The 57671-nt window shown below is 55.4% G+C and carries 50 protein-coding genes (2 of these 50 cut by a window edge); 13 read left to right on the forward strand and 37 right to left on the reverse strand.

Features of this window, described 5'->3' with window-relative positions; genetic code table 11:
* From W822_RS43065 to W822_RS43085, 5 genes are all read right to left on the reverse strand, one after another.
* On the reverse strand, nt 1-515 hold the 5' portion of the coding sequence (locus tag W822_RS43065) for a methionine aminotransferase (protein ID WP_024007009.1). Its footprint begins 628 nt before the window's first position; 515 of the gene's 1143 nt are visible here — the first part of the coding sequence; its start codon is at nt 513-515; the stop codon falls past the left edge of the window.
* A gap of 70 nt (nt 516-585) precedes the next feature.
* Nucleotides 586-1365: a transporter substrate-binding domain-containing protein gene (locus W822_RS43070; RefSeq protein ID WP_024007010.1), complete on the reverse strand. Its 780-nt coding sequence runs from the start codon at nt 1363-1365 to the stop codon at nt 586-588.
* A gap of 180 nt (nt 1366-1545) precedes the next feature.
* Nucleotides 1546-2562 carry a ketol-acid reductoisomerase gene (gene ilvC / locus W822_RS43075; RefSeq protein ID WP_024007012.1) on the reverse strand — a complete coding sequence of 339 codons (1017 nt, stop codon included), beginning with the start codon at nt 2560-2562 and terminating at the stop codon, nt 1546-1548.
* A 66-nt stretch (nt 2563-2628) separates the two neighbouring features.
* A complete protein-coding gene (gene ilvN / locus W822_RS43080; RefSeq protein ID WP_024007013.1) occupies nt 2629-3123 on the reverse strand; it encodes an acetolactate synthase small subunit in 495 nt (164 codons plus the stop codon).
* Nucleotides 3124-3132: 9 nt separating this feature from the next.
* On the reverse strand, nt 3133-4851 hold the full coding sequence (locus tag W822_RS43085; protein ID WP_024007014.1) for an acetolactate synthase 3 catalytic subunit: 1719 nt from the start codon (nt 4849-4851) through the stop codon (nt 3133-3135).
* Between the two features lie 487 nt (nt 4852-5338).
* Between W822_RS43085 and W822_RS43090 the strand changes: the two genes are divergently transcribed.
* Nucleotides 5339-7528, forward strand: a complete 2190-nt coding sequence (locus W822_RS43090) for an FUSC family protein (protein ID WP_024007015.1) — start codon at nt 5339-5341, stop codon at nt 7526-7528.
* A 62-nt stretch (nt 7529-7590) separates the two neighbouring features.
* On the opposite strand, the gene W822_RS43095 is transcribed toward W822_RS43090, so the two are convergent.
* From W822_RS43095 to W822_RS43125, 7 genes are all read right to left on the reverse strand, one after another.
* The gene (locus W822_RS43095) at nt 7591-8823 is read right to left on the reverse strand and encodes an MFS transporter (protein ID WP_031243563.1); all 1233 of its coding nucleotides are present in this window, start codon (nt 8821-8823) and stop codon (nt 7591-7593) included.
* Nucleotides 8820-9590: a peroxide stress protein YaaA gene (gene yaaA / locus W822_RS43100; protein WP_024007017.1), complete on the reverse strand. Its 771-nt coding sequence runs from the start codon at nt 9588-9590 to the stop codon at nt 8820-8822. The genes W822_RS43095 and yaaA overlap by 4 nt, the downstream gene beginning before the upstream one ends.
* A gap of 134 nt (nt 9591-9724) precedes the next feature.
* Entirely contained in the window at nt 9725-11083 is a 1359-nt protein-coding gene (gene serS / locus W822_RS43105; protein WP_024007018.1) for a serine--tRNA ligase, read from the reverse strand.
* 176 nt (nt 11084-11259) lie between these two features.
* Nucleotides 11260-11718 carry a hypothetical protein gene (locus W822_RS43110; RefSeq protein WP_024007019.1) on the reverse strand — a complete coding sequence of 153 codons (459 nt, stop codon included), beginning with the start codon at nt 11716-11718 and terminating at the stop codon, nt 11260-11262.
* Between the two features lie 242 nt (nt 11719-11960).
* Nucleotides 11961-13298 (reverse strand): replication-associated recombination protein A, encoded by a 1338-nt coding sequence (locus tag W822_RS43115; RefSeq protein ID WP_024007020.1) that lies wholly within the window; start codon nt 13296-13298, stop codon nt 11961-11963.
* Nucleotides 13299-13425: 127 nt separating this feature from the next.
* Entirely contained in the window at nt 13426-14157 is a 732-nt protein-coding gene (gene lolA / locus W822_RS43120) for an outer membrane lipoprotein periplasmic chaperone LolA (RefSeq protein ID WP_024007021.1), read from the reverse strand.
* Between the two features lie 257 nt (nt 14158-14414).
* Nucleotides 14415-16679: a DNA translocase FtsK gene (locus W822_RS43125; RefSeq protein ID WP_024007022.1), complete on the reverse strand. Its 2265-nt coding sequence runs from the start codon at nt 16677-16679 to the stop codon at nt 14415-14417.
* Nucleotides 16680-17099: 420 nt separating this feature from the next.
* Between W822_RS43125 and trxB the strand changes: the two genes are divergently transcribed.
* A complete protein-coding gene (gene trxB, locus W822_RS43130; RefSeq protein WP_024007023.1) occupies nt 17100-18059 on the forward strand; it encodes a thioredoxin-disulfide reductase in 960 nt (319 codons plus the stop codon).
* A gap of 44 nt (nt 18060-18103) precedes the next feature.
* Nucleotides 18104-18832: a Smr/MutS family protein gene (locus W822_RS43135; RefSeq protein WP_024007024.1), complete on the forward strand. Its 729-nt coding sequence runs from the start codon at nt 18104-18106 to the stop codon at nt 18830-18832.
* A 377-nt stretch (nt 18833-19209) separates the two neighbouring features.
* Here W822_RS43135 and trhO read toward each other — a convergent pair whose 3' ends face one another.
* The 3 genes from trhO to tcuA all read right to left on the reverse strand — a co-directional run bounded on the left by trhO (nt 19210) and on the right by tcuA (nt 22846).
* Nucleotides 19210-20238, reverse strand: a complete 1029-nt coding sequence (trhO, locus tag W822_RS43140; protein ID WP_024007025.1) for an oxygen-dependent tRNA uridine(34) hydroxylase TrhO — start codon at nt 20236-20238, stop codon at nt 19210-19212.
* 132 nt (nt 20239-20370) lie between these two features.
* Nucleotides 20371-21465: a tricarballylate utilization 4Fe-4S protein TcuB gene (gene tcuB / locus W822_RS43145; RefSeq protein WP_031243568.1), complete on the reverse strand. Its 1095-nt coding sequence runs from the start codon at nt 21463-21465 to the stop codon at nt 20371-20373.
* On the reverse strand, nt 21452-22846 hold the full coding sequence (gene tcuA / locus W822_RS43150) for an FAD-dependent tricarballylate dehydrogenase TcuA (RefSeq protein ID WP_024007027.1): 1395 nt from the start codon (nt 22844-22846) through the stop codon (nt 21452-21454). The genes tcuB and tcuA overlap by 14 nt, the downstream gene beginning before the upstream one ends.
* 131 nt (nt 22847-22977) lie before the next feature.
* Between tcuA and W822_RS43155 the strand changes: the two genes are divergently transcribed.
* The gene (locus tag W822_RS43155) at nt 22978-23682 is read left to right on the forward strand and encodes a GntR family transcriptional regulator (protein WP_031243570.1); all 705 of its coding nucleotides are present in this window, start codon (nt 22978-22980) and stop codon (nt 23680-23682) included.
* On the opposite strand, the gene W822_RS43160 is transcribed toward W822_RS43155, so the two are convergent.
* Together W822_RS43160 and W822_RS43165 are read right to left on the reverse strand one after the other, a co-directional pair.
* Nucleotides 23683-24648, reverse strand: a complete 966-nt coding sequence (locus W822_RS43160) for a Bug family tripartite tricarboxylate transporter substrate binding protein (protein WP_031243571.1) — start codon at nt 24646-24648, stop codon at nt 23683-23685.
* A gap of 140 nt (nt 24649-24788) precedes the next feature.
* Nucleotides 24789-25694 carry a LysR family transcriptional regulator gene (locus W822_RS43165; RefSeq protein WP_024007030.1) on the reverse strand — a complete coding sequence of 302 codons (906 nt, stop codon included), beginning with the start codon at nt 25692-25694 and terminating at the stop codon, nt 24789-24791.
* A gap of 125 nt (nt 25695-25819) precedes the next feature.
* Here W822_RS43165 and W822_RS43170 point away from each other — a divergent pair, with 125 nt between their 5' ends.
* Together W822_RS43170 and W822_RS43175 are read left to right on the forward strand one after the other, a co-directional pair.
* Entirely contained in the window at nt 25820-26986 is a 1167-nt protein-coding gene (locus W822_RS43170; RefSeq protein ID WP_024007031.1) for a mandelate racemase/muconate lactonizing enzyme family protein, read from the forward strand.
* Between the two features lie 37 nt (nt 26987-27023).
* Nucleotides 27024-28019 (forward strand): tripartite tricarboxylate transporter substrate-binding protein, encoded by a 996-nt coding sequence (locus tag W822_RS43175; RefSeq protein WP_155848211.1) that lies wholly within the window; start codon nt 27024-27026, stop codon nt 28017-28019.
* Between the two features lie 82 nt (nt 28020-28101).
* Here W822_RS43175 and W822_RS43180 read toward each other — a convergent pair whose 3' ends face one another.
* Genes W822_RS43180 through W822_RS43190 form a run of 3 tightly spaced genes read right to left on the reverse strand, consistent with a single transcriptional unit; the run spans nt 28102 to nt 30447 of the window.
* Nucleotides 28102-28722 carry an RraA family protein gene (locus W822_RS43180; RefSeq protein WP_024007033.1) on the reverse strand — a complete coding sequence of 207 codons (621 nt, stop codon included), beginning with the start codon at nt 28720-28722 and terminating at the stop codon, nt 28102-28104.
* 39 nt (nt 28723-28761) lie between these two features.
* Nucleotides 28762-29766, reverse strand: a complete 1005-nt coding sequence (locus W822_RS43185) for a Bug family tripartite tricarboxylate transporter substrate binding protein (RefSeq protein WP_034280919.1) — start codon at nt 29764-29766, stop codon at nt 28762-28764.
* An 18-nt stretch (nt 29767-29784) separates the two neighbouring features.
* Nucleotides 29785-30447, reverse strand: coding sequence for an RraA family protein (locus W822_RS43190; protein ID WP_024007035.1), 663 nt, complete (start codon nt 30445-30447; stop codon nt 29785-29787).
* A gap of 156 nt (nt 30448-30603) precedes the next feature.
* On the opposite strand from W822_RS43190, the gene W822_RS43195 reads away from it, so the two are divergent.
* A complete protein-coding gene (locus tag W822_RS43195) occupies nt 30604-31254 on the forward strand; it encodes a GntR family transcriptional regulator (RefSeq protein WP_031243577.1) in 651 nt (216 codons plus the stop codon).
* 60 nt (nt 31255-31314) lie between these two features.
* Here W822_RS43195 and W822_RS43200 read toward each other — a convergent pair whose 3' ends face one another.
* Together W822_RS43200 and W822_RS43205 are read right to left on the reverse strand one after the other, a co-directional pair.
* Entirely contained in the window at nt 31315-32532 is a 1218-nt protein-coding gene (locus W822_RS43200; protein ID WP_024007037.1) for an ABC transporter substrate-binding protein, read from the reverse strand.
* 74 nt (nt 32533-32606) lie between these two features.
* On the reverse strand, nt 32607-33554 hold the full coding sequence (locus W822_RS43205; RefSeq protein WP_024007038.1) for an alpha/beta fold hydrolase: 948 nt from the start codon (nt 33552-33554) through the stop codon (nt 32607-32609).
* Between the two features lie 162 nt (nt 33555-33716).
* Here W822_RS43205 and W822_RS0124090 point away from each other — a divergent pair, with 162 nt between their 5' ends.
* Nucleotides 33717-34232 (forward strand): MarR family winged helix-turn-helix transcriptional regulator, encoded by a 516-nt coding sequence (locus tag W822_RS0124090; protein ID WP_051401847.1) that lies wholly within the window; start codon nt 33717-33719, stop codon nt 34230-34232.
* A 119-nt stretch (nt 34233-34351) separates the two neighbouring features.
* On the opposite strand, the gene icd is transcribed toward W822_RS0124090, so the two are convergent.
* Both icd and W822_RS43215 read right to left on the reverse strand, forming a co-directional pair.
* The gene (icd, locus tag W822_RS43210) at nt 34352-35608 is read right to left on the reverse strand and encodes an NADP-dependent isocitrate dehydrogenase (protein WP_024007040.1); all 1257 of its coding nucleotides are present in this window, start codon (nt 35606-35608) and stop codon (nt 34352-34354) included.
* Nucleotides 35609-35769: 161 nt separating this feature from the next.
* On the reverse strand, nt 35770-39837 hold the full coding sequence (locus tag W822_RS43215; RefSeq protein ID WP_367379372.1) for a Pls/PosA family non-ribosomal peptide synthetase: 4068 nt from the start codon (nt 39835-39837) through the stop codon (nt 35770-35772).
* A 307-nt stretch (nt 39838-40144) separates the two neighbouring features.
* On the opposite strand from W822_RS43215, the gene W822_RS43220 reads away from it, so the two are divergent.
* Nucleotides 40145-40573 carry a DUF1841 family protein gene (locus tag W822_RS43220; RefSeq protein WP_024007042.1) on the forward strand — a complete coding sequence of 143 codons (429 nt, stop codon included), beginning with the start codon at nt 40145-40147 and terminating at the stop codon, nt 40571-40573.
* Between the two features lie 133 nt (nt 40574-40706).
* Here W822_RS43220 and W822_RS43225 read toward each other — a convergent pair whose 3' ends face one another.
* Together W822_RS43225 and W822_RS43230 are read right to left on the reverse strand one after the other, a co-directional pair.
* On the reverse strand, nt 40707-41075 hold the full coding sequence (locus tag W822_RS43225) for a c-type cytochrome (protein WP_024007043.1): 369 nt from the start codon (nt 41073-41075) through the stop codon (nt 40707-40709).
* A gap of 13 nt (nt 41076-41088) precedes the next feature.
* Nucleotides 41089-41442: a c-type cytochrome gene (locus W822_RS43230; protein WP_024007044.1), complete on the reverse strand. Its 354-nt coding sequence runs from the start codon at nt 41440-41442 to the stop codon at nt 41089-41091.
* A gap of 161 nt (nt 41443-41603) precedes the next feature.
* Here W822_RS43230 and W822_RS43235 point away from each other — a divergent pair, with 161 nt between their 5' ends.
* Together W822_RS43235 and W822_RS43240 are read left to right on the forward strand one after the other, a co-directional pair.
* Nucleotides 41604-42476 carry an AAA family ATPase gene (locus W822_RS43235; protein ID WP_024007045.1) on the forward strand — a complete coding sequence of 291 codons (873 nt, stop codon included), beginning with the start codon at nt 41604-41606 and terminating at the stop codon, nt 42474-42476.
* 33 nt (nt 42477-42509) lie between these two features.
* Entirely contained in the window at nt 42510-43682 is a 1173-nt protein-coding gene (locus tag W822_RS43240; protein WP_024007046.1) for a vWA domain-containing protein, read from the forward strand.
* Between the two features lie 53 nt (nt 43683-43735).
* Here the strand turns inward: W822_RS43240 and W822_RS43245 are convergent, their stop codons facing one another.
* From W822_RS43245 to hrcA, 11 genes are all read right to left on the reverse strand, one after another.
* The gene (locus W822_RS43245; RefSeq protein ID WP_024007047.1) at nt 43736-44554 is read right to left on the reverse strand and encodes a TOBE domain-containing protein; all 819 of its coding nucleotides are present in this window, start codon (nt 44552-44554) and stop codon (nt 43736-43738) included.
* The gene (locus tag W822_RS43250) at nt 44551-45249 is read right to left on the reverse strand and encodes a sulfate/molybdate ABC transporter ATP-binding protein (RefSeq protein ID WP_437177161.1); all 699 of its coding nucleotides are present in this window, start codon (nt 45247-45249) and stop codon (nt 44551-44553) included. Before W822_RS43250 ends, W822_RS43245 begins: the two co-directional genes overlap by 4 nt.
* 48 nt (nt 45250-45297) lie before the next feature.
* Nucleotides 45298-45969 carry a molybdate ABC transporter permease subunit gene (gene modB / locus W822_RS43255; RefSeq protein WP_024007049.1) on the reverse strand — a complete coding sequence of 224 codons (672 nt, stop codon included), beginning with the start codon at nt 45967-45969 and terminating at the stop codon, nt 45298-45300.
* A 12-nt stretch (nt 45970-45981) separates the two neighbouring features.
* Nucleotides 45982-46758, reverse strand: coding sequence for a molybdate ABC transporter substrate-binding protein (gene modA, locus W822_RS43260; RefSeq protein WP_024007050.1), 777 nt, complete (start codon nt 46756-46758; stop codon nt 45982-45984).
* 220 nt (nt 46759-46978) lie between these two features.
* Nucleotides 46979-47869 (reverse strand): methylglyoxal synthase, encoded by an 891-nt coding sequence (locus W822_RS43265; RefSeq protein ID WP_024007051.1) that lies wholly within the window; start codon nt 47867-47869, stop codon nt 46979-46981.
* A gap of 115 nt (nt 47870-47984) precedes the next feature.
* Nucleotides 47985-49109 carry a molecular chaperone DnaJ gene (gene dnaJ / locus W822_RS43270; RefSeq protein WP_024007052.1) on the reverse strand — a complete coding sequence of 375 codons (1125 nt, stop codon included), beginning with the start codon at nt 49107-49109 and terminating at the stop codon, nt 47985-47987.
* Between the two features lie 95 nt (nt 49110-49204).
* Nucleotides 49205-51133 carry a molecular chaperone DnaK gene (gene dnaK / locus W822_RS43275; protein WP_024007053.1) on the reverse strand — a complete coding sequence of 643 codons (1929 nt, stop codon included), beginning with the start codon at nt 51131-51133 and terminating at the stop codon, nt 49205-49207.
* A 226-nt stretch (nt 51134-51359) separates the two neighbouring features.
* Nucleotides 51360-51932 (reverse strand): nucleotide exchange factor GrpE, encoded by a 573-nt coding sequence (grpE, locus tag W822_RS43280; RefSeq protein ID WP_024007055.1) that lies wholly within the window; start codon nt 51930-51932, stop codon nt 51360-51362.
* A 77-nt stretch (nt 51933-52009) separates the two neighbouring features.
* Entirely contained in the window at nt 52010-52885 is an 876-nt protein-coding gene (locus W822_RS43285) for an MOSC domain-containing protein (protein WP_024007056.1), read from the reverse strand.
* 128 nt (nt 52886-53013) lie between these two features.
* Nucleotides 53014-54006 carry a ferrochelatase gene (gene hemH, locus W822_RS43290; protein ID WP_024007057.1) on the reverse strand — a complete coding sequence of 331 codons (993 nt, stop codon included), beginning with the start codon at nt 54004-54006 and terminating at the stop codon, nt 53014-53016.
* A gap of 225 nt (nt 54007-54231) precedes the next feature.
* Nucleotides 54232-55233, reverse strand: coding sequence for a heat-inducible transcriptional repressor HrcA (gene hrcA / locus W822_RS43295; protein WP_024007058.1), 1002 nt, complete (start codon nt 55231-55233; stop codon nt 54232-54234).
* A gap of 163 nt (nt 55234-55396) precedes the next feature.
* On the opposite strand from hrcA, the gene W822_RS43300 reads away from it, so the two are divergent.
* Nucleotides 55397-56284: an NAD kinase gene (locus W822_RS43300; protein WP_024007059.1), complete on the forward strand. Its 888-nt coding sequence runs from the start codon at nt 55397-55399 to the stop codon at nt 56282-56284.
* Between the two features lie 61 nt (nt 56285-56345).
* On the forward strand, nt 56346-57671 hold the 5' portion of the coding sequence (recN, locus tag W822_RS43305) for a DNA repair protein RecN (RefSeq protein WP_024007060.1). The gene runs 321 nt beyond the window's last position; the window shows 1326 of its 1647 coding nt (coding positions 1-1326); the start codon lies at nt 56346-56348; its stop codon lies off the right edge, out of view.

The raw sequence follows: 57671 nt of genomic DNA on the forward strand, positions 1-57671 counted from the left end.
CCGGTGGGATTGTGCGGCGAATTAATGATAATCATGCGGGTACGATCATTGACCGCGTCCCGGACTGCATCCCAGTCTATTGCATAGGCAGGCGCCTGCAGTTTGATGGCTACCGGTTTGGCCGATTGCAATTGCAATAACGGTGCATAACTGTCAAAGCAGGGCTCGAAATAGATTACTTCGTCGCCCGGATGAATCAACGCAGCAATCGCGCAATACAACGCTTCGCTGGCGCTGCCCATAACGGTCACTTCAGCAACTTCGTCATAGTTATGCCCATACAGCAACTGGATTTTTTCGGCGATCTTGTTGCGCAAAGGTTCGATGCCGATCATGGGAGCGTACTGGTTATGACCTTCGGACATGGCGTCGATCGCGTGATCAATCAGCTCGGGCGCGCATGGAAAATTAGGCGCGCCCTGCGAAAGATTGATGGCCTGATGACGTTCGGCAAGATCACCGATAACGCTGAAAACAGTGGTGCCCACATCGGGCAGCTTGGAACGGATCTGCATGATCGTTACCTGAAAAACAGAATGAAAAAAACCGGCCGCCAGGGCCGGTTGTGCTCGTCACACAATTGACTTATCTGGCGACCCAGTCGGCGTTGAAATATTTTTGAGTCAGTTTGCTAATCGTACCATCTTTCTTGAGAGCATCAATCGCCCCGTCAAGACGCTTTTTAAGTTCCTGGTCGCCCTTGCGTATGCCAAAACCTGTGCCAACACCCAATACAGACGGATCATTGAGGGGATCACCCGTAATTTCGTAGTCCTTGCCAGCGGGCTTTTCCAGAAAACCACTGACTGCACTTGGCGTCTTCTGCACGGCGGCCTGGATACGGCCACTTTGCAGATCCTGGTAAATCTGGTCCTGTGAGGCGTAGGAGACAATTTTAACGCCTTTGGGTGCCCAGTGCTTTTTGACGAATGCTTCCTGGGCAGATCCCTGCAACACCCCTACTACGGTGGATTTGAGACTTTCGGTATTAGACTGCAGGCCTGAGCCTTTTTTGGCGATCAGCTGGCTGGGGACATCATAAATGGGCACCGTAAAATCAATGACTTTCTGCCGGGGCTCGGTAATATTCATGGCCGAATTGATGTAGTTGAACTTGCGTGCGTTGAGCGCGGGAATCAGGCCGTCAAAGCTGGTTTCCACCCATTCGCATTTGACTTTGAGCTGTGCACAGACGGCATCATTGAGTTCAACGTCAAACCCCACCAGCTTGCCATCGGGTGTTTTGCTTTCAAAGGGCGGATAAAGGGCTTCGACCCCGACCTTCAGAACATCCTGTGCCCATGTCGTGCTGCCAATCGCTGTCACGGCAAGAATGCCCGCCGCGATGATTGTTTTGATCTTCATAGCTTGCCGCCTTCAAAAAAGAAAACCCCTGCAAAACAGAGGTTTGAAATCATAAAGTAGCGCGTCAGACCTGTTTCGGCAGGCCGGCACGCCAGATGGGTGCGGCCGCCCGAAACAGGGTCATATTGCATTTGTGTTGCGCCAGGACCTGGATGATGCCTCTGGCGCAAAAGCCTACTCTTAATTTTTGCTTTGATCAACCAGTTTGTTTTTGGCGATCCAGGGCATCATGGCGCGCAGCTTGGCGCCGACCACTTCAATTTCGGACTCGGCATTGATACGACGACGTGATGTCAGTGTCGGTGCACCAGCAGCGTTTTCGATAATGAAGCTCTTCGCGTATTCGCCGGTCTGAATGTCTTTCAGGCAGGCACGCATGGCCTGTTTGGTCTCATCTGTTACGATGCGCGGGCCGGTGACATATTCACCGTACTCGGCATTGTTGGAGATAGAGTAGTTCATGTTGGCGATGCCGCCTTCATAGATCAGGTCAACAATCAGCTTGAGTTCGTGCAGGCATTCGAAATACGCCATTTCGGGCGCGTAGCCGGCTTCCACCAGGGTTTCAAAACCAGCCTTGATCAGTTCAACGGCGCCGCCGCACAGCACGGCCTGCTCACCGAACAGATCGGTTTCGGTTTCTTCACGGAAGTTGGTTTCAATAATACCGGCACGACCGCTGCCGATGGCGCTGGCGTAAGACAGGGCCACGTCGCGTGCAGCACCGGATTTGTCCTGGTGCACAGCGATCAGTGACGGCACGCCGCCACCTTGCGAGTAGGTACCACGAACCGTGTGACCAGGCGCCTTGGGGGCAATCATGATGACGTCGATGTCATCGCGCGGTACAACCTGGCCGTAATGCACGTTAAAACCGTGGGCGAACGCCAGCGCAGCACCCGCCTTGATATTGGCGTGGATGTGCTCTTTGTAGACCTGGGCGATGTTTTCATCAGGCAACAGGATCATGACCAGGTCGGCGGTTTTGACGGCGTCAGCCACTTCGGCCACTTTCAGCCCGGCATTGGCAGCCTTGCTCCAGGACGCGCCGTTTTTGCGCAGACCAACGGTCACGTTGATGCCGGACTCATGCAGGTTCAGCGCATGGGCGTGGCCCTGGGAACCGTAACCGATAATGGCGACGTTTTTGCCTTTGATCAGGGACAGGTCACAATCTTTGTCGTAAAAAACTTTCATTTAAAGCCTCAAGAATTAGTTGAATTTGTTAGTTTGAATGTCTGCTGTACTGCTGTTGCCGCTCGCCTAGACTACCCGCAAGATGCGCTCGCCCCGTCCGATGCCGGACACGCCGGTGCGCACCGTTTCCAGGATGGAGCTGCGATCCAGCGCAGACAGAAAGGCCTGGATCTTGTCCTGCACGCCGGTCAGTTCGATCGTGTAGGATTTGTCGGTGACGTCCACAATGTGGCCCCGGAAGATATCGGCCAGGCGCTTGATTTCCTCGCGTTCTTTGCCCACCGCCCGGACCTTGACCAACATGAGTTCACGCTCGACGTGAGCACCCTCGGTCAGATCGACTACTTTAACCACATCAACCAGCCGGTTCAAGTGTTTCGTGATCTGCTCGATCACGTCTTCCGAACCGGTAGTCATAATGGTCAGGCGCGACAGGGTGGCGTCTTCGGTCGGGGCCACGGTCAGGGTTTCAATATTGTAGCCCCGTGCCGAGAACAGGCCCACCACGCGCGAGAGCGCACCGGGTTCATTTTCCAGCAGAATGGAGATAATGTGTTTCATGGTTTCCCCTTACAAGTCTTCTGAACCCAGCAACATTTCCGTCAGGCCCTTGCCTGCCTTGACCATGGGCCAGACATTTTCAGTCCGGTCCGTGATGAAGTCCAGGAAGACCAGGCGGTCTTTGTGCTTGCCGAATGCTTCCTTGATCGCCGGCTCGACATCTGCAGGCTTATCGATCTGCAGGCCGATATGGCCATAGCTTTCGACCAGTTTGACAAAATCGGGGATGGAATCCATGTAGGACTCGGAATAGCGCGACTGATAGTCAATTTCCTGCCATTGACGCACCATGCCCAGATAGCGATTGTTCAGACACAGTACTTTGGGCGTGAAATGATATTGCGTGCAGGTGGCCAGCTCCTGAATGTTCATCTGGATCGAGGCCTCGCCGGTAACCACGGCGATCTGTGCATCAGGGTGTGCCATTTGCACGCCCATGGCGTAAGGCAGGCCGACGCCCATGGTACCCAGGCCGCCCGAGTTGATCCAGCGCCGCGGATGGTTGAAGCGATAGTATTGCGCCGCCCACATCTGGTGCTGGCCCACGTCGGAGGTCACAAAGGCATTGCCCTCGGTGACCTTGCACAGGGTTTCAATCACAAATTGAGGTTTGATGAGGTCGCTGTCATGATCATATTTCAGGCAATCGCGACCGCGCCATTCATTGATTTGTTTCCACCAGTCCTGCAGGGAACGCGCCGTTTTCTGTTCGGCTTGCGCATCTGATACCAGCTGGTTCATTTCCTGCAGCACGTCCTTGACGTTGCCCACGATGGGAATATCCACCTTGACGCGCTTGGAAATGGAGGATGGATCAATATCAATATGAACTATTTTGCGCTGGGCCTGGGCAAAATGCTTGGGGTTGCCGATCACGCGATCATCGAAACGTGCACCCACAGCAATCAGCACATCGCAATTTTGCATGGACATATTGGCTTCATACGTGCCATGCATGCCCGGCATGCCCAGGTACTGCCCGGAATCGGGATTCTGCGCACCCAGCCCCATCAGTGTCGTTGTCACCGGCGCGCCGCTCAGGCGCACCAGCTCGCGTAGCTCTTCCGATGCGTCGGACAGAATGACGCCGCCGCCTGCATAAATCATGGGGCGCTCCGCAGAAGCCAGCAACTGGGCGGCCTTCTTGATCTGTCCCAGATGCCCCTTGACCACAGGCGCATAAGAGCGCATTTTGATTTCCGACTTGGGAGGCGCGTACTTGCACATTGTCATGGAGACATCCTTGGGGATATCCACCAGAACCGGGCCAGGACGGCCTGTGCGTGCAATAAAAAACGCCTTGCGCATTGTATCGGCCAGGTCTTTGACGTCGCGCACCAGGAAGTTATGCTTGACACAAGGCCGGGTAATACCGACCGTGTCGCATTCCTGAAAGGCGTCTTCGCCAATGGCCTTGGTAGGCACCTGCCCGCTGATAATCACCAGCGGAATCGAATCCATATACGCGGTGGCGATACCGGTGACCGCATTGGTCAGGCCCGGGCCGCTGGTCACCAAGCACACGCCAACCTTGTTGGACGAGCGCGAATAGGCATCGGCCGCATGCACGGCAGCCTGCTCGTGGCGCACCAGGATATGCTTGAAGTCTTTCTGTTTATAGATTGCGTCGTATATATAGAGCACCGCGCCACCCGGATAACCGAAAACGTGCTCGACGCCCTCTTCGGCCAGGCAACGCACGACGATGTCGGCGCCATTGAGTTCCATGTTATTTCCTTTCATAACCAGCATTCCCGCGTTGATTGGTCTTGCGACCTGTGGCGTCGGGCGGAGTCGTCGACATCTGCAGCGCTTTGTTCCTCACGGAGGAACGCCACCTGCAGACATGGATGAACCGGCCTTGGCCATCAATCTGGGTCTGCGCGCACACTGGGTGCGGGAGAGTTCGAAATGGAGACGTTTATTCACGCTTTTGGCACGAATAACCGCTATTGTTCGTTAAATTCAGGCGCACTGCATTTGAAGCGGATAGCTAAAAAAGAGAATGCGTAATGACCAGCGACGGATTGTCCGCAGGTATAGTCCTCAAATGTACCGCATTGCAACAACAAACGCAATCGGGAATTTTCATTATGCATAAATATATTGGCGCATGACGGTACAATAGGAATCCTTGCCGTGGCTCGTTCGCTGGCATGACCGGAAACGGTCTGGGCGGGCGTTGGGAACGCGGAGCTTTTCACTGGTTGGGTGTATGGATATACGCGCGGAAAATTTCGTCAAATTCTTCTACAGCTCCAATTTTTTCCACGGCACGCGCCAGGCCACAGGGGTCTTGTTGCCCGTATTCGTCATGGCCGGCCTGTTCAACCAGCCCATGATCGGGGTCGCACTGGCCACGGGCGCGTTGTGCCCGGCCATCATTGACCAGGTAGGCGGCACCAAGCGCTCACGACTCAATGAAATGCTAGGCGGTATTGTGCTGGGGCAACTATCGGGCCTGCTGACCGGACTGGCCAGCCCCTACCCCGCGCTGCTCTGGCTGGTTGTGTCGGCCCAGGTGTTCTTTTACTCCATGCTCTCGGTCTACGGCCGCCGCGGCGGCCTGATCGGCTTCGGTTGTCTGCTGCAGATGATGCTGTCCATGCATACGCCCCTGTCGGTTGATCAGGCCCTGATGCATACCAGCTATACCGCCATGGGTGGTATTTTCTATATTCTGTACAGTACGTCCATCAGCCATTTGTTCAAATTGCGCGAAGAACGGCAAACGCTGTCTGCAGCGCTGTATGCCACTTCCTCTTATGTCAGTACGCGTGCTGATTTCTACGATACCCATAAAAACCTGGATGACAGCTACCGGCGGCTGATCCCGCAAATGATCGCCATGACCGAGCAGCACCAGAGTGCACGCGATGTGGTGCTGCGTAATCTTCCGCGCAGTAACGATGCAGGGGACCAGCAGCGTATTTTGCTGTGGAACGTGTTTATCGATATGATCGCGCTGCTCGACACCATGGTAGCTTCGCAGACCGACTATGCCACGCTGCGGGCACGTTTCCAGGATCACGACATTCTGCTGTTCATGCGCGATACCCTGTTCAAAATCAGTCGCACGTTGAACAGAACCGCCTACAGCCTTGCCCGCAACAAACCGGTAGACTACCGCAATAGCGTCAAGGCAGAACTGCGTGCAATGGAATACGAGTTGCTGCAACTGAAGCAGGAAGGCATACAAAAGACCGAGCCGGAAACCTATCTGCTGCTGGTGCAAATTGTGCGCCGCCTGCGTAACGCCAGCCGGTTCGTGGACCGCATTGCCGATAATCTGCGCGGCTCGCGGCTGGAGCCGGTTGACAGCCTGAAGCGGGATCAATCGCTGCGCCGCTTCATTACCCCCCAGGCCATCACGCTGGACCCGTTCAAGCGTAATCTGAATTTGCAGTCGTCCATTTTCCGCTATGCACTACGCACCACATTTGTGGTAACGCTGGTGCTGCTTATTTCAACTGTGGTCAGCCTGGTCTATGGTCATTCGGAGTTGGTGCGCACCTTTACCTCGCACAGTTACTGGATCATCCTGACTGTCCTCATTATTATGCGGCCGGGGTTCGCGCTCACGCGCCAGCGCACGATCGGCCGGCTGGCCGGCACACTGGTCGGCTGCTTGGTAACGATTGCCCTTTTCAACCTGACCAGTAATCCGTTTATCCTGATCGCTATCATGATTCCGGCCATGGTACTGGGCAACGCCTTTGTTCTGACCAATTATCCGCTCAGTTCCGCGCTGATGACGGTCTACATTCTGATCGCCTTTCACTTCCTGAGCCCGGGCAATTTGCTGATTATCGGAGAACGGGCACTGGATACCCTGGCCGGCTGTGTGCTGGCCCTTGCCTGCGCCTCAATCCTGCCGTGGTGGGAAAAGCAGCGTATCATGCCACTGGCCCAGGACGCCATTGCCGCCGCGCATGATTATATCCAGGCCGTTCAGGAATATATCAATTCGGTTCATGCCGATCCCGAACACAAGGTGCCCTCTGCCGACAATGAACGCTATGTGCAGGCGCAGCTATGCCGCAAGAATATGCACTCGGCCTTCGGCGCGTTCGCCGACAGTTTCTATCGCATGATGAACGAGCCCAAATCGAAACAGATTCATATCAAGGAACTCAATACCATTCTTGTGCAGACCGATGCCGTGGCCAGTCAGATTGCCGCCATTGCGCCCGTGCTGGCCGGACTGGACAAAATTCCGCCCAATATGCAGCAGACCCTGAGCAATGTCTCTGATTTGCTGAATAAGGATGCCCAGTCAATAACGGAAGCGCCATCGCAGATTGAAACCGAAGGTCAGTACGGCAGCCTGGTGTTCCCGCTCAAGCAGATGCAGCAGGCTGCGCTGCGGATCCGTCAGCAGGCCACCAATATCGGACTGCTTTAAACGGAGATGACGAGGGGCTGATTGTGGTAGCGGCGCGCGACCTGCCGTGTGCGCCGATATCTTTACTCAAATAACTGCTCGTCAACCGTGAGCGTGCCAGGCCACAGATACAGCACGGCCGACGCCAGTTGCGCCGCGACCATAATGCCCCAGGCCGTCAGATGCGCCTGCGCCGGGTAATGGCCATTCTCTGACGTCCAGAAATCCAGCACATAACCGACGCCCACCTGCATGGAGAAGATGCTGATGAAGAAAATCATATTGAACGCCGTGGTGACGCGGCCAACCACCTTGCGCGGAAACACTTCGGCCAGAAGCGCATAGGCCAGAATGCAACTGGCGGCCAGAAAACCGTAGGCACCCCAGATCAACGCTGCCGGCATCGGCACCCGGAAGACGATCAGGACCTGCACCAGCACGAACAACAGCATGCCCAGTCCGCAAAAAGCGCGCAATCCCAAGCCGTAGCGTTCAATGCGACGCGCCAGCATGCCGGTGATGAATGTGCCGGCTACCATGGTCAGCCCCAGCATGGATACGAGGCTGTCGGCCTGGCGGGCGGTAAAGCCCGATACATCGGTCAGATAAGGCTTGACCCAAAGCGATTGCGCAGCGTAAAAAGCACCACCTACCGCACACGGAAACGGGACGACGCGCCAGAACACCGGATTTTTCAAAATGATGCGCACGCCCTGAATCTGCTTGCTGACCGACTCATGGGCGGTGTGGCGCTGTTTTGTTTCCGGCACCAGCAACCAGATGACGGTCGCAACGGCAAGCGTCACAACAGCCATGCCGACGCTGACTTCCCGCCAGGTGTTGTGAGTCAGCACAATAGCCAGCGGCGTGCCCACGACCACCCCGCCCAGGCCACCCAGCGCGACCATCAGCCCGTTCAAAAGTGGCCAGCGCGAGGAGGGAAAATTCTGCGCGATCGCCAGAAACGCCGCTCCGAGGCAAACGGAAACGCCCACGCCGATCAGAATGCGCCCGACAATCAGACCCTGCATGCTGTGCGTCATGCCATAAAGTACGGTACCGGCCGCGGCAACCAGCAATAGCACGGCGTCGGTGCGCCGCGCACCATAGCGGTCCAGCGCCAGCCCTGCAGGCAATTGCGCCAGCGCAAAGCCGATGAAGTAAAAACTGGTCAGCAGGCCAAGGTCACCGGCCGTCAGATCCATTTCGCGAGACAGAAACGGCGCAAAGCCGATATTCAAGCCCCGATAAACATAGGATAGAAAATACCCCAGCGCAAACAGAACAAAAATTCTGATCGCCGCCTGGCGGCTCATTTTTTTCTCCGGAAAACCAGTTTGTCGTCCGTAGATTCTTTTTCTGCGAATGCGTAGCCTTCAACATTGAATTTTTTCAGGGCGGCGGGCGTTTTCGCTTTGGTTTCAATGGCAAAACGCGCCATCAACCCACGGGCCCGTTTGGCGTTGAAACTGATGATTTTGTATACGCCGTTTTTGTAATCCTGGAAAACACACTGCACCACGCGGGCATTCAGCGCTTTCAGATCAACGGCCTTGAAATACTCCTCGGACGCCAGATTAATCACGATCCGCGAGGTTTCATCATCGAGTCTTTCATTCAGATAGCCGGCAATCTGATCACCCCAGAATTCATACAGATTTTTCCCAGCGGGTGTTTGCAGGCGCGTGCCCATTTCCAGGCGGTAGGGCTGCATCAGATCCAGCGGACGCAACACGCCATACAGGCCGCTCAGAATCGCGACATGCTCCTGCGCCCATTGCAATTGTGATTGGGTCAGCGTGTCGGCCTGCAGGCCCTCGTACACATCACCATTGAACGCCAGCACCGCCTGGCGGGAATTTTTCTGGTCGAATTTGGGTTTCCACTCGGCATAACGCTGCACATTCAGCTCGGACAACGCCGGACTCAGCTTCATCAGACCCGCAATATCGTCTGCGGTCTTGGTTTTCAGTACCTTGATCAGTTCAGTGGAACGCTTCACGAAGAGCGGCTGAGTATGTTCAGTCGTCGTAACGGGTGAGTCGTAATCGAGTTTTTTAGCGGGAGAAAGCAGAAAAAGCATGACGGACAACCTTGTATCGAATGAAGGTGATGAATCGTAAAAACATGGTGGCTCGCAGCGGGCACATGCATCATGCCTGATGAACCGCGGCAGCCGGCCCGCGTTTGGTCCGGCTGCCGCCATTGTGAAACGTTTTAAGCAGAAGGCGTCAGTTTTGCCACACCGCCCATGTAGGGACGCAAGGCCTGAGGAATATCGATGCTGCCGTCGGCCTGCTGGTAATTTTCGATCAGTGCAACCAGCGTGCGTCCAACCGCCAGACCTGAGCCATTGAGTGTATGCAGATACTCGGTTTTGCCCTGCTCATTGCGGAACCGGGCCTGCAAGCGGCGCGCCTGAAACGCCTCGCAATTGGAGACAGAGGAAATTTCACGCCAGGTGTTTTGCGCCGGGATCCAGACTTCGAGATCGTAGGTTTTGGCCGCAGCAAAGCCCATGTCGCCCGTACATAATTGCACCACGCGATAAGGCAATTGCAGCAATTGCAGCACTTTCTCGGCATGTCCGACCATTTGCTCCAGGGCGTCGTAGGACGTCTCGGGATGGACGATCTGCACCATTTCCACTTTGTCGAACTGGTGCTGGCGAATCATGCCGCGGGTGTCGCGACCGCCGCTGCCGGCTTCGGAACGGAAACATGGTGTATGCGCCGTTAAACGCAGCGGCAATTGGGCACCCGGTACGATCTCGTTCTTGACCGTGGCGGTCAGGGTGATTTCAGAGGTAGAAATCAGGTACAGATCTTCTTTTTCAATCGGTTTGCCATGCTGATCAGTCTGCGGCTCGTCCTCGCCCCCTTTAGTCACCCAGAACATATCGTCCTTGAACTTGGGCAACTGGCCTGTACCCAGCAGAGTGGAACTATTGACAATATAGGGGGTATAGCACTCAGTGTAGCCGTGCTCAGTCGTATGCAGGTCCAGCATGAACTGCGCCAGCGCCCGGTGCAGGCGAGCCATGCCGCCACGCATAAAGGAAAAACGTGCACCGGTCAGTTTGACTGCCGTGTCAAATTCCAGACCCAGACGCTCACCCACGGTGACGTGATCCTGGGTGTCGAAGTTTTTAGGAGCTGGCTCGCTGTGGTCTGTGACATAGCCGGCCTGGACACCCAGCCAGCGACGCACTTCTACGTTATCGTCGCTATCCTTGCCATCGGGCACCGAGCTGTGCGGCAGATTGGGAATGGTCATGAGCCAGCCGTCCAGCTCTGCCCGGATACCACCCAGTTCTTCTTCAAGTGCTTTGAGCCTGGCCGGAATGGCTTGCGATTCAGCCAGAACCGCACTGGCGTCTTCTCCCTTCGACTTGAGCTGCCCGATTTGCTTGGCCAGCGTGTTGCGCTGCGCCTGCAGGGTTTCAGTCTGAATTTGCACATCTTTGCGCCGGGCTTCGAGCTGATTGAAGCGTGCTTCGTCGAACTCGACATTGCGCCGTTTGAGCGCGGCAATGACAACGGGGAGCTCTTTTCGCAATAAAACAGGATCTAACATGATTTTTTGGTTTCGTGTGGGAGAAGGTTCGGGTAATCATTATATACAGCTATGCGCGCCCGGTGGGCGCGCAAGCCGAACCGCAGGCCTTCCAGGCCTGCCAGTCCCAAAAATACTGTCACCGAAAATTGCGATTCATGCCCACTGCGGCTGCATTCCCCTGGCAGACAAAGTATCTACATACCCGGTTTGGGCATCTCGCCCTTCTTGACGGGCACCACGTTGCTGTCGGATTTCATACTGGGATCTTGCTGCATAGGCATCGCACCGTTTTGCGTGGCCGGCTTTGCTGCACCAGACTTCATTTTCCCGTCATGCTCTTTTTTCGACATGTGTCCCGCTTCGTGCGACATCGTCATTCCGCTGCCCGCCTTATGCTCGGGTACAACATTACTGTCCGTTTTCATATTGGCGCTATGCTGCATGCCCGTGCCCGATTCCGTCGATTTCCATTTTTTGCTTTTGCTGAGTTTTTCCCAGCCCGGGGTGGGCGCCTTCGTCGTACTGCCCTGCTGCATTGGTTTCTGATCTATTTTACTGTCGGTGTTCATCTGCGTATTTGCCGCCAGGGCCGATTGCATGCCCAGCGCCAGCGTAATAACGCCAGCCATCGCAGAGATAGTCATCCTGTTCATTTGTCGCTCCTTGTTGTTGATGAAGTTATCTGCCCCATCGTGCGCGCCGCAAGATTACCCATTGCGACAGGACTCCAGGGGACGTCCGACAATCGTTGCCGTCTGTATCTAACTTACTCCTTAGACCGGTTCAATTGGCGCTTTTGCACGTTGTATTACGCGACATTCTGTAACTGTATTTGTGCTGAACGGTTAAGGAAGACGCTTTCGGCCTCTTTGACCCGCAACACGGCACCGACTATTCAGCGTTTTTTCTTCTGTCGGGCCTCTTGATCGAGCGACCGCAGATAATTGAGCTTCTCGGTAATTTTGGTTTCCAGCCCCTGTTGCACAGGGCGATACCAACGCGGTTCGCGCATCCCCTCGGGCAGGTACGTCTCGCCGGCAGCATAGGCATCGGGCTCATCGTGCGCGTAACGATATTCATGTCCGTAGCCCAATTCTTTCATAAGCTTGGTCGGTGCGTTTCTCAGATGGACCGGCACTTCCCGTGATTTATCTTGCTTGATGAACGCACGAGCCTGATTGAAAGCATTGTAGCCCGCATTGCTTTTGGCCGCGACAGACAGATAAATCACCGCTTGCGCCAGGGCCAGTTCGCCTTCCGGAGACCCCAGCCGTTCATACGTCGCCGCCGCTTCGTTGGCCATTTGCATGGCCCGCGGATCGGCCAGACCGATATCTTCCCATGCCATACGCACGATCCGGCGCGCCAGATAGACCGGATCAGCACCCCCGTCCAGCATGCGCGTGAACCAGTAAAGGGCGGCATCGGGATGGGAGCCGCGCACCGATTTGTGCAAGGCCGAGATCTGATCGTAGAAGTTGTCACCGCCCTTGTCGAAGCGCCGCAAATTGAGGGTCAATGCGTTCTGCATGAACTCCGGCGTGATCTGCGTCACCTGCGCGGCGGCCGCTGCAGTACTGGTCTGCTCCAGCAAATTCAAAAAGCGTCGCGCATCGCCATCGGCATAGCCGGTCAGGATGGCAATGGCCTTCTCGTCAAAGTCAAGATCAATGGCGCCGCTCTCTTTGGCCCGCTTCAAAAGCTCGCCCAACTCCTCTTCAGACAGCGAGGTCAGCACATATACCTGAGCCCGCGACAACAGCGCCGAATTGACTTCAAACGACGGGTTTTCGGTGGTTGCGCCGATGAACGTAAAGAGGCCGCTTTCCACATAAGGCAGGAACGCATCCTGTTGCGCTTTGTTAAAGCGATGCACTTCATCCACAAATAGAATGGTCTTGCGACCCTGCGCCTGGGCAACCTGCGCGTTGACTACCGCTTCGCGGATATCCTTAACTCCGCCCAGCACGGCCGAGATCGCAATGAACTGGGCATCAAAACCATCGGCCATCAGCCGGGCCAGTGTGGTTTTGCCCACCCCTGGCGGACCCCAGAAAATCATGGAATGAGGCCGACGCGCCTCGAACGCCACGCGCAGCGGTTTGTCAGGCCCCAACAGATGCGACTGCCCGATCACCTCGTCGATCGTGCGCGGGCGCAACCGCTCGGCCAGCGGGGCGTTGATCCCTGCTCCGGCACCATTGAACAGATCGCTATCGGAAATATCGCTCATAACACCATTTTCACCGAACCCGCAAGAAGGCGACGCCTTCTCACAGGCTCATCAACAAAAAGAAAAGGGGCCGTCATAGCGGCCCCAATACATTGGAATGCGGCAAGGGCACGTGCCCTCTGACTCTTTACATTTTAACGGTATCCACGCCGGGAGGGGCCTTGAACTGGTATGCGCTGGCCGGAATTTTCGCGTTGGGCTTGAAGTTGCGCAATTTGATGGATGTAGTCTGGCCGAAAGAATCCAGAATAATCAATTCAGCCGGCAGATTGTTGGCAAAGCCGATATCCACATGGGACAGACCGGCATCGGTCACCTTGGGTGTGGCGCGCATCCACACCATGCCCTGGTTATCCGGCAGCGCAGACAGTTTGAATGAGTCGTCCAGCGTTCCCGAGCCAAACAGAATGGCTGCAGGCGAGGCGCCCACGGCCTTGCTTACCGGTCTCTCCGTGACCTGACGCAAATCCGGGTCGTACTGATAGACCGTTTTGCCGTCGGAAATCACGCTTTGCGCATAAGGCTTGGTAACGCTCCAGTTGAATTTTCCGGGGCGTTCAAAAGAAAAGGTGCCGGTTTGCGCGGCCCGGTTTTTACCCTTGCCTCCGGACGTTTTCTGGGCAAACTCGCCGCTGGCCGATTTGACCTGTGCCACAAAGTCCTTCAGCTGTTGGCGCGCATCGGTCTGCTGCGTGTTTTTTACTTCAGGGATTTTTTCAAAGGTGACCCCGTCCAGCGTGGTCGACAAACCCGCGTCGGGGTTCATCAGATCGGGGTTCACCTTGATATCCTGAGCAAATGTCGTGGCCGGCACTGCGATCACCGTTGCCAGGCAAAAAGCAAGTACAGATTTTTTCATAAGTGGACTCCTGTTGTTGTTGCTTGCGGCAGCTCGCGTGTTCATTCTGCTGCCGATGACATGGTCCTGTTTTACCATTAATTCTGCGCCAGGGGATGTAACAGAATCGTAAATACAATTGCGTCTTTGAAATCTGGCGGGCGCTGCAAATAAAACGGCATCCGTTAAAGGGATGTCGCCATTTGAAGAAAAGCCATGAGCTCAAAGCGGATGTGTCACTGTATTACGGCACCAATCACCGCGCGCCGGGGCCCGCATCAGGCGTCGGGTTCTTCCTGGCCGGCCGGCACCAGAATTTCCCGGTTGCCGTTGGACTGCATGGTCGACACGATACCGGACTGCTCCATCTGTTCCAGCAAGCGTGCTGCGCGGTTATAACCGATGCGCAAATGACGCTGGACCGAGGAGATGGATGCACGACGGTTCTTCAGGACCACGGCAACGGCCTGATCATACAGCGGATCGGATTCATTATCGGTAAAACCGGTCACACTGCCCACGCCATCACCCGTTTCGCCGCCCACGCCACCTTCCAGCAAGCCGTCAATATAGTCCGGCTCACCCTGCTCTTTCAGATAATCCACCACGCGATGCACTTCATCGTCATCAACAAAGGCGCCGTGGACACGATTGGGCAGCCCTGTTCCGGGCGGCAGATACAGCATATCGCCCTGCCCCAGCAGCGTCTCTGCACCCATCTGGTCAAGAATGGTGCGCGAGTCAATTTTGGAAGAGACCTGAAACGCAATACGCGTCGGAATATTGGCCTTGATCAGACCGGTAATCACATCCACACTGGGACGCTGTGTCGCCAGGATCAGATGAATGCCGGCCGCCCGTGCCTTTTGCGCCAAACGGGCAATCAGCTCTTCAATTTTCTTGCCCACCACCATCATCAGGTCGGCCAGCTCGTCAATGACCACCACGATCATGGGCAGCGTTTTGAGCGGTTCGGGCTCCTCGGGCGTGAGCGAAAACGGATTGGGAATGGACTCCCCTTTCTTGGTGGCTTCGCGGATTTTGCTATTGAAGCCGCTGACATTACGCACGCCCATCTTGCTCATGAGCTTGTAGCGTTTTTCCATTTCGCCGACACACCAGTTCAGCGCATTGGCCGCCTGGCGCATGTCGGTTACCACGGGTGCCAGCAGATGCGGGATGCCTTCGTAAATGCTCATTTCCAGCATTTTCGGGTCGATCAGGATCAATCTGACCTGCGAAGCATCGGCCTTGTACAGCAATGAAATAATCATGGCATTGATCCCCACCGACTTGCCAGAGCCGGTCGTACCGGCCACCAGCAGGTGGGGCATTTTGGCCAGATCGGCCACGACCGGGTTGCCGGCAATGTCCTTGCCCAGCGCCATCGTGAGCGACGAGCCGTTGTCATGGTAGGTCTTGGAACCGATAATTTCCGACAGGCGCACCATTTGCCGACGCGGATTGGGCAATTCCAGGCCCATCAGGTTCTTGCCGACAATGGTTTCCACCACGCGGATACTGACCAGGCTGAGCGCACGCGCCAGATCCTTGGACAGATTCACAATCTGGCTACCCTTGACGCCGGTGGCCGGCTCAATTTCATAGCGGGTAATGACCGGTCCGGCCTGGGCCGCAACAACTGTGACCGAAACGCCAAAATCACGCAGTTTTTTCTCGATCAGACGCGAGGTGTACTCAATGGTCTCGGGCGAGACCGATTCAATATTTTCACTGGCCGGATCCAGCAATTCCAGTGCAGGCAATTCGCCACTGGCATTTTTGGGTGGCTCAAACAGAGTGCGCTGTTTTTCTTTTTGCACGCGCTCGGAGGTGGGAAACACAGTAATCTGCGGCTCAATGCGCACTGAGGTTTCATGCACCAGTTGCTCTTTCTGCGTGACCACCTGTTCTTCGCGGGCCACCTGGGCAATCTCGCCGACCTTGCGGTCCTGCCGCGCCGTTTTCAGATTGATTACAGCAGTCAACATACGCAAAATACCTGAGCCGATTTTCTCTGCCAGCGACAGCCAGGAGAAATCCAGGAATAACCCAAGCCCGAGTACAACCATGAAAAAGAGGATCAGGACCGCGCCGGGCACGCCCACTGCAGTCGAAAAAAGCAGGCTGATATATTGGCCCAGTACGCCGCCGGCCCCGCCAGGCAATTGCGCACCCACATGGGCCAGTTGACTGGCCTCAAAGCCAAGTGAACCGATAAACAGCAGCGCAAATCCGACACCCTGCTCCCAATGCACACGCGGCAACGCGGCATCGGCATTAGGCACCAGCCGGTGCATCAACAGTTTGTAGCCCACCCACATGCGTTTCAGGCATAAGGCCACGAACCACCAGGCAGACAGCCCGAACAAATACAGCAGAATATCGGACACATACGCCCCGACAGCACCCAAGCGGTTATGTACGAGCGTAGACGAAGACGTGCTGACCCAGCCTGGATCGTTCGGATGCCAGGTGAAAAACATGACCGACAGGGCGGCGGCCAGCGCAGCATACAGGACCCACTTAGCTTCCGTAAACATGGAAGCCAGCCGGCTGGGCTCGGCATTCTGTGCATTGCGCGCGTTCCTGGCGGACGAGCGGGATCCCGTATTGCGTGTATTGCGGGCGGATCGGGTGGAGACGGTATTTGAAGTGCGTGCCATAGCTATAAATTCAGTCAATAAAGCATTATAGCTTATTGATATTAAATGTTATTTATATTGTGCATGCGCAATACGCATTGGTTGCAAATGGGCCGTAAGCTGTTGTTTTCACAGGATACGCCCGCATATAAAGTGTGTTATTTCGGAACGTGAGTGCCACCGATACGACTAATACGTACCGCTTTTACCGGATGGCGCCCATCGGGCCCATTGAAAACCGCGGCGGGTCCAAGGTTTTGAATGCCGCCCGACAGCGATCCATTATAATTGCCGATTGGCTTTATAGGACAAGATACAATGGCTGACAACACCAAACACGCGAAAGTGCTGATACTGGGCGCCGGACCGGCAGGCTACACCGCCGCCGTCTACGCAGCCCGAGCAAACCTGAATCCGGTACTGGTGACCGGCATGGAACAGGGCGGGCAATTGATGACTACCACAGATGTAGACAACTGGCCCGCCGATGCGCAAGGCGTGCAGGGTCCCGATCTGATGCAGCGTTTTCTGGAACATGCGACCCGTTTCAATACCGACATCGTGCAGGAACACATCAAAGAGGCCGACTTGTCTGCCCGCCCCTTCAAACTGGTGTCTGAATCGGGCACCACCTTTACCTGCGACGCCCTGATCGTTGCCACCGGGTCTTCGGCCAAATACCTGGGCCTGCCTTCCGAAACGGCCTTTATGGGCAAAGGCGTCTCGGCCTGCGCCACCTGCGACGGATTCTTCTATCGGAATCAGGATGTCGTTGTGGTGGGCGGTGGCAATACGGCGGTTGAAGAAGCCCTTTACCTGTCCAATATTTGTCGTCATGTCACCCTGGTTCACCGCCGTGACTCGTTCCGCGCCGAACCTATTCTGATTGACAAGATGATGGACAAGGTCAACGGCGGCAATATGTCGCTGAAACTGTTCAACACCCTGGACGAAGTGCTGGGCGACCAGAGCGGCGTGACCGGCGTCAGGCTGCGCCATGTTGATGGCCACCTGGAAGAGCTTGCGGTTACTGGCGTGTTCATCGCGATCGGCCATCACCCCAATACGACCCTGTTCGAGGGCCAGCTGGAGCTGGAAAACGGCTATATCGTCACAAAGAGCGGCCATGGCGGCCTGGCCACCATGACTTCTGTACCGGGTGTGTTTGCTGCGGGCGACGTGCAGGATCACGTTTACCGTCAGGCCATCACCAGCGCAGGCACCGGCTGCATGGCAGCACTGGACGTACAGCGCTGGCTGGAAAGCCAGCCGCAATAACAAGGATCGGCCCGTCTCTTTCACCAGTGCGGGCCGCAATCGCTATGGTCACTCCCATCAAAGGCAAGCTCGAAGAGCTGCGCCAGTTGCAGAAAACCCGGGCGCGCGAAGAAGTCCGTCTTGAAAAAGCCCGGAAGGCTACAAGCCATCCCTCGGCAAAGCAGGCCGGTGCAGCTTCTGCCGTTTTCTCCCAGGAAGATATTGCGCTTTTCCGGCAGACGGTCAAATCCGTCACGCCCCTGCCCCAGGCCAACCGCTATGAACGCAGCGCGATTGATCGTTCCCGCAACGAATACTTTCAGGCAAAGCGACGCCAGGCCGAAGGCGCACCCGCCAATGCCCCTCACAAGCCAACCGGCAAGCCCGATTCGCGTGTACAGAAACGGCCCGCGCAGCCTGGCAAAGCAGGACGCCGAATCGACCTTCCCGAGGGAGCCTATGTGCAACGCGCCGACAGCGTGGATCTAATCAAAAAGCTGCTATCGGGCCAATGGCCTGTGGCCGCCACCCTGGATCTGCATGGCGCCAATTCGGCACAGGCCGCCGAGCGCTTCGATCGCTTCCTGCATTCCTGCCTGGAACATCGGGTGCGCTGCGTTTGTATTGTGCACGGCAAAGGATATGGGTCTGCAGAAGGCACAGCGGTGCTCAAAGACCAGGTGCAATCGTGGCTGAAAAATCTGGATGCGGTGCTTGCGTTTGCACCAGCGCCCGAGAACATGGGTGGCACCGGCGCGCAGATTGTATTGCTGAAGGCGGCCGAGGCGGCCTGATGTTTCAGCATTGAAAGATGATGGTGTCAATGCCGGGGAGTAACGTACGAAACAACGCCGAAGCAGGTTCACATGAGGAATAACTCAGCCAGGACAAATAGACGGCCGGAAGAATACGCGGTTAATAAAATACTCGGTCAAAAATAAAATACTCGGCCAAAAAGCAGAAAGGCGGAATCAATTTATATTGATTTTCCGCCTCTCGGATTATAGTTCTTATGGGTACAGCTTTTCGCGAAGACCCCTTAACGAATACTTCTGCTAACGGGTAAAACCTGCTCATGCAGAGCGTTTGTCTCCTCACCTGCATGAAACAAATTATGCACCCGATTCGTATATATGACACTTAGGGAATGCACTAGTTTTTAGCATATCGACTATTTTGCTGCACCACCAGGTGCGTCTTTTTGCATGGCAAGCTGGCGCGCGCGCTCTTTTCGGGCTTCCTTGAGCGCCCGGCGGCGCCGGATCTGTTCTTCCATATCTGCACCAATATGTTCTTCGTGCCGGGCAGCTGCCAGATCGACCTGACGCTGACGCTCGCGAAAGCGCTCCCGCTGCTCTTCGGTTTTGGCATCCCAGCAGTGCGGGCAGCTCTCTCCGCGGATATATTTAGGCGAGGCACGGTCTTCATCGCTCAACGGATGGCGGCAGGCGCGGCACTGTATATATTGGCCGGGCTTGAGGCCGTGCCCGACAGAGACCCGCTCGTCAAATACAAAACACTCGCCTTCCCACAGGCTTTTTTCAGGTGGAATAGTTTCGAGGTACTTCAGAATTCCGCCCTGCAGATGGTAGACCTCATCAAAGCCCAGTGATTTCATATAGGCGGTGGATTTTTCGCAACGGATCCCGCCGGTGCAGAACATGGCAACCTTGCGTGTTTTGCTTTTGTCCAGCACCCCGCCTTCAGCAGACTGAGTTTGCACCCAGTTCGGAAACTCGCGAAACGTGACGGTGTTCGGATTGACCGCACCCTTGAAGGTGCCGATATCCACTTCATAATCGTTGCGCGTATCGACCAGCACCACCTCGGGGTCGGAAATCAGGTCATTCCAGTTTTCGGGCGGCACGTAGGTACCTGCATTGCGGGCGTTCACATTGGGTTGCCCCATGGTCACGATCTCTTTTTTCAGACGAACCCGCATGCGATGAAACGGATCGCGCTCATCGGACCATGACTCTTTGTGCTCCAGATCGGCCAGGCGTGGATCCTTGCGCAGATAGGCGAGCACCGCGTCAATACCTTCCTTGGAACCGGATATCGTGCCGTTAATTCCTTCGCGGGCAAGCAACAGCGTGCCCTTGACCTCGTGCTGCTCGCAAAAGGCCTGCAAAGGGTCCTTAAGCGATTCAAAATCGGGCAGATCAACAAACTTGTATAGCGCGGCAATAGTATGAGACATAGAACTGAGTACGGGTTTAAGTGGCAAGCCTTGCATTTTAGCCGTCCTGCCCGTGGCAGAACAGCTGTCTATTTGATTATTCGCAAGCTACCAGAAAATTAATTTACTATTGTAAATCAAACCCTTGTGTTTTCAGTGCGATGCCGGCTGTTCCTTTGCATATTTGATGAGCGCCCCTGTGCGGTAAAAACCATGAACGAACTTGCCGAACGGCATGGTGATAAACAACGACAAAATAACGGCCAGATGGATCACCAGCAGCGGCGCCAGCGCGGATGTTTCGCGGAACACCATCAGCAGCAGCCCCGTTACTGCAGCCAGAAACAGCTGGGCAATAAAGGCGTAATCCATGCCCATTTGCCGGATGTTGCGAATATCGGGATCCGCCTTGCGCTTAAGCCAGAACTGTCCGGCCGTACCAATGGCCAGCATGATGCCGCCGACGGTACCGGTCAGCTTGGGCAGGCTGAAAAACGCATACGGTGCATGCCAGCCAAAGACATAATGGAAAATGGTGCCGAACACCGTGGCCGCAAAACAAAGCATGAATCCATAAAACGTAAAATGATGGAAGCGTCGGCGCCAGGGTGAAATATTGTCGTCCGGATACGTGCAGCCGGTCTTGACGTTACCGTGCAAATACTTCAGGCTGAACGCGTCGGATAAGCCCTGACGAACATGTGCGGCGGTCAACAGCAGCGAGGGTGACTCCCCAACGTCACGCAGAAAATTGCGAAACCCCATTCCCACTGCCAGCAGGACCCACAAGGCCGCGAGGCCAAAGACCGTCGCCAGTACGCCGTGCGGAAAGATGGCATAAAACTGCCCATCCAGGTCGGCCTGCTGAGGGCCACCAATAATAGAGGCAAGCCCCAGCAGTACAATCAGGGCCAGCAAAAAGCCCAGACTGGCCAGCAACCCGCTGCGGTTGAACCCGCGCGCAATACCCGCCGGCCAGGCGTACGTCTCGTATGTCGTCTGGCGCACTGCCGCCAGTTGAACCGGAAGATTGACATTGAATTCATGGGGTGGCGCGTACTGGCATGCGTAATAACACTCGCTGCAGTTGTGGCATAAATTGGCCAGGTAATGGATATCCCCGCGCGTGAAATCCAGCCTTTGTTCCAGCGCGGGAAAGACCGCACAGAAACCTTCGCAGTAGCGACAGGAATTGCAAATGCCCACAGAATTGCGGGCGTCCTCGATCAATTGTTCAAGCTGTTGCATGCTTTGCTGCCTCCGTACCTGCAATGCGACCAAATACCGTACCGATAGCCATGCCAAAGCCGGCTACGTACCCTTTGCTCAGAATATTTCCGGCCATAATTTCCCCTGCGGCGAACACATTGGTGGCCAGCGCGCCATCTTCCATGATGACTTGTGCCTGTTTGGTGACCTTTACTCCCATATAGGTAAAAGTGATGCCCGTGGCCAACGGATAGGCATAAAAAGGACCCGTGTCGATTTTTTGCGCCCAGTTGGTTTTCTCAGGCTGCAAACCCTGCGTGCGACAACCGTCCAATACGCTGTGGTCGAATGTGCCCGGCTCAACGGCACGATTGAAAGCCTTTACAGTTTCCACCGTTGTCGCCACCGGCAAGCCCAGGCGTTCGGCCAGGGTTTCAATCGAATCGGCCGCGATGGATTTGAACACAGAGGGCATAAACCGCCCGATGGCCTTGGAATCAATAATGCAATAGGCAATCTGATCCGGCTGCTGGGCGACCAGGCGTCCCCAGATCGCGTAACGCTTGGGCCAGAAGTCCTCGCCTTCGTCGTAAAAGCGGCGGCCTTCCTTGTTAAGTACGATACCCAGCGACACGCAATCGACACGCGTCACAATACCGCCGTCATATTTCGGCGCCCTGGCATCAATGGCCACGGCGTGTCCCTGGGTGGGGTCGCCGATAATACAGGCCTTGTTGCGCATCAGCTCTCGCAGCATGACACCCTGGTTGTAGCGGGTGCCACGAATCAGAAAATTGCGCGCCGCCGGACCCCAGGCCTCTTCCAGCCAGGCCACATTGGATTCAAACCCGCCCGATGCAATAACCACCGACTTGCCGTGAATGCGCAAGGGCTTGCCGTCGGCGACCAGATCAACGCTATCACACGTGTCATTGGAAAAATTCAGGCTTTTGGCTTCGGTTTCGTACAGAATCTGTACCCCCGCTTTCTCGGCCGCCTTGTAGTAGGCGTTAACCAGCGCCTTGCCACCGCCCAGAAAAAAGGCGTTGGTGCGTCCCAGATGCAGCGTGCCGCCCAGCGAAGGCTGAAAGCGCACGCCATTGGCCTTCATCCATGGCGTACAGCCTTCGGTTTCGCGAATGACATAGCGCGCCATTTCTTCATTGGTCTCACCGCCCGTGACCCGGAACACATCCTGAAAATACTCGTCTTCGGGATAACTGTCTGTGAGCACATCTGTCGGCGCCTGATGCATGCATCGAAAATTACGGGTGTGGCTGCTATTGCCGCCCCGCCATGCACGCGGCGCGCTTTCGACCAGGATCACCGATGCATTCTGTTCCCTGGCGGACAAGGCCGCGCACAGCGCAGCATTGCCGCCGCCGATTACGAGCACGTCACACGATAACGCTTCATCCATGCCTGCTTCCTCAAATAATATACTGTTGTATTCTATTGTACACAATTATTTATTGCTGTGTATAAACACTTGAAAAACGCCGCAATACTGACCATTTGCGTTATGCTGTGTCAAAAACCAGGAAATATATAATGGCTAAATCCAAATCGACCCTTCGCCCGGCTGTGTCCGATGCTGATTCCAACGCGGCCAATGATCGCGGCGTGAGCTTGAGCGATCAGGCTTACAGCTATATTGTTCAGTCGCTGGAAAACGGCACCATGCCGCCCGGCACCCGTTTGCGTGAAACAGAACTGGCTGCCGACATCGGCTTGAGCCGCACGCCGGTTCGGGAAGCACTGAACCGACTCATGTCCGAAGGGCTGGTAACAAACGATCCGAAACGGGGACTCATTATTACCGAACTGGATCAGAATATGGTCGGCGAGCTTTATGAGATGCGCCGGGTGCTGGAAAGCACGGCGGCAGCCCTGGCAGCGCGCCATGCCACCGACGTCGAAATCGCCGTACTCAGACAGATTATTGACAGAGACGAAACCCTGAACGATCCGGCCGCCCTGTCACAAAACAACCGCCTGTTTCATCAAACGCTCTACCAATGCGCGCACAACCGCTATCTGCTCAAGACCTTGCAGGTGCTGCAGAACGCCATGCTTCTGCTGGGCAAAAGCACGCTGGCCGAAAGCGGCCGACCCTCGACGGCACGCGAAGAACATCAGGAAATTATCGGCGCGCTGGAGCAACGTAATCCGGATCAGGCACAAGCACTGGCCAGCCGGCATATCAGCGAAGCGTATAAGGTTCGGCTTAGCCGCTTCCTGCTGGATCGCAACTGATTAGTCGGCTCGGGCTCCGGAGGATTTGACCGCTTTGCCCCAGGTGCCGATCTGCGCCTGAATAAAGGAGCCAAATTCGCCTGGCGTCATTTTTGCCGCGCGGGCGCCTTCGTGCGCCAGCTTGGATTTGACTTCCTCGCCGGCCAACGCCTTGCTGGCTGACTGATAGAGCGTGTCAATCACATTTTGCGGCGTGCCGGCGGGTGCAACCAGCCCATGCCATGAAACCGCTTCAAACCCGGGCACGGCCGCTTCTGCTACCGTAGGCAGATCGGGCAACGCCTCGGACCGTTCTGCCGAGGACACTGCCAGCCCTTTGATGGAACCTGCCTTGATATGGCTGATGGCGCCCGGAATGGTCGTAAACATGAAATCGGTCTGACCGCCGATCAGGGCGCTGATCGCCGGTGCGCCCCCCTTGAACGGAACGTGCACCAGATCCAGTTTTTCCGCGTCTTTAAGCATGACGCCGGCCAGATGACCCGGCGTACCGCTGCCGGCGGATCCCATATTTGTTTTGCCGGGATTGTCCTTCATATACTGGATCAGGTCTTTCAGCCCTTTCATTTCCTTATGGTTGCCCCCCACGACCAGCACATTGGGGACCGTCGCAAACAGCGTAACCGGCGCAAAATCCTTGACGGCATCGTAGTTCAGCTTGCTATAGAGTGTCGGATTGATGCCATGGGTGCTGGCGGTCGCCAGCAGCAGTGTGTAGCCATCGGGCTTGGCAGTGGCCACCGTCTGCGCCGCAATGGCGCCATTTCCGCCCCCTTTGTTTTCCACAACAATAGATTGCCTCAAATCCTTTGACATGGCGGCCGCCATGGTACGAGCCAGAATATCGGACGAACCGCCGGCCGGATGCGGCACAATCAGCCGGATGGGCTGCTCGGGGTAAGCCGCAAGAACGACGGCGGGACTTGCCAGCAAAATCGCCAGCATACAGGGTTTGAGACCGAACATGGGGTTGCTCCTTCGATTTAATTTTATAATATACCAATGAATACATTAGAATACAATAAAGTAGAAACCCCGACAAAATGAGCAGACGCGGTCGTTGTCAGGCCGAATCACGCAGTTCAAACGGATTCTCGCGGGTATGTTCAACTGATGTTTTGTTGCACATCCGTCGCTCCTCCAAAATGCGCCACGAGAAAGTCAATGAAGGCCCTGGTGCGCGCAGCCAGATTGCGCTGACTGGGATAATAGACATACAGGTCGGCAGAAGGAAGCGTAAAGTCCGGCAGGACGACCCGGAGTCGACCACTTTCAAGATACTTTGCCAAATCCCACTCGGAGCGAATCAGAATCCCGTGCCCTTCCAGCGCCCAGCCCAGCACAATGTCGCCATCGTTGCTCGAGAGCAAACCGTGGACCTTCACGACTTCGCTGTGATCATGATGCGTGAAACGCCAGATACCATACGCGTCGTCATTCTGCCTGTGGATAATACATTTGTGATGGACCAGGTCAGCCAGGGCCGACGGCGTGCCGTGGCGCTCGAGATAAAGAGGCGAAGCGCAAAGAAACCGGCGATTGGACAGAATCCGTCGCGCATTCAGGCGTTTGTCGGGCAAAGCGCCAAACCGGATGGCCAGATCAAAACCACTCTCCACCAGATCCACCGGGCGGTCCGTCACCTCCATTTGCACCTCCACCTCCGGGTGAAGTTTGGCAAAATCCGACACCAGCGGTGCGATCGTGGTTCGGCCAAAACCCAATGTCGCGTTGATTCGCAACAGCCCGCGCGGTCTGCGACTGGATGAAATAATGTCTTCCATATCGCGAATATCAGTCAGTATCCGGGTCGCGTGCCGGACATAAGTTTCGCCTTCACTGGTCAGGCTCAGACTGCGTGTTGTACGATTGACCAATCTGACGCCAAGCCGTTTTTCCAATTGCGCGAGCCTTTTGGTCGCGGCCGGTGGCGTTACGTCAAGGGCTCTTGCGGCAGCAGACAAATTGCCGTGCCGGGCCAGTGTCACGATAAACTGCAGGTCAGAAATCACGATTGTGCACTTTAAGAAAATTTATAATTAATTATAAGTGAATTATTCAACTCCATTTCACACGTAATCTTGATGCAACGCCTGTCTTTCGACACGGCCATGAGTGCAATCATCAGGAACACACAATGAAAATAGTTGAAATCCGCGAAAAAACCTTTCCAATCAGCTCGCCCATCCGTAATGCCTACATTGATTTCAGCAAAATGACGCTGAGCCTGGTAGCGGTCATCACAGATGTCATTCGCGACGGCAAACCCGTCATCGGATACGGTTTCAATTCCAATGGCCGATACGGCCAGGGAACCTTGATGCGCGAGCGCTTCATTCCCCGGCTTCTGGAAGCGGATCCCGATACATTAAACGACGACGCCGGCGACAATCTCGATCCGCACAAAATCTGGTCCACGCTTTTTTCCAATGAAAAACCGGGCGGTCATGGAGAACGCTCCGTGGCTATTGGCACCATCGATATGGCTGTTTGGGATGCTGTCGCAAAAATTGAAGGCAAGCCTCTGTTCCAGCTGCTGGCCGACCGCTACGGCGATGGGCAACCGGATCGCCGGGTTTTTGTTTATGCGGCCGGCGGTTATTACTATCCCGGGCAGGATCACACCAAACTCAAGGATGAAATGCGCAGCTATATTGATCGCGGCTACACCGTGGTGAAGAAAAAAATCGGCGGCGCATCACTGGACGAAGATCTGCGCCGTATCGATTCCATTCTAAGCGTGCTTCAGGATGGGCAGAAACTGGCGGTAGATGCCAACGGGCGCTTTGACAGGGATACTGCCATTACTTACGCGAAAGCACTGTCAAATTATGACCTGTTCTGGTACGAAGAACCGGGCGATCCGCTGGACTTCGAACTGCAGGCTGCACTGCGAAATTACTACCCGAATCCCATGGCCACCGGAGAAGATTTATTTTCCATGCAGGACGCACGAAACCTGATTCGTTATGCAGGCATGCGCGCCGACCGGGACTGGCTGCAGTTTGACTGCGCCCTCAGTTACGGGCTGGTCGAATACCTGCGCACACTTGATATGTTGCACGAGCACGGCTGGTCACGTACCCGGTGTATTCCGCATGGCGGTCACCAGATGTCATTGAACATCGCAGCGGGTCTGGGGCTGGGAGGCAATGAATCCTACCCCGACCTCTTCCAGCCCTTTGGCGGGTTTCCCGATTCAGTGCAGGTGGAAAACGGCTATATCACCATGCCCGATCTGCCCGGCATCGGCTTTGAAGGCAAGGCGGATCTGTATAAAGTCATGCAGCAACTGTCAGCTTAACAACACAACCGACAGACAAACCAGGAGGAGACACCAGATGAATACACATGCACCACGAATGAAATTCGGCATCACCCTGCTTGCCGGCCTTGTTGCACTCGCCGCAGGAACGATGGCCAGGGCCGACTATCCAGAAAAAAGCGTCACCATTGTCGTGCCGTTTTCTGCAGGCGGCCCTTCCGACAAAATCGCCCGCGATGTCGCAGAAGCGCTACGCGAACCATTGGGGCAGCCTATCGTGATCGAAAATCGCCTGGGTGCGGGTGGCACGATCGGCACTGCGCGAGTCGCGCGCGCAAAAAATGATGGCTACACCCTGCTGGTTCACCATATCGGCCTGGCGACTGCGCACTCGCTTTACAAAGACCCCGGATACAAAATAGACGACCTTGAATTTCTCGGACTGATCAATGAAGCCCCGTCGACACTAATTGGGAAAACCGCATTACCGGCAGACGATTTCGCCCAGCTTAAACAATACATTGCCGACAAGGACAGCAGCATCAATCTGGCCAATGCCGGCGTCGGTTCGGCATCGCATCTGTGCAGTCTCATGCTGCAAAGCACGCTCAAAAGCAATATGACATTTGTTCCGTATAAAGGGACTGCACCGGCCATGACTGACCTGATGGGCGGGCAAATCGATATCATGTGCGAGCAGGCAACCAATAGCATTCCGCAGATCGAAAGCAGGAAAGTAAAGGTCTATGGCGTGAGCAGCATGCAGCGCATGAGCATACCCGCGCTGGCATCCGTCCCCACACTGGACGAGGCAGGACTGAAGGGGTTCAATTTCAGCGTTTGGCATGGTCTGTATGCACCGCATGGGACTCCCAAACCTGTTGTCGACAAGATCAATGCCGCCCTGCGTATTGCACTGAAAAATCCCGACCTGATCAGGCGTCAGAAAGCGCTGGCGATTTCAGTTGTCAATGACGACAGACTCTCTCCCGAAGGACATCGGGCCTTTTTTGAAAAAGAAGCAGCCCGCTGGTCTGACGTCATCAAGAATGCAGGAATTCAGCCAGAGTAAAATCGACGCGCGCTGTATCTGCCAACCCCAATCCAGTCCGGCTATGCAAGCCCATGGCTCTGCATTGGGGTTGCCCACGCATCTAGACAAGCTGTGCCGCAAGCGCCTGGTCTATCCACGCGTCGTCATACTCGCCTTTGACAATCCCCGCGAGGACTTGCGCTTCTGCCTGCATTTTGCGACGGCTGGCGGCAGCAACGGACGCAGCCTGATCACGCGGAATAAAGACGACACCATCACCATCGCCCACAACAATATCCCCTGGATGTACAACACAGCCTTCAATTGCAATCGCAATAGCCAGGTCACCCGGGCCGTTTTTCAACGGTCCCTGGTGTGTGACGCCCCTGGAATAGCATGGAAAATCATGCTTTACAAACGCATCTGCATCGCGGATCGCGCCATGCACGACAAAGCCCGCCAGACCGCGCATTCTTGCCACGCTCATCATGATTTCCCCAAGCAAAGCACGGTCCGTGTGCCCTTCCCCGTCAATCACCAGAACCTGCCCTGGCTGAGCTTTGCGCAAAGCATCGTGAATATGGAGGTTGTCGCCCGAGCGCACCTTTACAGTGTAGGCAACTCCCACAAGGGCAGCACTCTTGTGACGAGGAACCAGTGTACGCGTTCCTGCCAGGCGACGCAGTGAATCACTGATGATTGACGTGGGAACGCCTTCAAACAATTGCGCCAGTTCGTCCATGCCTTTTTCCTTGAATGTTATTGAATATCAATCTGTCAATCAGTCGACTTTGGCGCCTGACTTTTGTACTACGTCGGTCCACACCGGCGCTTCCTTGCCAATGAAGTCGGCAAACGCACTGGCTGAACCCGCTACATCAGATGAAGCCATCTGCTCAAGCGCCCGGGTCATCTGCGGGGTTTTCAGCGCGACATTGACTGCTTTATTGAGTTTTTCGACCAACTCGGGCGGGGTTCCTGCAGGCGCGAAAACCCCGTACCAGTTTTCAATCACGAAGTCCTTGAAGCCCGATTCGGCCATCGTGGGAACGTCGGGAAGTATTTTTGTGCGTGCGGCGCTTGTCGTTGCCAATGCCTTGACCGACCCTGCTTTCACATGTGGCAACAACACGGCGGTTGTTTCAAATGCAATAGGCACATGCCCCGCAATTACGTCATTCATCGCCGGACCCTGACCCCGATACGGCACATGTAACATATTGACCGCTTTCATTTGTTTGAACATTTCGCCTGCCAGGTGCTGCGGACTACCACTGCCGCCCGACGCAAAGCTGTATTGGTCAGGTTTTTTCTTCAAAGCGTCGACCAGTTCCTGCGCGCTACTGACTTGTATTTTCCCGGGATTCACATAGAGTACCAGCGGTACTGCAGCCACTTCGCCGATCGGGGTCAGGCTCTTAAGCGGATCCAAATGAAGCTTGTACAGGTTCCGGTTAATTACAACGCCGGTATTATTGCCCAGCAATAGTGTACAACCGTCAGGCTTGGCCCGACCGACAAACTCCGTGCCGATGTTGCTGCTGGCGCCGGCCTTGTTATCCACGATCACCGTTTTGCCCAGTTCCTTTTGCATTCCCGGCGCCAGAAGCCGTGCCAGAATGTCGGTCGTCCCCCCGGGTGGATAGGGGGAAATAATTGTGATATTGCTGCACGCCAAATCGGCAGCAACGGCGACCGGCGCAGATGCCGTGAACGCCGTCCCGACAGCGAGCGCCGTGCCAAGCCATCTTTTGAGTCGATACTGGGTATTTATTTTTTTATTCATGTCTGGTCTCCTTATTGTTCAATTTTGTTGGCTGCGCTGTAACTGGTGGTAGCCCTGCTGTTCGCGCGCCTGTTTCAATGTCATCCCTGATTTGACGCTTTCTACAATTGACCGTTCCGCCTGATGAATATCCAGGGCTTTCTCCAGGACTTTTACAATCCATCCTTCGGGCACTACGACAATGCCATCCTGGTCCGCGCACACGAGGTCGCCGGAATTGACACGTACGTCCCCGAGCGACACACTTTCATTAATGGCTTCTACCTGTACCCTGTCTTTGCCGGTTCGCATGAACGTGCCGCGACTAAAGATGGGGTAGCCACACTGCACCGCCTCCTCTACATCCCGGCAAACGCCGTGAATCACGGTGCCGGAAATGCCGCGTGACCGGGCGATCTGACTGAGTATGCCGCCCCAAACCGTGCAATCGGTCCGGCCGCCGTTGTCCAGCACAATGACCTGTCCGGATTGGACATCATCAATAAAATCACCCACTGTACCCGGCTTTGCCTTGTCCAGCGGCGCAAAGCGTACTGTGTACGCGGTACCCATGAACCGATAGGCGTGTGTCACCCCGACAAGTCCGTGTGCGCTACCGGGCAATCCGAAAAAATCCAGTGCGTCTGAAATTTCTGCATTGGCCAGCGCCTGATATTTGGTTTTCTGCCAGATTTCCTGCATTAGTTGACTCGCTCCTGTTTTAAATTAATTGTCCAGAAATATAACACATATTGTCTGTTATTTTTATATAAATTGTCTGACAATATAAATCATGAAGCAAATGCCATATCGGTTATACTTCTGCGTCTAGATACACTCACACACCCGCATTTGCACATGACATCGAAACGTTTAGCGATCGCCAGGACGATAAAGCAGCAGATCATGGAAGGCCGCTGGGCGCCCGGAACCCGCCTCACAGAACGGGCCCTATGTGATTTCACAGGCGCCAGCCGATCTTCGGTCAGGGAAGCGATTCAGTTGCTGCAGCAGGAAGGCTTTATAGAAATACGGCCGAACCAGGGCGTACGCGTTGCCACGCTGGATGCCCGCGAAGCAGCAGATATCTATCAGGTCAGGTCGGTGCTTGAAGGCCTGGCAGCCCGCAATTTCATCAATATGGCAACTGCAATCCAGCGCGACGCGCTGAACCAGGCATTGCAGGATCTGGAGCAGGCCATTGAAAAAGAAAATATCGCTGCCCAATTAACATCCATCGAAGATTTTTATAATGCCTTGCTCGATGGTTGCTACAACAGCGTACTTAAAAGCAGTCTTGAGGAACTTCACGGCAAAATATCACGCCTGCGGGCAACCTCAATACTGAGCCAGGGTCGCATTCGCAATACGCTCAAGGAAATGCGCCGTATTGGCCAGGCCATAGACGCAAACAATGAAGCCGAAGCCTGGCAGGCTTGCGTTGACCATATGCGGCATACCTCTGCTGTGGCCATCCGCATGATCGATCATCTGAAAGAGCAGCGTTGAGCTGCTCGCAAAACAGATCGGGATAAAACCATTCTGGCATCGCCTTCACCCGCCCCGCTCTCACTTGCTGGCCGCGGGCACCATTGGGCAAGTGCTTTGAGACAGCGGCATGGTCGTCTGCTCGGGCGGGATTTTCTGTACGATGGTGAAGTAATCCCACGGATATTTTGATTCGGCAGGCGACTTGACGCGCGCCAGATACATGTCACGCAGTACGCGACCGTCTTCCCTTATTTTTGCACCATGCGTGAAAACGTCGTTTATGGGCAATGTGCGCATCGCCGCAGCGACCTGATCAGCATCATCGGAGCCAGCCGCTTTAATAGCCTTCAGATAATGCAGTACCGAACCATATACACCCGCCTGAAGCATGGACGGCATTTTGCCGGTCTGCTGCATGAATTTGTTAGACCACTCGCGTGTTTTATCGTCCATATCCCAATAGGATGCCGTCGTCAGATAGGTACCCTGAGCCACGTCCAGACCCAGGCTGTGCACGTCATCGATCATCAGAATCATGGCGGCAAGCGACTGCCCGCTTTGGGTGATGCCGAATTCACCCGCCTGTTTGATGGCGGTAATCGTATCGTTTCCGGCATTGGCAATGCCCACCACCTGGGCGCCGGAAGTCTGTGCCTGTAATAAAAAAGACGCAAAATCAGACAGATTCAGCGGGTGGCGTACCGTGCCCAGGATTTTGCCCCCGCCAGCCGTCACTACCTGGGTGGTATCCTTGGCCAGTTGCGCACCGAACGCATAATCGGATGCAATGATGAACCAGTCCTTGCCGCCATTTTGCACAACAGCCGAGGCAGTGCCGTGTGCGAGCGCATAAGTATCGTAGGTCCAGTGAAATCCGTAAGGCGAGCATTGATCATTTGTCAGCGCTGTCGTTCCGGCCCCCGAAAACATGACGATTTTTTTGCTTTGTTTGGCGATACGCTGCACGGCAAGTGCAATTGACGAGTTGGGTATATCCACGATGGCGTCAACCTTGCCCGTGTCATACCACTGGCGGGCGATAGATGCGCCCAGATCGGTCTTATGCTGATGGTCTGCCGAGACAATCTCGATCGGCTTGCCCAGCACAGTCTGGCCAAACTCCTGCACCGCCATTTGCGCGGCGACGACCGATCCCTTGCCCGTCACATCGGCGGTGACCCCGGCCATATCGGTCAGAACACCGATTTTGACAATATCATCGGACACTTGCGCCTGCGCGCTCATACACAGCATCATGCTGCCTGCCAACGCAAGCTGCTTCATTTTCTTTCCCATTTTCCGTCTCCAGAAAGATGGCTGGCATCCGGTGCGATCGCCCGGGATCTGCCTATGCCAACTGTTATTGTGATTTACAACTTCTTTGTGTCCAGCCAGCCTGCAATCAACGCCGCGATATCGTCGCTGTTGTCTTCAAGCATGAACATATGTCCATTTCCAGGCATCCCCGCGTCGGCCAGCCACAGATGATCGGCATTCAGATAGTCCGCCAGTTTTCCGTCCACGTGCCTGGGGTGACGCGGATCGCTATCGCCAGTGACAATCAGGATCGGCCGATCAGCAACACGGGCCGGGTCATTCACAGCAAGCCCCCTGCCCCCTATATTGAAGCGTTCATTCAGTATTCTGGCGCTCTCGGCGACAATGGATTTACAGTAGGCGTCCATTCCGCATTGAGGAAAACGCGCAGCATTGGCCCAGAAATTTTTGATAAATGGCTCGTCTACATATACCGGGGCATCTTCTGGCGAATAGACCGGACAACCGGCAGACTCATCGTTTCGCAGCGCCTCGATGGCAGCCCGGTCGTCAGGCAATGGTTTCTGGATATTGGCCGGTGGCCCCGGCGCCAGGCCCACGACAGCCACCACGCTTTCCGGGCATTGCTCGCACAGCGCCCAGGCAATGGGCCCGCCTGCCGAATGCGCCATCACAATGGCTGGGCCGATGGATTCGAGCAGTACTGCAATGGCATCTGCAATGTCCGTTGCCGATAATGTATGAAATGAGGCCGAGGCGGGCGAACGCCCGTGGCCAGGCCAATCCACCACAAAAACAGCATGCCCGCGCTGCGCAAAATAGAAGGCCCAACCCGGCCTGCCATCAGGTGTGGCAATGTAACCCGAGCCGGTGTGAAATGCCCCATGCAACATGACAATCGGCATACGCCCACCAATCGCGTTCGTCGGTTCAATATAATCAACGTACACCGGATGTGTTCGGGTGCCCGAATAAAAGCATCTGGGTAAGGTGGCAACAACAGGCGGTAAGTTGTCAGACACGGCGTTCGGTTTGTTCATTTCTCCTCCGGGCGCTGATTTTTCAGGATTATTTTCCGATCAGTGTAATGGCAATTAGTACCATATGCAACCAATTTCCAAAATATCAAAAATGACTGCGACGACGAACCAAGACCCGGTCTGGTTATAATGGCGCGACCTGACTACTTTAAACGAGAGACAATGGGGCAGAATCTGAGCGATATTCTTGATGGCGTGGCGATCCCCATGGCCTATAAACTCGGCTACATGATCAATAGCTACCGCGAGCCGTCGTTCCGGGCAATTGAAGCCGAATACGGACTCACCCGGCCGGAAATTCTGTCGCTGATTTTTCTTTACTACCGGGATGGCATTTCTGCAGCAGACATTTGTGATTTTTCAGGACATTTGAAAACCAATATCAGTCGGGCTGTGACAGCGCTGGAAAAAAAGAAACTGATTTCCCGCCAGCCACACCCGGAAGACCAGCGTCGCCAGTTGTTGTATATCACCGAAGCAGGTCGCACACTGCATGACCGGTTTATGCCTGGGCTTGTGCTGCGCGAGCAGGACATGATTGCCTGCCTGTCTCAGGCTGAATACCGTCAACTGGAAAAGCTATTGCGTAAATTGTGCAACCATGCCCCGCAATGGAACACACGCCCGTTGGCAAACGACGCCACCGACGCGTCCCGCCTTCCAAAACAACCTGAATGACTGTACCGATTTGCACCGGTGCTCTTTCCAGCGACGCAAGTATCACACCTGAAATACAAAAAGCCCGCACGAGACTAACCGTGCGAGCTTTTGCGTTGACGTCAGTAACGTCAATGGTATTACATGTTTTCGATCATGACCTGACCGAAACCAGAGCAGCTCACTTGCGTGGCGCCTTCAAGCAGACGGGCAAAGTCATAAGTGACTTTCTTGGACAGAATGGATTTTTCCATTGAAGAGATGATCAGGTCAGCCGCTTTAGTCCAGCCCATGTGACGCAGCATCATTTCAGCAGACAGGATTTCCGAACCTGGGTTCACATAGTCTTTGCCGGCATATTTAGGTGCTGTACCGTGTGTGGCTTCGAACATGGCAACGGAGTCGGACAAGTTGGCGCCCGGGGCAATACCGATACCACCGACCTGGGCGGCCAGCGCGTCAGATACATAGTCACCGTTCAGGTTCAGTGTCGCAATGACGGAGTACTCTGCAGGGCGCAACAGGATTTGCTGCAGGAACGCATCAGCAATGGAATCCTTGATGATGATATCCTTGCCGGTTTTGGGGTTCTTGATTTTGCTCCATGGTCCGCCGTCGATCAGCTCGGCGCCGAATTCTTTCTGTGCCAGTTCATAGGCCCAGTCACGGAATCCACCTTCGGTGAATTTCATGATGTTGCCTTTGTGAACAATAGTCACGCTTGGCTTGTCATTGTCGATCGCGTACTGAATTGCCTTGCGAACCAGACGCTCTGTTCCTTCGCGAGAAACGGGTTTGACACCGATGCCGGACGTTTGCGGGAAACGGATTTTCTTGACGCCCAGTTCGTTTTGCAGGAATGCGATCAGCTTTTTGGCGTTTTCGGATTCTGCTTCAAATTCGATACCGGCATAAATATCTTCGGAGTTTTCACGGAAAATGACCATGTCGGTTTTTTCCGGCTCACGTACTGGTGAAGGCACACCTTTGAAATAGCGCACGGGGCGCAGGCAGACATACAGGTCCAGCTGCTGGCGCAGCGCCACGTTCAGAGAACGAATGCCACCGCCGACGGGCGTTGTCAAAGGACCTTTGATGGAAACAACGTAATCCTTGACCGCTTCCAGGGTTTCTTCGGGCAGCCAGACGTCTGAACCGTACACCTTGGTGGATTTTTCACCGGCGTAAATTTCCATCCAGTGAATTTTTTTCTTTCCACCGTATGCTTTCTCAACAGCCGCATCGACTACCTTGAGCATGACAGGCGTGATATCGGCGCCTGTGCCGTCGCCCTCGATATAGGGAATGATCGGCTGATCAGGTACATTCAGAGAAAAGTCGGCGTTGACCGTAATTTTTTCGCCCGATGAAGGGACTTTGATGTGCTGGTAAGACATGCTGGCTCCGTAACCCACAAGTAAAAAACATGAAGACGATCGTTGGATAAACGAGTCTTATATAAGACATACTAGTTTAACTGAAAAACCGCTGTCTTGCGGCGGGAAATCCCCGTCCCCTCACAAAATATGGTAAAGGAAGCCACCCCCTGGCCAGCCACTCAGATCATGGCCTGAACCGGCACTGCCGGCTGCACATCTGTCACGGGGGCCGGGTCCATTTGCGCATCTGCGCGATGGCTTTGCCAGTTCTGCACGGGCGAACCGATCCAGCTGGTATTGGCGGCAATAGACTCACCTTTCATAACCGTACTGAGCGGCCCGATCCGCGCGCCCTGCCCTATGCTGGCGTCGTACAGCACTGTACTGCGTGCCCGCAGGTTGACGCCCTGAGCGATCTGAACCTGTCCTATCTTCATGATGCGATCCTCAAACAAGTGAGTCTGCGGACCGGACAGGCCATTGAGTTCTGCATGGTCGCCGATTTGCACGCAGTCAAATTCAGTGATGTCGGTGGTATCCAGGTAGACGCCCGTGCCGATCCGTACACCCAGCAGCCTCATCAAAAATGGCAAAAAGACGGTTCCGCGCAGGTAATTTAGAAAATTGGAGACGGCCATGGACTCGTATACATTCGTCACCGCCTCGCTGATCCATACATACAGGGACCACATGGGCGCCGAACGCGGCCGGTAACGGCCAAGCAGCAACCATTTGAGCAACACCACCAGCACGAACGATCCCACCCCATACAACAGGCCATCGCGAATCAGAGATGGCAGGGACTGCACCAGGGACACCATGGTTTCATAACGCACGACATCGTACACAATCAGATAGCCCGAACAGATTGTGAAGGCCATTGGCAGCACAATGCGCAGGGATTCTACCAGCGCTCGCCCAGCCCGCCTTGCGGCTGTCGGACGAAAAGTGGACCGCTCGTCGAACTGCACCTGCATTTCCCGGGCAGGCAGGATAATGGGTGGCGAACCGAACCAGGTGTCGCCCGGCTTCATCTGAGCACTGTCCGGCGCGCGCGTCTGTACGCCGATCAGTACATTGGGCGCTACCACCGTGCCGTCGGGCACATACGCGCCATTGCCGATAAAACTGCGATGACCGATCATGGTATTGCGAATGGTCATCCAGCCGCCATCCACTTCATCATCGCCGAGCATAACCGCATCGGCAATGAAGGCATCGTCGCCCAGGGTCAGCATATTGGGTGCGGCACCCATAATCGTTGAAATTTCTGCATTTTTGCCGATACGCGCGCCCAGCAGCCGATACCAGGAGGAAGCGAACACCGTGGCGTAGACACCATGCAGGGTATGTAAACTGGCAGCCTGAATCTGGTTGATCAGCCACTTTCGATAATACAGACTGCTGTAGACCGAATAGCGCCCTGGCTGCATTTTAGGCAATGCCAGCCAGCGCACCAGCGCAGACAACAAGGCCGTAAACAGAATCAGCACAAACGAAGCCGGCACGGCAATCACGAAATATTTCAGTCCCGATAGCAGAAAATTGCCATAGTCGAAATTCGGATCAACCAGATCAATAAAAATAAAAGTCGGAAACAGGGGCGTGAAAAACAGCAAGGCAATAAAAAGACTGCCACAGCAAAAGAACAGCCATTCGAAGGCGATTCGCGCAGCGCCTGGACTCGGCCGCGGAGGCAGCTCGGAACGATACACTGTAGCAATGCGTCGCGATGGCGACCCTTCCCATACCTCGGCGCGGCCGATCTGTTGCCCGTCATAGAGCGAGGACAAACCGTTCAATCGGCCTTCCTGCGCAATCGTGGTATTGCCTTCCAGAACACAATAGGACCCCACGTAGGCGTCGCGACCAATAAACGTTGCACCCAGCACCAGTTCGCCGTTTTCAACCCTGGCGTTTTCAATGTGAACGTCGGCGCCGATGCTGGCCCCGCTTTCAATAGTCAGCAAAGACGGCACACGCACCGTCATGGAACTGAGCATCACTTCGCTGCCGATGCGCGCTCCCATGCATCGCAGATAGGCGGCATAAATGCGCGTCCCCGCAATCAGGTAAAGTGGTGCCACATTACTCAGCCGATCCGACAGCCACCAGCGAAAAAACGTCCAGCCCCAAAGTGGATACCGGCCCGGCTTCATACCGGCAGTCAGCAGTTGCCTGCCAAGGATGGCCAGCACGAAACTGAGCAGATACACAAGAACAAAGACGACAAACGACATCCCAATGGCATGCCAGGTATTGTCGTACATCTCGCCGGTCAGATTGTGATAGGTAAAAAACGGGGCTAGCCACTGCATGATCGATAGCGTAATCAGGAACGGAACACAGGCGAACTGGGCAATACCGCAAGCCAGCCGGCGGCGCCAGGTATTGTTCGGCGAAGGGGTAAATGGCGTTTGTGATTGCCCGGCGTGCCGGGCATCCGACTGCTGCATACAACGGGCAATACCCTCTACAGTCCGGCTCTGATAGACATTCTGGACCGTCAGTCCCGCGTAATCCGGCAAGGCGCGAATGCGCGACACCAACCGGGCCGCAAGCAACGAGTGCCCGCCCATATCCGAGAAAAAATCAGCCTGCAAACGGATCGGCTGACCTGGAAATAGCGAATGCAATACGCCAAACAGCGCCTGCTGCGCAGCCGTCCGCGGTTGATCGGATTCCTCAGACGGCGCGTCATGCAGGGTTTTTAACGGCATCTGCGCCAGCGCTTTGCGATCGATCTTGCCGGAAATAAGTCGCGGCACCTGATCCACGAACTCAAAATAAGTCGGGATCATGTAGTCAGGCAAACGGGTTCTGAGGATTTCGCGCAAGGCGCCCGGCGAAAGCAGTCGCTTGTCACCGCCCGGCTCGGCCACGACCCACGCCACCAGTTGATCCAGATCGCCGACCTGTCGAATCAGCACGGCGGCAGTTGCCACGCCGGTCTGCTCGGAAAGCGCCGCTTCGATTTCACCCAACTCAACCCGGAAGCCGCGGATTTTGACCTGATCGTCGGCTCGCCCCAGGCATTCAATACTGCCGCCCGGCAGGATACGTGCCAGATCGCCGGTGCGATAGAGGCGCTCGTTCCCCTCTTGTTCGGAAAAAGGATTGCGCATGAATTTTTCTGCGGTCAGATCGGGGCGTCCCAAATATCCATAAGCCACGCCCGGCCCGAAAATGCACAGCTCGCCGACCTCGTTGATCGGCAAGAGCCCAAGCTGCTCATTGACAACGGCCAGCCCATAGTTGGGCAGCGGCGTGCCAATCGTGACAGGTCTGTCAAGGGCCAGTTGTTCAAGCGTGGCCGAAACGGTCGCCTCGGTGGGTCCATAAGTGTTGAACAGTCGGACATGACCGTTATTGAGCCGGGCAACCAGCGCATCCGGACACATTTCCCCACCCATATTGATGATGCGCAGACTGGCTGGCACGTCGGCGAATAAGGCCAGCAGGGTCGGTACGGCATGCAGGACTGTCACGCCCGCATCCTGCAGTGCCTGGGGCAAGGCAACGGGATCGGCGACCAGGGATTTAGGCGCAAGCCACAAGCTGGCGCCTGTGAGCCAGGAGATCCAGATTTCCTCGAATGACATATCGAAGGCGACTGAAAACCCCTGATACACCAAATCAAAATGCGCTACGCCCAGCATGTGATTTTCACTGCGCAGGAACGGGCAAATATTTTCATGGCGGATCACAATACCCTTGGGCTTGCCCGTCGAGCCGGACGTATAAATGACATAAGCAGGGTCGGAAGGCAACACCCCGTGGCGGCTGAGCAATGCACGCTGTGGTGGATTACTCAACCGGGCCGGCTGCCAGTGGGTAAAGGCGGACGCCATGACAGGCATGCGCAACGGATGATCACTGATAATGCCCCTGGCCGCGGCATCTTCCAGGCACACGGCCACCCGTTCGGCCGGCGCATCGGCATCAAATGGCAACCAGGCCGCGCCCGCCTTGGTAATGGCCAGTTGCGCAATCAGCAGTCGGCTGCCCCGCGCCAGCCACAGCCCGATAATATCGCCGGGCGCGACACCAGCGGCAAGCAAATGATGCGCCATCACATCGGCCTGCTCATTCACCTGTCGATACGTCAGTCGCTGTGCACCGTCTATCAGACAGGTGTGGTCTGGATAGGCGTTCGCACTGGCTTCAAACAGATCCGCCAGCGTCTCGGGCTGCAGAAATTGCGGCATGCAGGGGCCGTGCAAAATCGAAAGATCGGAAGAAAACACGTGGGACCCCTTGCGCCAGGGCGCAAACACACTACATGAAAATGAGCCCTTTCAGGTAACAAGCCCCGGATTGGGCATGTTATGATGAGGCTTGCTTTAAATGGCAGAAATTATGGCGAAGATGCACTGACAGGCAACTTAACAATCTGTTCAAAACGTCTTTGCGCACACAGCAGCTGTTTCCATCTGTTTCATTGTGTATTTTTGCGTCACCCCGCCGCCTGGAACAGGCGAGCTTAAACGCACGGACAACCAGCGGTGCCGCAGGCAGCGCTATTTCGTACACCGATTTCAATTACCCATCTCTATGTTCAATCCTTCCCGCGACCAGGTTCGCCAGTTTTTCACCGATACCTGGAACAAGCATCGTCAGAAACAGATTCTGACGCCAATCGAATCCATGGCGCTGACCTGGATCCTGCAGCATCCGGAATATCACGACGCACTCGAAAATCCGAATGCAGCGCAGGAAGAGTTTTCGGTGGAAAAAGGGCAGGTCAATCCCTTTTTGCATCTGTCCATGCATCTGGCCATCAATGAGCAGGTGTCGATTGATCACCCGCCGGGCATTCGCGCCATCTATGAGCAATTGGCCGCCCGCCACGATGAACACCATGCGATGCATGAAATCATGGAGTGCCTGGGACAAGTCATCTGGGAATCGCAGCGACTGGGCAAACCACTGGATACTGACCATTATCTGGAACTGCTGCGCCAGCATTCAACGCGTCATTAAGAATGGCGCGTGCAAAATAAAAAACCGGAAAAATTAATTTCCGGTTTTTTTTACTATTGCAAGTGCAATGGGGCGCACTGTCTGCAATCTGGGTCCGCGCCTGCGCCATGTGCGCAGACGCTGGCAAGCGCGATTAGTTACGCTTATGCGACAACGGGCCTTTCTGCGTAGACAGCCAGGCGGCAATGTTGACAATATCGGCTGAGCCCAGCTTTTTGATTTCGTTACCCATAATAGGGTTCTTGCGAATATTGGCCGAATTGGGGGCGTTGCTCACACCACGCTGATATGCAGTCAGCGCATGAACCAGATAGTCATCGTGCTGGCCAGCCAATACAGGATACATGGGAGCAATCGTTTTATCGCCGGCGGCGCCGTGACAGGCGACACAACCGTTTTTCTCAAAAGCCGCCTTACCTGCAGCAAGATCTGCAGCCTGGGCGGAAACCATACCCACCAGTGCGCATACGGCACCTGACAATATAATAGAGACGCGTTTCATATCGGTTCCCGGATTATTTTACTTGAGAAAAATAGGCTGCGATGTCCAGCATATCCTGATCAGACAGGCTCTTTGCAATCGCTACCATGGAGGGGAAAGTGCGGGCACCGGATTTATATTCTTTCAGCGCAGCAACGATATAATCAGCGTTCTGGCCCGCAATCATGGGAACCCGGTAAACCTCTGGGAAACTGGCGCGGTATTCAGGAATACCATGGCAGCCGATACACATAGAGATTTTGCCCTTGGCGGCTTCAATATCCCCTTTGGGGGCAGCAGCCTGCTGGGCGAATGCCTGGCTGCCGAAGGCACAGGGAACCACGATGGCGAGCGCAGCAACGGAGCGCTTGAAAGCGGAAAACTTCATATTTTGCTCTTTTGTTAGCGAATGTCGAATGAACTTACCGCAGAACTGCCAGCGGGTCGGATCAGCTTTAAAGCTTCCGATTGTACGACATAATTGATCTAGATTAGGTTAGTATTGATAGTAAGACGCTTAAATCATCCCTATTTTGTTGCAGATTTGAAATGAAACCAAGCCAATCACCACCCAATCCCCGCCGCTTTGCAGGCACCGACCGTTACGTCGCTACCGACGATCTGAAACTGGCCGTCAATGCCGCCCTCACCCTGCAGCGCCCCCTGCTCATCAAGGGAGAGCCCGGTACCGGAAAAACCATGCTGGCCGAGGAAGTCGCGCAGGCCCTGAACTACCCGCTGCTGCAATGGCATGTGAAATCGACAACCAAAGCCCACCAGGGTCTGTACGAATATGATGCCGTCTCGCGTCTGCGCGACTCTCAGCTGGGTGACGAGCGGGTCCGCGATATCGCCAACTACATTCGCAAAGGCGTACTGTGGCAGGCATTCGAATCGGATCTGCCGACCGTGGTGCTGATCGATGAAATCGACAAGGCGGATATCGAGTTCCCCAACGATTTGCTGCGCGAGCTGGACCAGATGGAGTTTCACGTATATGAAACCGGCCAGACCATTCGCGCGCGGCATCGTCCCCTTGTCATCATCACTTCCAATAACGAAAAAGAACTGCCCGACGCCTTTTTGCGCCGTTGCTTTTTCCACTACATTCAGTTTCCTGATCGCGATACTTTGCGCGACATCGTCAAGGTCCACTACCCTGATATCAAGACCGACATTTTGCGTGCCGCCATGGACCATTTCTTTATGCTGCGCGACGCTCCCGGCCTGAAGAAAAAGCCGTCTACGTCGGAATTTCTGGACTGGCTGGCGCTGCTGCTGGCCGAAGACATCGACGCCGCACGCATCGATGCCCACGCATCTACATCGATCCCGATCATGGCAGGCGCTCTGCTTAAAAACGAGCAGGATATCGGCCTGCTGGAACGCCTGTCGGGCCTGGCACGACAGACGCGCCGCTGATTCGCACGCAGCCCCAAAGGTGACCAGCCCATTATGTTTATTGACTTTTTCTATCACCTGAAAAACCACAAGCTGCCGGTATCGGTCAAGGAGTACCTGACCCTGCTCGAAGTGCTGCGCGAGCGCGTCATGCCACCCTCGCTGGACGACTTCTATGTCCTGGCACGCCTGACGCTGGTCAAGGATGAAACATTGTTCGACCGTTTTGACCAGGCGTTTGCCCTGTTTGTCAAAAATCTGCCGGCAACTATGCCCGTAGGGCCCGACATCCCTCTGGACTGGCTCATCAGTCAGATGCAGAAAAACATGACACCCGAGGAAAAGGCGGCGCTGGAAAAACACGGCTGGGACAAACTCATGGAGATGTTCAAGGAGCGCCTGAAAGAACAGAAGGAGCGCCATGCGGGGGGCAGCAAATGGGTCGGAACCGGTGGTACGTCGCCTTTCGGCAACAGTGGCTATCATCCAGAGGGAATTCGCGTCGGCGGGCCATCAGCCGGCAACCGCACCGCAGTCAAGGTATGGGAAGAGCGTCGTTTCAAAGAATATGACGATCAGCAGGAGCTGGGCACACGCAATTTCAAGGTCGCATTACGGCGTCTGCGGCGGTTTGCCCGCGAAGGCGCAGCCGAAGAACTGGATCTGGACGACACCATTCGCAGCACCGCGCGCAACGCCGGTTTTCTGGATGTCAAAATGGTGCCGGAAAGGCATAACGCCGTCAATGTGCTGATGCTGCTTGATGTCGGCGGCAGTATGGATGATCACATTGCGCGCGTTGAGGAACTGTTTTCGGCCTCACGCAGCGAATTTCGCAACCTCGAAGTCTGGTATTTCCACAATTGCCCGTACGAACGCTTCTGGCGCTATGACACCGGCGGGCGGCGCGTCTACACGGACACGTGGGAACTGCTGCGTACCTATAACACGAACTGGCGGGTCATCATCGTGGGCGACGCCACCATGAGCCCGTATGAAATCGTGCATCCGGGCGGCTCGGTAGAACACTACAACAAAGAAGCCGGCGCGGTCTGGCTGGCCCGCATCCTGGACGCCTGGCCCAAGGCCGTCTGGCTCAATCCGGAACCGCAAGCGTACTGGCAATACCGGCAGTCGATTGATGTCGTTCGCAATATCATGCAGAACCACATGTATCCGGTCACCATGACGGGCCTGGAAGCAGCCATGCGGCAGCTGTCAAAATAGTCTGGCCCAAAGCCGGCCGGTGATCGAGGCAACCTGCTGATGCTGACAGGCCGTTAGTCCACGCCCAGAATGACAGTATCCGGGTCAATGTATACCGAGACTTGCCCCCCCTTTCGCAGGAATCCGGCCTCATTCTGATTGATGACCGTGACCAGATAAACCTGTGGGGCAATCTGTATCTCAAGTTCCTGCTGCCCCTGGACGCGGCGCATGCTGCTGATTTGTCCGCTGAATACATTAGGCTGCGCGTGGGGCTCACGAACGAAACGAACCGCCGGTGCCTTGATCAGCATATAAACCGCCACCCCCGATTTCAACCCCAGCGCAAGCGTGCTGGCATGCGTGATATTGACACTGACTACGAGCGTATCATGCAAACGCACGCTGATCTCATCACGGATACCCGTACGCCGTATGGACGCGACCGTGCCCTGCAAATGATTGCGGGCACTGGTCTTGCGCAAAGGCAAAGGACGGGGCGGCAGGGAACCGACGGCTTCCAGTTCAACTTCAGGCCCGGTTGCGTGATCCTGCTCTCTGCGTACCTGTTCGTAATATCGCAAGAGCGCGTGCCCGCTTTCGCTCAACAAGGTGCGTCCACCACCACGCCCACCTTTGGCGGCAATGATGACCGGCTGACCAAGACGGGCTTGCAGCTTGCGCAAGCGATCCCAGGCCGTTTTATAGGTTACTTGCGCGGCACGGGCCGCTGCCGTAATTGAGCCCAGTCGGTGCACATGCCCCAGCAGTTGCAAGTCGCGTTCGTCCGCAAGGGCGTGCTGCTCTACACCGAATCCGATGGCGGTGCGCACATTCAACCGTGTGGCCGGACGGCCCTCTGTTTCAGTTGCTGCGCCGCCGCCCTTGGTCATGCTGCCTCCTGTTCATGAATACGCCCATTATGAACATGCAATACAAGATCGCCAAACGCCTCCACATCCATGGGGTCGTGCGTCACCAGAATCAGTGGGAATTGCAATTGTGATTGCAGTTGATCAATTTCCTGACGCAGGTGCTTGCGCAGATTGGTGTCCAGTGCAGAAAAAGGTTCGTCCAGCAAAAGCAGGCGCGGACGACTTGCCAGAGCACGAGCCAGCGCCACACGCTGTTTCTGCCCGCCTGAAAGCTGCTCGGGATACCGGGAGGCATAAGGCGTCATATGCATTTTGTCGAGCCACTCATCGGTTTCTTCACGCCAGGCATTGCGCGATGGGTTAAGCAGGCCGCGGCTCATACTGAAGGCCACATTCTGTCTCACGGTCAGATGTGGAAACAGCGCATAGTCCTGAAACAGATAGGATATATGACGCTCTTGCGGTGTTTTGTTGACTCCCGATGCGGAGTCGTAAATCAGTTCATGATTGATTGCCACCCGGCCACTGTCCGGTGTAGCCAGTCCGGCCAGAGCACGCAAAATCATGCTTTTGCCTGCACCCGAGGACCCCTGGATCACGACGCGGCGCGATTGCAGGGTGAAATCCACGTCCAGCGTGAACCCATGCAATTGGCGCTGCAATTTTTTGCGTAGTGAAACATCAAGCTGAAACGGCGACATGGATTCACTCATATCAAAACCGGCCTTTGATATCGGACTCTAACAAACTCGCAAGTGTATTCATTGTGACTCCAGGCGACGGGGTGCCAGATAGCGTGCAGAAAACAGAATAATAATACACACAATTGAAATCACCACCACAATGAAATTGGCCTGCGCCTCGGCGCCTGCCTGCACCGCTTCATACACAGCGATGGACAGCGTTTGCGTTTTTCCAGGAATATTACCCGCAATCATGAGCGTGGCGCCAAATTCGCCCAGCGCCCGCGCAAACGCCAGCAACAGGCCGGCAAGAATTCCGCGCCAGGCCAGGGGCAGTGTCACCCGAAAGAACAGCGCAAGCTCGGACAGACCCAGCACGCGCGCCGCATCTTCATAGTGCTGGTCAACACTCTCAAAAGCGGCGCGAGCAGGCTTGAACACCAGTGGAAACGACACGACCGCCGCCGCCACGACTGCCCCCTGCCAGGTAAAAATCAGTTGAATGCCGAACCACTCATCCAGATAGCGCCCCAGCCAGCCATAGCGGCCGAGCAGCACAATCAGATAATAACCAAGAATGGTCGGCGGCAACACCATGGGCAGTGTCAAAATGGTATCCAGCAAATCGCGCCCTGGAAACGAACGACGTGCCAGAAGCCAGCCGGTGCCGATGCCCAGCACAAGGTTAACCAGGATTGCAAGACCTGCAACCTTCAGGGAAATCAGAAGTGGGATCCAGACAGGTTCCACGAGCAGAAGCGGTCAGGGCTTTTTAAAGCCGGCCTTGGCGAAGATGGCCTGTGCCTGGTCTGAGTCCAGGAATTTGACAAATGCACGCGCTTCGTCGGCATTAGCCGCTGACTTGATGACGGCAACCGGATAACTCACAACGGTATCGGTAGGCAGCGCTTCGACGACCTTGACCTTGTCACTGCGTACGGCGGCATCGGTTGCGTAGACAAAACCAGCCTGCACTTCTGCGCGCGCTACATAGTCCAGTACCTGGCGAACGTTTTCTGCAAAGATGAACTTAGGCGTCAGCTTTTCCCACTGGCCGCTTTTTTCCAGACCCTCTTTTGTATAGCGTCCAACCGGAACACTGGCGACATTACCAACGGCGATTCGGCTGACAGCGGATTCATCCAGGCTTTGCAAATTCTTGACCTCACCCTTGTCAGAGGAAGGCGTGATCAGCACCACTTCGTTACGTACGAAATCCTTGCGGGTAGACTCATCCAGCAACCCGGCCTTGGCCGCATCGTTCATGCTTTTCTGGTCTGCCGATGCAAAGACATCGACGGGCGCGCCCTGGCGAATCTGCTGCAGCAATGCGCCTGATGCGGCAAAGTTATATTGAATTTTGGTATCCGGGTGGGCCTCGCTATACACCTTGGCAACATCATTGAATACATTGGTCAGGCTGGAGGCAGCCGATACCGTAATCGTAGCGGCATGGGCGGCCACAGACGCAACAGACAGAACCAGGCCGGTGGCCAGTGCGCGCGCAAGGGTATGTCTCTGAATGCTTTTTAGTTTCATGATTTCCTGCGAGAAAAGAAGGATTGAGAAAGGCAGCAGACCCCAGCAACTGCGTTATTTTGCATAAACCGGATCCGATATATACATGATTATATATCGAATTGTAAGACTGTCCTGGCATGCCGCATATTTCATGTGAATTGGCGGTCATAAGCCAGACCCGTGCAATCGGAGGCTACTGAAGGTGTGCAAGCCACCCGGCCGGACGGTACCGCCGTTTCTAAATCTTGTCCGCCAGCTGCACGGCATCCGCCCATTTGCGAGCCACCTGCCTTGCCGTTGCGCACGTGGCATCGTGAGTTGCCACGCGCACCGCCCGCTCCAGCAGCTGGATATCAGCTTCATGCTGGCGCGCCACATGCGGGTCTTCAAAGAAAATCACGCGCTGGCATTGCCGGTCCAGCACCAGATCAGCAATCTGGGCATCACCCCCCAGGGGGCCGCTCAGATAGCGATCGACCCATGGCTTATCTTTTGGCCAGCCCTTGGACCAGGCCAGCTCATTGAGCAATCCGCCCGTCGTGCCAGTCGCCACACGGCGCTTGAACAACGAGAGAATATCGAAATACTGTGACGCATACGCCACCATCTCGGCCTTGAGCGCATCGTGCGAAATCAGCGCCAGTGTCTGGCTGCGGATCACATCGGCAGACAGGCAATCGGTAATCGGCGCAAGGCCGGCCAGCACCCGTTCCACTTCCATCCACTCAATGGCGCCCGCCACCGTGGAAATAAAAGGTTTACCATGCGTGATGCACTGGCGCTTCAATGCCAGGGCTTCGGGAAAAATCGAAGACGGATCGACCGGGTCAATCAGATAGATAGCGCCATCCAGCGTCACCGGCGTCGCCTCGTGCACCGTGACGCGCGACACCAGTTTCATCAAGCCGCCTTCTCGCCCATAGGGGTAGCGAATATTTTTCTTGTACCCTGACAGAAAACCCTCGCGCTGGATCGCATCATACGTGCGACCGACCGTATGCAACTCGATACCCAGCTCACGTATGGTCTCGGAACATGACTTGAGCCACGTAAACAGGCCTGCATCGGGGGTTTCATGATGCAGGCGGTTCGCCGCAAGCGCAAAACGAAGACTGTGGGTCGAAGACATTGGCATACTCCCTTCCTGGAACAGATCAAACACAAAACCGGCGCGCAAAAAAAATGCACGCTGTGATACGTGCATTCTAAAGATGATCGGATGCCTGGACAGGCATGTTCAGTGATCAGCTGAAAAAATCTTTGACTCTGTCGGTCCAGGATTTATTCTTTGGGGAATGACGATCGCCTCCGTCGTTAAGCGAAGTCTCAAACTGCCGTAACAAGTCTTTTTGCTCATCGCTCAGGCGAATCGGCGTTTCCACCACGACATGGCAATACAAGTCGCCAGGGTAGGATGCACGAACTCCCTTGATGCCCTTGCCGCGCAGGCGGAACACCTTGCCGGTCTGCGTTCCCTCGGGGACGGTAATTTCACCTTTGCCACCCAGCGTGGGCACTTCCAGATTGCCACCCAGCGTAGCCGTCACAAACGGTAGCGGCACCTCGCAATGCAGGTCGTCGCCATCGCGCTTGAATATGCTGTGTTCCTTGATGGAAATCTCAACATACAAATCACCAGCAGGACCGCCGTTGACACCCGGCTCACCGTTTCCGCCCGAGCGGATACGCATGCCATCGTCAATACCGGCAGGAATTTTGACCTGCAAAGTTTTGTTCTTGCGCTTGCGGCCTACGCCATCACATGCGGTGCAGGGATCTTTGATTTCCTTGCCGGTGCCATGGCAGGTCGGGCAGGTTTGCTGCACGCTGAAAAAACCCTGTTGCATGCGGACTGCGCCCGCGCCATGGCAGGTGTGGCAGGTGGTAGGCTCGGTGCCCGGTTTGGCGCCGGAACCATGACAGACGTCACAATTTTCCCAGCTGGGCACGCGAATTTCTGTTTCCATTCCCTTGGCAGCCTGCTCAAGGGTAATGTCCAGCCGATAGCGCAAATCGGCGCCGCGGAAAACCTGTGGGCCGCCGCCACGACGTCCACCTGCGCCACCACCGAAAATATCGCCGAAAATATCACCAAAGACATCCCCGAATCCGGCGCCACCGGCGCCTCCCATGCCCGCGTTAGGATCGACACCCGCATGACCGTAGCGGTCATAGGCGTCGCGCTTTTGCGGATCGGACAGGATTTCGTAGGCTTCCTTGGCTTCCTTGAATTTTTCTTCTGCCTCGTGGCTGTCCGGATTGCGATCGGGATGATACTTCATGGCGAGTTTGCGATACGCCTTCTTGATATCCTCGTCCGAAGCATTCTTGGCCAGACCCAGGGCTTCGTAGTAATCACGTTTTGCCATCGTTATACGCCTTCAGATTTCTTCTCTAATATAAAAAACAATACCCGGCCCTGTCATTTTCAGACCGGCCGGGTTTTTAAATCAGACAAACAACATTATTTGTCGTCGCGTTTTACTTCTTTGAAGTCGGCGTCAACAACGTTATCGTCTGCTGGCTGAGCCTGTTCCGCGCCTGCAGCGCCTTCGGCTTGCGCCTGTGCCTGCATGTCTGCGTACATTTTCTCCCCCAGTTTCTGGGAGGCCGTCGTCAGCGCTTCAACCTTGGCATCGATTGCCGCTTTGTCGCCATCTTTGAGCACTTCTTCGAGCTCTTTGATCGCCGCTTCGATTGCTTCCTTCTCTGCCGCTTCCAGCTTGTCGCCATATTCGGTCAGCGACTTGCGGGTGGAGTGAACCAGTGCATCGGCCTGGTTGCGCGTCTGCGCCAGCTCGGCAACACGGTGATCTTCATCAGCGTGCGCTTCGGCATCTTTAACCATGCGCTGGATTTCGTCTTCGGACAGACCGGAGTTTGCCTTGATCGTGATTTTGTTTTCCTTGCCGGTGCCTTTGTCTTTTGCAGAAACGTGCAAAATACCGTTGGCATCGATGTCAAACGTCACCTCGATTTGTGGCAAGCCACGAGCAGCGGGTGGAATGCCTTCCAGATTGAACTCGCCCAGCGCCTTGTTACCGGCAGCCACTTCACGCTCACCCTGGAAGACCTTGATGGTCACGGCAGGCTGATTGTCTTCCGCTGTAGAGAAGGTCTGTGTAAAGCGGGTCGGGATCGTGGTGTTTTTCTGGATCATTTTGGTCATGACGCCGCCCAGGGTTTCGATACCCAGAGACAACGGCGTTACGTCCAGCAGCAATACGTCTTTGCGATCACCAGACAGCACGGAACCCTGAATGGCAGCACCGGCAGCCACGGCTTCGTCAGGGTTCACGTCTTTACGTGGGTCCTTGCCGAAGAACTCTTTGACTTTTTCCTGCACTTTGGGCATACGGGTCATACCACCGACCAGGATCACGTCGTCGATATCGGATACTTTGACACCGGCATCGGTCACCGCAGTACGGCATGGAGCGATGGTGCGTTCGATCAGGTCTTCAACCAGCGCTTCCAGTTTGGCGCGCGTGATTTTCAGAGTCAGGTGTTTCGGACCGGAAGCGTCAGCCGTGATGTAAGGCAGGTTGACTTCGGTTTGCGCAGTGGAAGACAGTTCGATTTTTGCTTTTTCGGCTGCTTCTTTCAGGCGCTGCAAAGCCAGTACGTCTTTACCCAGGTCTACGCCCTGCTCTTTTTTGAACTCGGCAATGATGTAGTCAATAATACGCTGGTCGAAGTCTTCGCCGCCCAGGAAGGTGTCACCGTTGGTAGACAGCACTTCGAACTGCTTCTCGCCATCGACGTCTGCAATTTCAATGATCGACACGTCAAAGGTACCGCCACCCAGGTCATAAACGGCGATTTTACGGTCGCCTTTTTCGGTTTTATCCAGACCGAAAGCCAGGGCTGCTGCAGTAGGCTCGTTGATGATGCGCTTGACTTCCAGGCCGGCAATACGGCCGGCATCTTTGGTGGCCTGGCGCTGACTGTCGTTGAAGTACGCAGGAACAGTAATCACGGCTTCGGTGACTTCTTCGCCCAGGTAGTCTTCAGCCGTCTTTTTCATTTTACGCAGCACTTCTGCTGACACTTGGGGAGGCGCCATTTTCTTGCCACGCGCTTCGACCCATGCGTCACCGTTATCGGCCTTGACGATGCTGTAAGGCATCAGGTCGATGTCTTTTTGTACGGCTTTTTCTTCGAATTTACGACCGATGAGGCGTTTTACGGCATACAGCGTATTTTGTGGATTGGTCACAGCCTGGCGCTTGGCAGGCGCGCCTACCAGTGTTTCACCATCTTCCATATAGGCGATAATGGAAGGCGTGGTGCGTGCGCCTTCGGCGTTTTCCAGTATCTTGACTTTATCGCCATCCAGTACCGCCACACAGCTGTTGGTGGTACCCAAGTCAATACCAATGATTTTTCCCATTTGAGTCTACCTTATATTCAAAAATTCAAAATAATGAACCCTGACCTGAACATGTGTGCAACGCAGGATCTTTTGTTGTCTAGTACGTGGGGCTGTCCGCTTTTGATTTCAAGAGAAAAAAACCGGATTTTTCGTGATTTTTTGCATTTCTGGCACGTTTTTTGACTGAAAGCGGCCATTTGGGCAGAAAAAAGCCGGAAGACCTGGGTCTGCCGGCTAAGATCATTTAGCCCTGGCCTGCCGAGACGGTCACCAGAGCGGGCCTGAGAACGCGATCGGCGATGGTATAGCCTTTTTGCAATGTGGTGGCCACCGTACCGGCGGGCGCTTCAGATGGAATCGTGGAAATGGCCTGATGCACGTGCGGGTCGAACTTGTCGCCCGCGGCGGGGGCCACTTCTTTCAGGTTATTGCGGTCAAAGGCGACCGTCAGCTGGCGCAGTGTGGTTTCCAGCCCTTCCCTGAGCGTCTCAAACGACTGATTCTCCAGGGCCAGCGCGGCCTCCAGGCTGTCCTTGACAGGCACCAGGCTTTCGGCAAACGATTCGGTGCCGAATTTACGGGCTTTGGACACATCGTCCTGGGCACGACGGCGCACATTTTCCATTTCAGCGTGGGCACGCAGCAACTGGTCGTGGTATTGGCTGACTTTGGCCTCAAGCTCGGTGTATTTGGCCTCCAGGTCGTCGGCAGGCGTGCCGAGTTCGTCCTGTTCAGTGTCCGCGGGCTCAGGCAGGTTGGATTCTTCGTTTTCCGCCTGCTGGGCCGGGGTCTTCTTGGGGTCAAATTCCTGTGTCATTTTTGCTCCTGCGTCAAATCAAAATAGTTATCCCCCAAATGGGGACGGCCTGGGGAAATTCAAGTAACAAAGAACGATCAGAAATCGTATTCGGGCTCGACTTGCTGGCCAATATGCAATACACCGCTCACCGAGTCGGTCAGCACCGCATTCATTCCAAACAAGACGCCCAGTTCGGCGCTGCGCGTTTGCATCAACGTGATGCCCGGTTCATCGGCCACCGCTGCGGTTTCCGGATTGACATTGGGAATCGGGCAGCGCGGGCACGGCTTGACCAGGGCAAAATGCAACGGTCCTGCGTCCAGTCCGAAAATATAATCCTCTTCGTACTCCGGCAGCCCATCGAGCACAATATTGGGCCGGAACCGAATCATGTCGACCGGGGCCACATTCTTGCTTGCCAGTTTCTGGTTCAGGGCGTTGAGTGAGGCCGTATTGGTAATCAGAAAGGGAAAGCCATCGGCAAACCCAAACGTCTTTTCCCGCGTATTCAACGGCCGCCAGTCCTGATGGCGTTCCTGCCAGGCATCCGGGAAATCGGAGCTCACCCGGCGTTGCGACTGGCTATGCAGGCGCAACAGCCGACATGGCTGCCCAAGCACTTCGCTGAACCAGCGGTCCGCCTCGGCACTGACAGCCGCCCCCAACGGACGACCAGACCAAACCTGCACCGCAATGGTTTTTTCGTCTGGCGCGGCTTCCCTCAGCGACAGCGTCAATGCAGAGACACCGGGCGCATTCAGCACCATCTGGTCCAGTTCCGGCTGAAGCGTCGGATGCACCAGCACCATGCGGGGCACGGTGCGCTGCGTCATCATATTGCCGGCCGCATCCACCAGAATGAACTGACGGTCCCATTGGACACCTGCCGCACTGATATTCGCGCTCTCCAGCGCAATACCCGCACAGGATTTGATGGGATAGACGTAAAGACCACGGATAGTAACTGCCATGATAGCTCTCTGAAATAAGTCAACGGTATTCTGTGTATTCGGTATCTATATCGGTTTCGATATCGGTATGACGCAGATCGGTATAGGCGCAGTCAGGTCTCAGCACCGCTACGACAGCGCGAACCGCTTCAGTCTGTGTTCGGTTCCGGCCAGCCGGCAATATGTTGCCGGACCAGGCCGGCCATGGCACTGATCCAGGCCGGATCATCATTCAGGCACGGGATGTAGCGAAACTGCTCGCCGCCCGCCTGGGAAAAGGCCCGGGCGCATTCAATACTGATTTCTTCCAGTGTTTCAAGGCAATCAGCAACAAATCCGGGACACAACACGTCCACATGACGGACGTTATCGCCCGGATAAGCCTGCAAGACCGACAGCGTAGAAGGACCAAGCCATTGCGCCCGGCCAAACCGGCTTTGAAAGGCAATATCAATCGGCACGCCCTCGCCGGCCAGTCGTGTCTGCAACGCTTCGGCCGTTTTCATGCAATCGCTCAGATACGGATCGCCCTGATCAACCGAGCGCTGGGGCAGCCCGTGAAAACTCAGCAGCAGCTGCTGCGGCTTGCCATGCGATTGCCAATACGCGCGTACATTGCTCGCAAGCGTATCCAGGTACCCCGGCAAATGATGAAAGCGCTTGACGAAGCGAAACTCCGGCATATCGCGCGCCTGCCGATGCAACTGCAGTGTTCGCTCAAAAATGGTGGCCGTCGTGCTGGCGGCAAATTGCGGATATAACGGCACGATCAAAATGCGCTCGCAACCAGCTTCACGCAGTTGGTCAAATGCCTGTTGCATGGAAGGTTCGCCATAACGCATGGCCAGAACGACTGTTGCCTGCACCTGGTTCTGATCGAGCTGCTCCTGCACGCCTCGCGCCAACCGCTTGCCATACACCAGCAAGGGGGATCCTTCTTCCATCCAGATCTGCTTGTATTTAGGTGCCAGCTTGGCGGGTCTCAGGGGCAGGACAGCCCCGTTCAGAATAACTTTCCACAGAGCGGAAGGAATTTCGACTACGCGTGGGTCGGACAAAAACTCCGACAGATAGGCGCGAATGGCGCCCGCTTTCGGACTGGCGGGGGTGCCAAGATTGATCAGTACGACTCCGGTTTTCATGCTTTCCTGTAATGTTCGGATAGCGTGGCGCTGGCTAAGTATGACCAGGGACACGTTCGATGGAGACCGCTTAAAACGCGGCCATGACTGCGCTCAAGGGTAATGTCAACATGCGATTGTAACCGCAATGAACCGTCTCATGCCCTGGCGGGCGGGGCCCGATACAAACGGTTTGCACCCGCAAGTGGCCGCACTCAATGCGGGACCGAAGGCGAAAAACATGCCTTATTGATGGCTGAGCGCGTTGGACAGCAGCCTGGCGGTCAGATCGACTATCGGAATCACCCGATTGTAAGACATGCGGCTGGGGCCGATCACGCCCAGCGTTCCGACGATTTTTCCATCCACCCCGTAAGGTGCCGTAATGACAGAGACGTCTTCCATGGGTACCAGACGTGAGTCGCCACCAATATAGATTTTGACCCCCTGGGACCGATCGGTCACGTCCAGCAACTGCATCAGATCCGTTTTCTGTTCAAATAATGAGAACATTTTGCGCAGCCGATCCATATCCGAGGCAAAATCCTTGATTTCCAGCAGGCGCCGCTCACCGGAAATAACCACAGAAGACTCATTGTCTTCTTCGTTGCCGGCATCGACCGCCGCCTGCATCAGCACCGAAATTTCCTCTTTGAGCTGATTCAGTTCGGTACTCAACTGCTCGCGCACCTGTTCGAACGACTTGCCGGCAAAATGATGATTGAAATAATTGGCGGCCTCAATGAGCTGCGACTCGGTGTAATCGTGTACTGGTGACAGGATCCGGTTCTGCACATCGCCATCTGGCGTAACAATAATAAGCAGGATACGCCGCTGCGACAGACGGATAAACTCGATCTGCCGGAACACCTGGGAGCGCTTGGGCGTCAGGACTACGCCAGCGAACTGGGTCAGGTTGGACATCAGGGAGGCCGCGACGCTAAGCGCCTTGCTGGGTGCAGTATTGGAAAAAACCTCATGCAAATCAGAGGGTTCTTCAATTTCATAGGGTTTGACAACCAGCAGATTATCAACGAACAGCCGATACCCTTGCGGCGTCGGAACGCGCCCGGCAGACGTATACGGACTGTGAATGAGTCCGAGATCCTCAAGGTCGGCCATGACATTGCGGATGGTGGCCGGCGATAATTCAAACAGCTTTGACAGCGTTCTTGAGCCTACCGGCTGTCCATCATCAATATAGCGCTCAATCAGAGCTTTCAGTAATGCGTTTGCGCGATCATCCATTGTGGGTCTGTTATGGTTTGTACCAAAGGATATTTTCCAGGCACCTTAATTGTTGAACCTGCAGTCATTGTAGAATAACGTATTATGACGTTAACCGCAGATCTCATTTCCGGTACGCCTGTCACTTCTCTTTGTCGTTTCGTTTATTGTATATGGTTTCACTATGCATTTTTCAACCATAGCGCTGGTTGGCAGATATCACGACTCCGGTCTTGACGCCCCTTTGCGTGCGCTGGCCGGCATACTGCGCGATGCTGGCCGACAGGTTCTGATTGAAAAAGAAACATCAGAAAACACCGGCGTGACCGAGTATCCCGCCGCGACAACGGCCGAAATCGGCAACCAGGCCGACCTGGTCATTGTCATGGGCGGTGACGGCACCATGCTGGGCGTCGGCCGCACGCTGGCGCAATATGACGTTCCCCTGCTGGGCATCAATCACGGACGGCTCGGTTTCATTACCGATATCCCCGTGCAGAATGCCCGCGAAGCCATCGAATCAGTACTGGACGGCCAGTACGACATCGAGCATCGTACACTTTTGCAAGCCTCTGTGGTACGCGAAGCCCAGACCCTGACCTGTGCCCTGGCGCTGAACGACGTGGTGCTCAACCGCGCCAGTCGCGGAGGCATGATCGAAATCTGCGTCGAATACAACGAAACGCTGATGTATCGCCAGCGCGCCGACGGCCTGATCGTTGCCACGCCCACCGGCTCAACTGCCTATTCCCTGAGCGCCAGCGGCCCGATCCTGCATCCGGCCGTCAATGCGTTCCTGCTTGTCCCGGTGGCACCGCAAACGCTGTCGAACCGGCCCATTGCGGTGCCCGACACAGGCACGCTGACCCTGACGCTGGCCGAAGTGGGCCGTGTAGAAACCGGCGCCAGCGTGCATTTTGATATGCAGACCTGGTCCGATCTGCAACCCGGTGACAAAATTGTCGTCACCAAAGCCGATCACCAGATTCGCTTCCTGCACCCCAAAGGGTACAGTTTTTTCTCAACGCTGCGCCAGAAGCTGCACTGGAACATCATGCCGGAATCCGGCTGATTCCGCCGGCAGCATCCCCCTGCGAACCCGACAATCCCATTCATCACAGAAGTACGTATACATGCTCCGTTCCCTGCATATCCGTGATTTTGTCATTGTTGAACAGACCGAGCTGCAGTTTGACGCCGGTTTCTCTGTTTTTACCGGCGAGACCGGCGCTGGCAAATCCATTCTGATCGACGCGCTTGCTCTCACGCTGGGCGCCCGTGGTGACAGCACCGCCATTCGCGAAGGTGCCGACAAGGCAGATATCAGCGCCCTGTTTGATGTTCCACCCTCCCTGCGCGACATGCTGGCGGAGCTGGAACTGGACGACGATGAACTGGTGCTGCGCCGCGTCATCGATCGCGCCGGAAAATCCAAAGCCTTTATCAACGGCGTGCCCGGCACCCTCAACCAGCTTAAGACCATCGGATCCTATCTGCTGGACATCCATGGGCAGCACGCGCACCAGAAATTGCTGGAGCGACAGGAACAACGCATTCTGCTTGACACGCATGGCCAGCACGACGACCTGCTCACGCCGGTGCAACTGCACTGGAAGGACTGGCAACAGGCACAGCAAAAGCTGGAACGCGCCCGCAACAACCAGCGCGACGCTCAGGCCGAGCGGGAACGCCTGGAGTGGCAATTGAACGAACTGACACGCCTTGCGCCGGGTGAAGGGGAATGGGAAACCATCAACGCCGATTACAACCGGCTGGCCAATGCCTCTGCCCTGCTTGAAGGGGCGGCCGGAGCACTGGCGCTGCTTGACGGCGAAGACGCGTCGGCGATCGCGGCGTTGAATGCGGCCATACATCGCATTGAACCGTTATTGCGCAATGACCCTGGATTGCAAGAGGTGTATGACGCCATGGAATCGGCCCGGATCGCAGCTGCCGAAGCCGCATCCGACCTGGGCAGTTACCTGGACAAGGCGGATCTGGATCCAGCCCGCCTGGCTGAAACCGAAGAACGCATGGGCGCCATGTTTTCAGCCGCGCGCAAATTCCGGCTCGAACCCGAAGGCCTCTATGAGCGCCTGCAAGAACTGACAAAGGCCGTAGAAGCGCTCGACAGCGAGTCAGACCTGGCTGCGCTGGAGCATACCGCCGCTCGGCACGAAGCGCTTTACCGTGAAGCGGCAGCCAGGCTTACCCAGGCCCGCAAGCGCACAGCAGGCACCCTCTCCAGGGAAGTCACCAAAGCCCTGCAAACCCTGGCCATGAAAGGCAGTAAATTCGAGATCTCGGTCCAGTCAAGCGAGCCGGGCGCAACAGGCATGGATCATGTGCAGTTCAATGTGGCTGCCCACGCCGGTAGCGAACCACGCCCACTGGCCAAAGTCGCCTCGGGGGGCGAACTGGCCCGCATCTCGCTGGCGCTGTCCGTCATGGCCAATCGC

The organism is Advenella kashmirensis W13003 (assembly GCF_000506985.1).
GTDB lineage: Bacteria > Pseudomonadota > Gammaproteobacteria > Burkholderiales > Burkholderiaceae_B > Advenella > Advenella kashmirensis_A.

Bases quoted from the DNA above. Each gene is read 5' to 3' on its own strand.
- trhO (WP_024007025.1), bottom strand. From the start codon at position 20,238: ATGTCTCATACTATTGCCGCGCTATACAAGTTTGTTGATCTGCCCGAT.
- ilvN (WP_024007013.1), bottom strand. From the start codon at position 3,123: ATGAAACACATTATCTCCATTCTGCTGGAAAATGAACCCGGTGCGCTC.
- W822_RS43265 (WP_024007051.1), bottom strand. From the start codon at position 47,869: ATGTCTTCGACCCACAGTCTTCGTTTTGCGCTTGCGGCGAACCGCCTG.
- tcuB (WP_031243568.1), bottom strand. From the start codon at position 21,465: ATGCAACAGCTTGAACAATTGATCGAGGACGCCCGCAATTCTGTGGGC.
- serS (WP_024007018.1), bottom strand. From the start codon at position 11,083: ATGTTAGATCCTGTTTTATTGCGAAAAGAGCTCCCCGTTGTCATTGCC.
- dnaK (WP_024007053.1), bottom strand. From the start codon at position 51,133: ATGGGAAAAATCATTGGTATTGACTTGGGTACCACCAACAGCTGTGTG.
- ilvC (WP_024007012.1), bottom strand. From the start codon at position 2,562: ATGAAAGTTTTTTACGACAAAGATTGTGACCTGTCCCTGATCAAAGGC.
- W822_RS43125 (WP_024007022.1), bottom strand. From the start codon at position 16,679: ATGTTTACGGAAGCTAAGTGGGTCCTGTATGCTGCGCTGGCCGCCGCC.
- W822_RS43205 (WP_024007038.1), bottom strand. From the start codon at position 33,554: ATGAACAAACCGAACGCCGTGTCTGACAACTTACCGCCTGTTGTTGCC.
- W822_RS43110 (WP_024007019.1), bottom strand. From the start codon at position 11,718: ATGAACAGGATGACTATCTCTGCGATGGCTGGCGTTATTACGCTGGCG.
- W822_RS43155 (WP_031243570.1), top strand. From the start codon at position 22,978: ATGGCTAAATCCAAATCGACCCTTCGCCCGGCTGTGTCCGATGCTGAT.
- W822_RS43250 (WP_437177161.1), bottom strand. From the start codon at position 45,249: ATGAGTGAATCCATGTCGCCGTTTCAGCTTGATGTTTCACTACGCAAA.
- W822_RS0124090 (WP_051401847.1), top strand. From the start codon at position 33,717: ATGGGGCAGAATCTGAGCGATATTCTTGATGGCGTGGCGATCCCCATG.
- W822_RS43230 (WP_024007044.1), bottom strand. From the start codon at position 41,442: ATGAAGTTTTCCGCTTTCAAGCGCTCCGTTGCTGCGCTCGCCATCGTG.
- W822_RS43180 (WP_024007033.1), bottom strand. From the start codon at position 28,722: ATGGACGAACTGGCGCAATTGTTTGAAGGCGTTCCCACGTCAATCATC.
- W822_RS43085 (WP_024007014.1), bottom strand. From the start codon at position 4,851: ATGGAACTCAATGGCGCCGACATCGTCGTGCGTTGCCTGGCCGAAGAG.
- hrcA (WP_024007058.1), bottom strand. From the start codon at position 55,233: ATGGATGATCGCGCAAACGCATTACTGAAAGCTCTGATTGAGCGCTAT.
- W822_RS43200 (WP_024007037.1), bottom strand. From the start codon at position 32,532: ATGGGAAAGAAAATGAAGCAGCTTGCGTTGGCAGGCAGCATGATGCTG.
- W822_RS43185 (WP_034280919.1), bottom strand. From the start codon at position 29,766: ATGAATAAAAAAATAAATACCCAGTATCGACTCAAAAGATGGCTTGGC.
- W822_RS43225 (WP_024007043.1), bottom strand. From the start codon at position 41,075: ATGAAACGCGTCTCTATTATATTGTCAGGTGCCGTATGCGCACTGGTG.
- hemH (WP_024007057.1), bottom strand. From the start codon at position 54,006: ATGAAAACCGGAGTCGTACTGATCAATCTTGGCACCCCCGCCAGTCCG.
- W822_RS43095 (WP_031243563.1), bottom strand. From the start codon at position 8,823: ATGAGCCGCCAGGCGGCGATCAGAATTTTTGTTCTGTTTGCGCTGGGG.
- W822_RS43135 (WP_024007024.1), top strand. From the start codon at position 18,104: ATGGTCACTCCCATCAAAGGCAAGCTCGAAGAGCTGCGCCAGTTGCAG.
- W822_RS43300 (WP_024007059.1), top strand. From the start codon at position 55,397: ATGCATTTTTCAACCATAGCGCTGGTTGGCAGATATCACGACTCCGGT.
- W822_RS43220 (WP_024007042.1), top strand. From the start codon at position 40,145: ATGTTCAATCCTTCCCGCGACCAGGTTCGCCAGTTTTTCACCGATACC.
- lolA (WP_024007021.1), bottom strand. From the start codon at position 14,157: ATGAAAAAATCTGTACTTGCTTTTTGCCTGGCAACGGTGATCGCAGTG.
- W822_RS43285 (WP_024007056.1), bottom strand. From the start codon at position 52,885: ATGGCAGTTACTATCCGTGGTCTTTACGTCTATCCCATCAAATCCTGT.
- grpE (WP_024007055.1), bottom strand. From the start codon at position 51,932: ATGACACAGGAATTTGACCCCAAGAAGACCCCGGCCCAGCAGGCGGAA.
- W822_RS43170 (WP_024007031.1), top strand. From the start codon at position 25,820: ATGAAAATAGTTGAAATCCGCGAAAAAACCTTTCCAATCAGCTCGCCC.
- W822_RS43190 (WP_024007035.1), bottom strand. From the start codon at position 30,447: ATGCAGGAAATCTGGCAGAAAACCAAATATCAGGCGCTGGCCAATGCA.
- W822_RS43070 (WP_024007010.1), bottom strand. From the start codon at position 1,365: ATGAAGATCAAAACAATCATCGCGGCGGGCATTCTTGCCGTGACAGCG.
- W822_RS43175 (WP_155848211.1), top strand. From the start codon at position 27,024: ATGAATACACATGCACCACGAATGAAATTCGGCATCACCCTGCTTGCC.
- trxB (WP_024007023.1), top strand. From the start codon at position 17,100: ATGGCTGACAACACCAAACACGCGAAAGTGCTGATACTGGGCGCCGGA.
- W822_RS43115 (WP_024007020.1), bottom strand. From the start codon at position 13,298: ATGAGCGATATTTCCGATAGCGATCTGTTCAATGGTGCCGGAGCAGGG.
- tcuA (WP_024007027.1), bottom strand. From the start codon at position 22,846: ATGGATGAAGCGTTATCGTGTGACGTGCTCGTAATCGGCGGCGGCAAT.
- W822_RS43090 (WP_024007015.1), top strand. From the start codon at position 5,339: ATGGATATACGCGCGGAAAATTTCGTCAAATTCTTCTACAGCTCCAAT.
- W822_RS43160 (WP_031243571.1), bottom strand. From the start codon at position 24,648: ATGTTCGGTCTCAAACCCTGTATGCTGGCGATTTTGCTGGCAAGTCCC.
- W822_RS43245 (WP_024007047.1), bottom strand. From the start codon at position 44,554: ATGACCAAGGGCGGCGGCGCAGCAACTGAAACAGAGGGCCGTCCGGCC.
- icd (WP_024007040.1), bottom strand. From the start codon at position 35,608: ATGTCTTACCAGCACATCAAAGTCCCTTCATCGGGCGAAAAAATTACG.
- modA (WP_024007050.1), bottom strand. From the start codon at position 46,758: ATGAAACTAAAAAGCATTCAGAGACATACCCTTGCGCGCGCACTGGCC.
- yaaA (WP_024007017.1), bottom strand. From the start codon at position 9,590: ATGCTTTTTCTGCTTTCTCCCGCTAAAAAACTCGATTACGACTCACCC.
- W822_RS43235 (WP_024007045.1), top strand. From the start codon at position 41,604: ATGAAACCAAGCCAATCACCACCCAATCCCCGCCGCTTTGCAGGCACC.
- dnaJ (WP_024007052.1), bottom strand. From the start codon at position 49,109: ATGGCAAAACGTGATTACTACGAAGCCCTGGGTCTGGCCAAGAATGCT.
- W822_RS43195 (WP_031243577.1), top strand. From the start codon at position 30,604: ATGACATCGAAACGTTTAGCGATCGCCAGGACGATAAAGCAGCAGATC.
- W822_RS43240 (WP_024007046.1), top strand. From the start codon at position 42,510: ATGTTTATTGACTTTTTCTATCACCTGAAAAACCACAAGCTGCCGGTA.